Source organism: Bradyrhizobium sp. UFLA01-814, assembly GCF_046718885.1.
Taxonomy (GTDB): Bacteria; Pseudomonadota; Alphaproteobacteria; order Rhizobiales; family Xanthobacteraceae; genus Bradyrhizobium; species Bradyrhizobium elkanii.
The window spans coordinates 54,421-110,283 of record NZ_JAQOSR010000002.1 but is presented as its reverse complement, the minus strand read 5'-3'; the positions used below and the strand labels follow the sequence as shown (position 1 = coordinate 110,283).

51 protein-coding genes (2 of these 51 cut by a window edge) are annotated in these 55,863 nt (G+C 65.5%); 24 read left to right on the top strand and 27 right to left on the bottom strand.

The genetic code is table 11. The features are described 5' to 3' along the window. Positions 1-969, bottom strand: partial view of an NAD(P)H-dependent flavin oxidoreductase gene (locus PMN64_RS01190; protein ID WP_411779317.1) — the 5' portion only. The gene continues 30 nt to the left of window position 1, outside the view; only the first 969 of its 999 coding nucleotides appear in the window; the start codon lies at positions 967-969; the stop codon falls past the left edge of the window. Positions 970-1,035: 66 nt separating this feature from the next. Here PMN64_RS01190 and PMN64_RS01185 point away from each other — a divergent pair, with 66 nt between their 5' ends. Next, positions 1,036-2,598, top strand: coding sequence for an AMP-binding protein (locus PMN64_RS01185; RefSeq protein ID WP_411779316.1), 1,563 nt, complete (start codon positions 1,036-1,038; stop codon positions 2,596-2,598). Between the two features lie 178 nt (positions 2,599-2,776). Here the strand turns inward: PMN64_RS01185 and PMN64_RS01180 are convergent, their stop codons facing one another. The 7 genes from PMN64_RS01180 to PMN64_RS01150 form a co-directional block, all read right to left on the bottom strand. After that, positions 2,777-4,903: an ATP-binding protein gene (locus tag PMN64_RS01180; RefSeq protein WP_411779315.1), complete on the bottom strand. Its 2,127-nt coding sequence runs from the start codon at positions 4,901-4,903 to the stop codon at positions 2,777-2,779. Between the two features lie 233 nt (positions 4,904-5,136). Next, positions 5,137-5,910, bottom strand: a complete 774-nt coding sequence (locus PMN64_RS01175; protein WP_028342587.1) for a thioesterase family protein — start codon at positions 5,908-5,910, stop codon at positions 5,137-5,139. Continuing rightward, positions 5,910-6,881, bottom strand: a complete 972-nt coding sequence (locus PMN64_RS01170) for an NAD(P)H-dependent flavin oxidoreductase (protein WP_411779314.1) — start codon at positions 6,879-6,881, stop codon at positions 5,910-5,912. Before PMN64_RS01170 ends, PMN64_RS01175 begins: the two co-directional genes overlap by 1 nt. A 181-nt stretch (positions 6,882-7,062) precedes the next feature. Beyond that, complete coding sequence (locus PMN64_RS01165; RefSeq protein ID WP_411779313.1) at positions 7,063-7,656, bottom strand: hypothetical protein; 594 nt, start codon at positions 7,654-7,656, stop codon at positions 7,063-7,065. 54 nt (positions 7,657-7,710) lie between these two features. Continuing rightward, entirely contained in the window at positions 7,711-8,292 is a 582-nt protein-coding gene (locus tag PMN64_RS01160; RefSeq protein WP_411779311.1) for a YqaA family protein, read from the bottom strand. 70 nt (positions 8,293-8,362) lie between these two features. Next, a complete protein-coding gene (gene hisE, locus PMN64_RS01155) occupies positions 8,363-8,758 on the bottom strand; it encodes a phosphoribosyl-ATP diphosphatase (protein ID WP_028342591.1) in 396 nt (131 codons plus the stop codon). 118 nt (positions 8,759-8,876) lie between these two features. Further along, on the bottom strand, positions 8,877-9,311 hold the full coding sequence (locus tag PMN64_RS01150) for a hypothetical protein (protein ID WP_253604604.1): 435 nt from the start codon (positions 9,309-9,311) through the stop codon (positions 8,877-8,879). A gap of 310 nt (positions 9,312-9,621) precedes the next feature. On the opposite strand from PMN64_RS01150, the gene PMN64_RS01145 reads away from it, so the two are divergent. From PMN64_RS01145 to PMN64_RS01120, 6 genes are all read left to right on the top strand, one after another. Further along, the gene (locus tag PMN64_RS01145; RefSeq protein WP_411779310.1) at positions 9,622-10,632 is read left to right on the top strand and encodes an ABC transporter substrate-binding protein; all 1,011 of its coding nucleotides are present in this window, start codon (positions 9,622-9,624) and stop codon (positions 10,630-10,632) included. A 204-nt stretch (positions 10,633-10,836) separates the two neighbouring features. Continuing rightward, the gene (locus PMN64_RS01140; RefSeq protein ID WP_028342594.1) at positions 10,837-12,615 is read left to right on the top strand and encodes a glucan ABC transporter ATP-binding protein/ permease; all 1,779 of its coding nucleotides are present in this window, start codon (positions 10,837-10,839) and stop codon (positions 12,613-12,615) included. A 203-nt stretch (positions 12,616-12,818) separates the two neighbouring features. Then, entirely contained in the window at positions 12,819-14,264 is a 1,446-nt protein-coding gene (locus tag PMN64_RS01135) for a D-alanyl-D-alanine carboxypeptidase family protein (RefSeq protein ID WP_411779309.1), read from the top strand. Between the two features lie 176 nt (positions 14,265-14,440). Then, on the top strand, positions 14,441-16,123 hold the full coding sequence (locus PMN64_RS01130; protein WP_411779307.1) for a long-chain fatty acid--CoA ligase: 1,683 nt from the start codon (positions 14,441-14,443) through the stop codon (positions 16,121-16,123). Positions 16,124-16,145: 22 nt separating this feature from the next. Continuing rightward, complete coding sequence (locus PMN64_RS01125; RefSeq protein WP_411779306.1) at positions 16,146-16,703, top strand: DUF924 family protein; 558 nt, start codon at positions 16,146-16,148, stop codon at positions 16,701-16,703. Between the two features lie 211 nt (positions 16,704-16,914). Continuing rightward, a complete protein-coding gene (locus PMN64_RS01120) occupies positions 16,915-17,400 on the top strand; it encodes a peroxiredoxin (RefSeq protein ID WP_028342598.1) in 486 nt (161 codons plus the stop codon). 270 nt (positions 17,401-17,670) lie between these two features. On the opposite strand, the gene rnhA is transcribed toward PMN64_RS01120, so the two are convergent. From rnhA to ispH, 3 genes are read right to left on the bottom strand one after another with little or no spacing between them, the layout of a single operon-like run. Further along, entirely contained in the window at positions 17,671-18,132 is a 462-nt protein-coding gene (rnhA, locus tag PMN64_RS01115; protein WP_035632202.1) for a ribonuclease HI, read from the bottom strand. Then, a complete protein-coding gene (locus PMN64_RS01110; RefSeq protein ID WP_411779305.1) occupies positions 18,120-19,100 on the bottom strand; it encodes a homoserine kinase in 981 nt (326 codons plus the stop codon). Before PMN64_RS01110 ends, rnhA begins: the two co-directional genes overlap by 13 nt. A 5-nt stretch (positions 19,101-19,105) precedes the next feature. Beyond that, positions 19,106-20,080 carry a 4-hydroxy-3-methylbut-2-enyl diphosphate reductase gene (ispH, locus tag PMN64_RS01105; RefSeq protein ID WP_304498525.1) on the bottom strand — a complete coding sequence of 325 codons (975 nt, stop codon included), beginning with the start codon at positions 20,078-20,080 and terminating at the stop codon, positions 19,106-19,108. A 240-nt stretch (positions 20,081-20,320) separates the two neighbouring features. Here ispH and PMN64_RS01100 point away from each other — a divergent pair, with 240 nt between their 5' ends. Further along, positions 20,321-21,019, top strand: a complete 699-nt coding sequence (locus PMN64_RS01100) for a DUF1013 domain-containing protein (protein ID WP_018269648.1) — start codon at positions 20,321-20,323, stop codon at positions 21,017-21,019. A 109-nt stretch (positions 21,020-21,128) separates the two neighbouring features. Here the strand turns inward: PMN64_RS01100 and PMN64_RS01095 are convergent, their stop codons facing one another. From PMN64_RS01095 to PMN64_RS01085, 3 genes are all read right to left on the bottom strand, one after another. Then, entirely contained in the window at positions 21,129-21,401 is a 273-nt protein-coding gene (locus PMN64_RS01095) for a hypothetical protein (RefSeq protein ID WP_194458312.1), read from the bottom strand. 367 nt (positions 21,402-21,768) lie between these two features. Beyond that, entirely contained in the window at positions 21,769-23,676 is a 1,908-nt protein-coding gene (locus PMN64_RS01090) for a propionyl-CoA synthetase (protein ID WP_411779303.1), read from the bottom strand. Positions 23,677-23,874: 198 nt separating this feature from the next. Beyond that, positions 23,875-24,648 carry a tetratricopeptide repeat protein gene (locus PMN64_RS01085; protein WP_080686841.1) on the bottom strand — a complete coding sequence of 258 codons (774 nt, stop codon included), beginning with the start codon at positions 24,646-24,648 and terminating at the stop codon, positions 23,875-23,877. 135 nt (positions 24,649-24,783) lie between these two features. On the opposite strand from PMN64_RS01085, the gene PMN64_RS01080 reads away from it, so the two are divergent. Beyond that, positions 24,784-26,328, top strand: coding sequence for a cation:proton antiporter (locus PMN64_RS01080; protein WP_411779302.1), 1,545 nt, complete (start codon positions 24,784-24,786; stop codon positions 26,326-26,328). A gap of 53 nt (positions 26,329-26,381) precedes the next feature. Continuing rightward, complete coding sequence (locus tag PMN64_RS01075) at positions 26,382-27,152, top strand: hypothetical protein (RefSeq protein WP_411779301.1); 771 nt, start codon at positions 26,382-26,384, stop codon at positions 27,150-27,152. A 103-nt stretch (positions 27,153-27,255) separates the two neighbouring features. Here PMN64_RS01075 and PMN64_RS01070 read toward each other — a convergent pair whose 3' ends face one another. From PMN64_RS01070 to PMN64_RS01055, 4 genes are all read right to left on the bottom strand, one after another. Continuing rightward, positions 27,256-28,062 (bottom strand): SDR family NAD(P)-dependent oxidoreductase, encoded by an 807-nt coding sequence (locus PMN64_RS01070; RefSeq protein WP_411779300.1) that lies wholly within the window; start codon positions 28,060-28,062, stop codon positions 27,256-27,258. Positions 28,063-28,171: 109 nt separating this feature from the next. Then, positions 28,172-28,585 (bottom strand): DUF1850 domain-containing protein, encoded by a 414-nt coding sequence (locus PMN64_RS01065; RefSeq protein WP_411779299.1) that lies wholly within the window; start codon positions 28,583-28,585, stop codon positions 28,172-28,174. Next, positions 28,546-30,654 carry a TRAP transporter permease gene (locus PMN64_RS01060; RefSeq protein WP_411779298.1) on the bottom strand — a complete coding sequence of 703 codons (2,109 nt, stop codon included), beginning with the start codon at positions 30,652-30,654 and terminating at the stop codon, positions 28,546-28,548. The genes PMN64_RS01065 and PMN64_RS01060 overlap by 40 nt, the downstream gene beginning before the upstream one ends. A 220-nt stretch (positions 30,655-30,874) precedes the next feature. Beyond that, on the bottom strand, positions 30,875-31,822 hold the full coding sequence (locus tag PMN64_RS01055) for a TAXI family TRAP transporter solute-binding subunit (protein WP_411779297.1): 948 nt from the start codon (positions 31,820-31,822) through the stop codon (positions 30,875-30,877). A 174-nt stretch (positions 31,823-31,996) separates the two neighbouring features. On the opposite strand from PMN64_RS01055, the gene PMN64_RS01050 reads away from it, so the two are divergent. Both PMN64_RS01050 and PMN64_RS01045 read left to right on the top strand, forming a co-directional pair. Continuing rightward, positions 31,997-33,256 carry an MFS transporter gene (locus tag PMN64_RS01050; RefSeq protein ID WP_411779296.1) on the top strand — a complete coding sequence of 420 codons (1,260 nt, stop codon included), beginning with the start codon at positions 31,997-31,999 and terminating at the stop codon, positions 33,254-33,256. 361 nt (positions 33,257-33,617) lie between these two features. Then, a complete protein-coding gene (locus PMN64_RS01045; protein WP_411779295.1) occupies positions 33,618-34,832 on the top strand; it encodes an EAL domain-containing protein in 1,215 nt (404 codons plus the stop codon). Here the strand turns inward: PMN64_RS01045 and PMN64_RS01040 are convergent. Next, entirely contained in the window at positions 34,794-35,744 is a 951-nt protein-coding gene (locus tag PMN64_RS01040) for an HpcH/HpaI aldolase/citrate lyase family protein (RefSeq protein ID WP_411779294.1), read from the bottom strand. The two genes, PMN64_RS01045 and PMN64_RS01040, sit on opposite strands and share 39 nt — an antisense overlap. A 19-nt stretch (positions 35,745-35,763) precedes the next feature. After that, entirely contained in the window at positions 35,764-36,243 is a 480-nt protein-coding gene (locus PMN64_RS01035) for a hypothetical protein (RefSeq protein WP_028342613.1), read from the bottom strand. A gap of 205 nt (positions 36,244-36,448) precedes the next feature. Between PMN64_RS01035 and PMN64_RS01030 the strand changes: the two genes are divergently transcribed. Continuing rightward, positions 36,449-36,748, top strand: coding sequence for a hypothetical protein (locus PMN64_RS01030; protein ID WP_016845604.1), 300 nt, complete (start codon positions 36,449-36,451; stop codon positions 36,746-36,748). Positions 36,749-36,764: 16 nt separating this feature from the next. Here PMN64_RS01030 and PMN64_RS01025 read toward each other — a convergent pair whose 3' ends face one another. Further along, the gene (locus PMN64_RS01025; RefSeq protein ID WP_411779293.1) at positions 36,765-37,961 is read right to left on the bottom strand and encodes a hypothetical protein; all 1,197 of its coding nucleotides are present in this window, start codon (positions 37,959-37,961) and stop codon (positions 36,765-36,767) included. 132 nt (positions 37,962-38,093) lie between these two features. Here PMN64_RS01025 and PMN64_RS01020 point away from each other — a divergent pair, with 132 nt between their 5' ends. Further along, complete coding sequence (locus PMN64_RS01020) at positions 38,094-38,315, top strand: hypothetical protein (protein WP_411779292.1); 222 nt, start codon at positions 38,094-38,096, stop codon at positions 38,313-38,315. Between the two features lie 11 nt (positions 38,316-38,326). Here the strand turns inward: PMN64_RS01020 and PMN64_RS01015 are convergent, their stop codons facing one another. Continuing rightward, positions 38,327-38,956, bottom strand: coding sequence for an NUDIX hydrolase (locus tag PMN64_RS01015; RefSeq protein WP_411779291.1), 630 nt, complete (start codon positions 38,954-38,956; stop codon positions 38,327-38,329). A gap of 92 nt (positions 38,957-39,048) precedes the next feature. On the opposite strand from PMN64_RS01015, the gene PMN64_RS01010 reads away from it, so the two are divergent. From PMN64_RS01010 to PMN64_RS01000, 3 genes are all read left to right on the top strand, one after another. Next, positions 39,049-39,474 (top strand): PaaI family thioesterase, encoded by a 426-nt coding sequence (locus tag PMN64_RS01010; protein WP_016845608.1) that lies wholly within the window; start codon positions 39,049-39,051, stop codon positions 39,472-39,474. Positions 39,475-39,576: 102 nt separating this feature from the next. Beyond that, positions 39,577-40,587, top strand: coding sequence for an aldo/keto reductase (locus PMN64_RS01005; protein WP_411779290.1), 1,011 nt, complete (start codon positions 39,577-39,579; stop codon positions 40,585-40,587). Positions 40,588-40,834: 247 nt separating this feature from the next. Then, entirely contained in the window at positions 40,835-41,035 is a 201-nt protein-coding gene (locus tag PMN64_RS01000; protein WP_411779289.1) for a hypothetical protein, read from the top strand. A 100-nt stretch (positions 41,036-41,135) separates the two neighbouring features. Here the strand turns inward: PMN64_RS01000 and katG are convergent, their stop codons facing one another. Then, entirely contained in the window at positions 41,136-43,301 is a 2,166-nt protein-coding gene (katG, locus tag PMN64_RS00995; protein ID WP_411779288.1) for a catalase/peroxidase HPI, read from the bottom strand. Between the two features lie 118 nt (positions 43,302-43,419). Between katG and PMN64_RS00990 the strand changes: the two genes are divergently transcribed. Further along, positions 43,420-44,376 (top strand): hydrogen peroxide-inducible genes activator, encoded by a 957-nt coding sequence (locus PMN64_RS00990; protein ID WP_028342619.1) that lies wholly within the window; start codon positions 43,420-43,422, stop codon positions 44,374-44,376. 261 nt (positions 44,377-44,637) lie between these two features. Here the strand turns inward: PMN64_RS00990 and galU are convergent, their stop codons facing one another. Further along, on the bottom strand, positions 44,638-45,513 hold the full coding sequence (gene galU, locus PMN64_RS00985; RefSeq protein ID WP_411779287.1) for a UTP--glucose-1-phosphate uridylyltransferase GalU: 876 nt from the start codon (positions 45,511-45,513) through the stop codon (positions 44,638-44,640). A gap of 223 nt (positions 45,514-45,736) precedes the next feature. Here galU and PMN64_RS00980 point away from each other — a divergent pair, with 223 nt between their 5' ends. Next, positions 45,737-47,116, top strand: a complete 1,380-nt coding sequence (locus PMN64_RS00980) for a lytic murein transglycosylase (protein WP_411779286.1) — start codon at positions 45,737-45,739, stop codon at positions 47,114-47,116. A gap of 407 nt (positions 47,117-47,523) precedes the next feature. Then, positions 47,524-49,233, top strand: coding sequence for an SGNH family hydrolase (locus PMN64_RS00975; RefSeq protein WP_411779285.1), 1,710 nt, complete (start codon positions 47,524-47,526; stop codon positions 49,231-49,233). A 172-nt stretch (positions 49,234-49,405) separates the two neighbouring features. On the opposite strand, the gene PMN64_RS00970 is transcribed toward PMN64_RS00975, so the two are convergent. Both PMN64_RS00970 and PMN64_RS00965 read right to left on the bottom strand, forming a co-directional pair. Beyond that, on the bottom strand, positions 49,406-49,783 hold the full coding sequence (locus PMN64_RS00970) for a CsbD family protein (RefSeq protein WP_028334740.1): 378 nt from the start codon (positions 49,781-49,783) through the stop codon (positions 49,406-49,408). A 169-nt stretch (positions 49,784-49,952) separates the two neighbouring features. Beyond that, a complete protein-coding gene (locus PMN64_RS00965) occupies positions 49,953-50,687 on the bottom strand; it encodes an SDR family NAD(P)-dependent oxidoreductase (RefSeq protein ID WP_411779284.1) in 735 nt (244 codons plus the stop codon). Positions 50,688-50,868: 181 nt separating this feature from the next. On the opposite strand from PMN64_RS00965, the gene PMN64_RS00960 reads away from it, so the two are divergent. Both PMN64_RS00960 and PMN64_RS00955 read left to right on the top strand, forming a co-directional pair. Then, the gene (locus PMN64_RS00960; protein WP_253604649.1) at positions 50,869-51,648 is read left to right on the top strand and encodes an SDR family NAD(P)-dependent oxidoreductase; all 780 of its coding nucleotides are present in this window, start codon (positions 50,869-50,871) and stop codon (positions 51,646-51,648) included. A 101-nt stretch (positions 51,649-51,749) separates the two neighbouring features. Continuing rightward, complete coding sequence (locus PMN64_RS00955) at positions 51,750-52,637, top strand: TauD/TfdA dioxygenase family protein (protein WP_411779283.1); 888 nt, start codon at positions 51,750-51,752, stop codon at positions 52,635-52,637. Between the two features lie 199 nt (positions 52,638-52,836). Here PMN64_RS00955 and PMN64_RS00950 read toward each other — a convergent pair whose 3' ends face one another. Continuing rightward, on the bottom strand, positions 52,837-53,496 hold the full coding sequence (locus tag PMN64_RS00950) for a YqgE/AlgH family protein (RefSeq protein ID WP_411779282.1): 660 nt from the start codon (positions 53,494-53,496) through the stop codon (positions 52,837-52,839). A 136-nt stretch (positions 53,497-53,632) separates the two neighbouring features. On the opposite strand from PMN64_RS00950, the gene PMN64_RS00945 reads away from it, so the two are divergent. Further along, on the top strand, positions 53,633-54,472 hold the full coding sequence (locus PMN64_RS00945; RefSeq protein ID WP_411779281.1) for a protein-disulfide reductase DsbD domain-containing protein: 840 nt from the start codon (positions 53,633-53,635) through the stop codon (positions 54,470-54,472). 212 nt (positions 54,473-54,684) lie between these two features. Next, a protein-coding gene (locus tag PMN64_RS00940) for an oligosaccharide flippase family protein (protein ID WP_411779345.1) crosses the window boundary here: on the top strand, positions 54,685-55,863 show its 5' portion. Its footprint extends 228 nt past the window's final position; only the first 1,179 of its 1,407 coding nucleotides appear in the window; its start codon is at positions 54,685-54,687; the stop codon falls past the right edge of the window.

The following is a 55,863-nucleotide window of genomic DNA, read 5'->3' as shown; positions in this document are numbered from 1 at the left end:
CTCATACTCCGCGATCGTCTGCGCCACGAGCTCGTCGACGCCGAGCACCCCGGTGACCCCGGAGGTGGAATGACCGCCGCTCCAGATATCGCGCCAGCGTTTGGGGCGGCTTTCGCGGGCGCCGATGTCGATGTCCTTGCCGATGTCGATCGCGCCTCGCGCCGGCAGGTCGTCGGGATCGAGACCGGCGGCCTCGATCGAGGGCCGCAGCATGTTGGTCTGCAGGCCGGTGAACGCCGTCGTGAGCAGAATGTCGTCGGCGGTGGAGTCGACCAGCATCTGCTTGTACCTGCCGTCCGCCATGCTCTCGCGCGTCGCGATGAACTTGGTGCCCATATAGGCGAGGTCGCAGCCGAGCGCCTCCGCGGCGCGGAGCGCGTGGCCGTCGCTGATGCCGCCGGCAAGCACGATCGGTCCATCGAAGAAGCCGCGCACCGCGCGGACGAACACGAACGGATTGAGCCAGCCGGTCTGCCCGCCCGCACCCGCAGTGAGCAGCACGAGCCCGTCGGCGCCGACTGCTGCCGCGCGCTCGGCATGGCGGATCGAGGCGACGTCAGCGAAAACCAGCGCGCCGGCATCGTGCAGAGGGCCAAGCACCGGCGCGGGCGAGCCGACCGAGGTGATCACAAGCTCCGGCTTGTGCCGCAGCAGCACGGCGAGATCCTCGGCCAGCCGCGTGTTGGAGCGATGCACGATCAGGTTCGGACAGATCGGCGCGGCCGCTTGGCCGCTTGCATCGGCATGCGCCTGCAGGCGCCGCGCCATGTCGCCGAGCCAGGCATCGAGCTGTTCCGTCTCACGGCAATTCACCGTCGGAAACGAACCGATCACGCCGTTGCGGCAGGCGGCTACCACCAGCTCGACACCGGAGACCAAGAACATTGGTGCTGCAATCAGCGGCAGCCGCAGGCGACCGCGAAAACGCGCGAGAGGATCGGCGGACAAGTTGTTTCTTCCTATCATCATTGTGTTAGCGTTGCCGCCAACATTGGCACGACAAAAGCCAAAGACAAAGGCGGGAGGGACAACGAGATGAGCAATCCGCTCTATGCATTTCCGGCGGTGTGCGAACAGACCTTGCGGGCGCTGGCGCGCTATCCGTCGCGCACCGCCTTCGCATGGCCGGGCGGATCGCTCAGCTATCAGGGCGCGACCGACCTGATCGGACGAATGCAGGGCGTGTTCATGCGGCTCGGCTTTGCGCCTGGTACCCGCGTCGCGCTGCTCACCGCCAACCGCGCCGACAGCTGGTGCGCCGGCGTCGCCGCGCAATTGTCGCGGCTCGCGATCACCTGGCTGCATCCGCTGGGCTCGCTCGACGACCAGCTGTTCCAGATCGAGGATTCCGAAGCGCAGATGCTGATCGTCGACGGCATCACGTTTCGCGATCGCGGCGGCGAGCTCGCGACGAAGGCACAGGGCCTGAAGACCGTGTTCACGCTCGGCCCGGCGGATTACGGCGCCGACCTGTTGCAGGTGGCCGAGGATGCCGGCAGCGCGAGCGCGAAGAGCTTCGCCCGCGAGGACGACATCTCGACCTTGAACTACACCGGCGGCACGACAGGCAAATCCAAGGGCGCGCTGCGCTATCACCGCGAATATGGCGGCTTCGCCGCCGCCATCCTCGCCGATTTCGAGATCCCGGAGACGCCGCGCTATCTCACGGTGGCGCCGATCAGCCATGTCGCCGGCACCAAGGTGCTGCCGACGCTGATACGCGGCGGCACGGTGCACATGCTGAAAGGGTTCGATCCGGAGGCCGTGTTCACGACCATCGCACGCGAGAAGATCAACTTCACGCTGTTCGTGCCGACCATGATCTACGTGATGCTGGATCATCCCGCGCTCGACAAGACCGACCTCTCCTCGCTCGAGCTCCTGCTCTATGGCGCCTCGGCGATGTCGCCGAGCCGGCTGGTCGAAGGCATCGAGCGGATCGGCCCGGTGTTCTCCCAGCTTTACGGCCAGACCGAATGCTATCCGGTCTCGGTGCTGCGCAAGGCGGATCATGACCCGAAGACGCCGGAGCTGTTCCTGTCCTGCGGCTTCCCGATCACCGCCTGCCAGGTGAAGATCCTCGATCAGGACGACCAGGAGGTCGCGACCGGCGAGGCCGGCGAGATCTGCGTGCGTGCCACGCATGTGATGGCCGAATACTGGAAGCGGCCCGACATCACGGCGGAGACGCTGAAGAGCGGCTGGCTGCACACCGGCGACATCGCGCGCAAGGACGAGCGCGGCTACATGTTCATCCTCGACCGCAAGAAGGACATGATCGTCTCCGGCGGCTTCAACATTTTTCCGCGCGAAGTCGAAGACGTCTTGTCGCAACATGCCGACGTCGCGATGGTCGCCGTGGTCGGCGTGCCAGACGACAAATGGGGTGAGGCCGTCACCGCCGTCGTGGTCGCGCGCGAGGGCGCTGTGCCCGACGCCGACGAGCTGATCGGACTGGTGAAGGCGAAGAAGGGCTCGGCACACGCGCCGAAGCAGATCCAGTTCGTCAAGGAGCTGCCGATGACCGGCGTCGGCAAGGTCGACAAGAAGGTGCTGAAGGCGCGCTTCTGGACCGGCCGCGACCGCATGGTGGGGTAGGATGCTCGCACGACGATTGCTGGTCCCGTCATCCCCGCGCAAAGGCTTCGCCTTTGTCGCTGGAGGTGCGCGCTCTCGCGCGCCTCGAAGGATGCACGGCCCTGATGTTTCAGCGCGCTATCTCTGCTTCCGGCACCAGCCAGGGCCGGCGCCCTTCGAGGCTCGCTCCGCTCGCACCTCAGGGTGACGGGGAGAGAGTGGAAGGTGCGGCAAGATCGTCGGTGCCGGTCGCGGCCGCACGCTGCTGCATCCCCTGCCCGAGCAACCGATCGAGCCGGTCGCGCAGTTGATCCTGGTGGTAGGGCTTGGCCAGCCGCGGCAGGTCGACCTGGGTGCCGTCGGGCAGTTCGGCATAGCCGGTGGCGAGCAGCACCAGGAGCTGCGGCCGCACCTTGCGCGAAGCCGCGGCGAGTTCGATGCCGGTCATGCCGGGCATCACGTGATCGGTCATCATCAGGTCGATCTCCTGGTCGCTCCTGAGGATCTCGAGCGCCTGCGGTCCGGAATTGACGCCGATCACGCGGTGACCGAGGTCCTCCAGCATTTCCATGGTGGACATCGCGATCAACGGATCGTCGTCAACCAGCAGGATCACGGCCGAGCGCTTGACCGTCTGCGTCGCGGGCGCCGGGCTCTCGACTTCCGGCACCGCCGTTGCAACCGGCAGCACCAGCGCAGCCGTGGTGCCCTCGCCGACCGCGCTCGACAGCTGCAGCTCGCCGCCGAGCTGCACGGCGAGCCCATGCACCATCGAGAGGCCGAGCCCGGTGCCCTTGCCCACCGGCTTCGACGAGAAGAACGGCTCGATCGCGCGCTTCAGCACGTCCGCCGACATGCCGGTGCCGCTGTCGATCACCGAGAGCTTCAAATATTCGCCAGGCTGCAGCGTCGGATCATTCTTCGCCTGCCAGGCCGCGAGGCGGATCTCGATCACGCCGCCATCCGGCATCGCGTCGCGTGCATTGATCGCAAGGTTGAGGACCGCAAGCTCAAGCTGGTTGCTGTCGACGCAGGCCAGCGGCAGCCCCTCGGGAATGTCGAGCCGCAGCATGATGCGCGGTCCGAGCGAGCGCTCGAGCAGATTGCTCGTATCGCGCACCAGCGCGCCGAGATCGACCGGCACCGCGCGCAGATCCTGCTGCCGCGCGAACGCCAGCAGCCGCTGCGTCAACGACGCGCCGCGCTCGGCGCCCTGCAATGCGCCGTCGACCAGACGACGCAGGCGCGGATCCTCCGGCATCCGCTTGCGCAGCAGATCGAGATTGCCCATCACCGCCATCAGCAGATTGTTGAAGTCGTGCGCGACGCCGCCGGTGAGCTGGCCGATCGCCTCCATCTTCTGCGCATGGCGGAGCTGTTCCTGCGCCCGCTCGCGCGCGGCGACCTCCTTCATCAGGTCAGCGGTGCGCTGCTCGACCCGCTGCTCCAGCGTCGCGGTGAGTTCGGCAAGCGCGGTGCGCTCGGCGGCGAGCTGCGCCAGCAGCGCCTCGCGCTCGATCTCGGCGGTCTTGCGCGCGGTGATGTCGGAGCAGACGCCGACCAGCGAGCGGATGCCGCCGTCGGGCCGCCGCACCGCACGGGCGCGGACGTCGACCCAGTGCTCGGTGCCGTCGGGCCAGATGTTGCGGTATTCGATCCGATAGTCCGAGCCGGTGCGCAACGTTTGTTCGACGATCTCGCTCCGGCGGGCGCGGTCGTCGGGATGCACCGCGTCCAGGAGATCCTGATAGGTGAAGGGATCGCCCGGCCTGCGCCCGAAATAGGTCTTGCAGGTCGGCGACGCCTCGAGCTCGAAATCCGGCAGATGGAGCTCGAGCGCGCCAAGATGACCGGCATTGAGCGCGGTCTGCAGCAGACCTTCGCTCTCGGTCAGATCCTCGAGGATCTGGCGGGTCTGGTATTGACGGCGGCGGCCGCGCACCGTCGCGGCGACCAGGCTTACCAGCGTGGTCGGATGAAACGGCCGCTCGATGAAGGTGACATTGCCGAGCGCTCGGCCGAGCCGCGCGGCTTCGGGATTGCGCTCGGATCCCCCCTTCTCGCTGATCAGCACGATAGGAAAGTCCGACCATGACGGCTGCTCGTTCAGCCAGTGCGTCAGGCCGGCGAGGTCGGCCGCCCTGATCACCTCGTCGGCGATGATGGCAAGGCCCGCCCCGTTCGCGATCTGGCGTTCGAGCTCGGCGAGGTCACCGCAGATGTTGGCGTAATAGCCGGCTTCCTTGATCAGGTGGGCAGTCTTGACGGCGTCCCGCTCGCTCGCGGCGAGGATGACCGCGCGTTCCGAGGACGGACCAGGCTTCATCGCGTCTGTCCCTGCGGCGGCCGGCCGTCGACACCGGCCGGCACATCACACAACCGCCGGACGGCCATGGCCACGATGCCGGCGGCGGGATCAATACGCATCATGGGACCCCCTAACGGGAGCGAAACTCGCACGTGCCGCCAACCGTTCCCGGGAAGCGGAGTTATTTTTGCCGCAGGGGCAGTCGCTTGGGACTGCCCCTCGGCCGTGGCCGCAGGATCAACGAGCGCGTCCTAGCGCCGCTCGATGACCAGGCTCTGGACCGCCTGGCCGAAATAGCCGCGCTGATCGGCGAGCCGCGACATTGCAAGCCCGGCGCCGTCCGACCCGATCCAGGACTGGCCGTCGAGCAGGATCCAATCGCCGACCGGCTCGCGCGCGAGACTCACCGAGAGATCGGCGTTGATGAAGGTCCATTGGCTGAAATCGAGCGCCGGCGAGGTGCCGTTGGAGAAGTCCGAGGCAACCACTGCCCGCATCGCCTGCGAGACGGCGGCGCCCGCAATCAGCGGGCGGTCGACGCGGAACCAGATCGCGCCGGGTCCCACCACGCCGAAGCGGCCGCGCGCGGCCCGCATCGAGATGCATTTCACGAAGGGACTGTTCGCAAGGTTGCCCGGCTCGATCATACTTTCGTCGGGGCCCGGCAGATCGACCGCAAGCGCGGCGACGTCAGGCGGCAGCTCGGCCGCCTGCTGCTTGATCTTCAGCACGCTGGCCGAAACGACCACGACACCGTCGGCGAGCAGCCTGACGCCGCAGAGCTGGATCTTGCGGCCGTCGCGCAGGATCTCGCTCGAGACCGTCAGCGGCGCGACCGGCACCGGGCGCATCAGGTCGATGGTGACGCGCGCGATCCGCATCGGCACCGGCGTCGGAAGGGCCTCGGCCGCCCACACCACCAGCGCCGCCGGTGCGGAGCCATGCTGCATCCGCGGGTCCCAGGGACCCGCGGCATCCGGACTGGTGACGACGCGGTCGCCGTCGACGCGAAAAATCGGCTCCATCAGGCAAGCGCCGGATCGACCGCGTCTTCATACTCTTTCCTGAACCGGGCGATCAGCTCGGCTGCGGGCACCACCTTGGAGATGCTGCCGACGCCCTGGCCCGAGCCCCAGATCTCCTTCCAGGCCTTCGGCTTGGCGCGCTCGCCGGACGCATCGGTGCCGAAGCTCATCTTCGAGGGATCGGAGGTCGGCAGGTTTTCCGGATCCATGCCGGCCGCAACGATCGACGGCTTCAAATAATTGCCGTGCACGCCGGTGAACAGGTTGGAGTAGACGATGTCCTCGGCGGACGAGTTGGTGATCATGCTCTTGTAGCCCTCGACCGCGTTCGCCTCCTTGGTCGCGATGAAGGCCGAGCCGATATAGGCGAAGTCGGCACCGATGATGCGGGCCGCGCGGATGGCGCGGCCGTTGGAGATCGTGCCCGACAGCGCGATCGGCCCGTCGAACCACTGCCGCGTCTCCGACACGAACGGGAACGGCGACAGCGTACCGGCATGACCGCCGGCGCCGGCCGCGACCAGGATCAGGCCGTCGGCGCCCTTCTCGATCGCCTTGTGCGCGAACTTCTGGTTGATCACGTCGTGGAAGACGATGCCGCCCCAGCCATGGACCGCCTGGTTGAGCTCCTCGCGCGCGCCGAGCGAGGAGATGATCATCGGCACCTTGTGCTTCTCGCAAAGCGCCATGTCGTGATCGAGCCGGTTGTTCGACTTGTGCACGATCTGGTTCACCGCGAACGGCGCCGACGGCCGCTCCGGATGCGCCTTGTCATAGGCGGCGAGCTCTTCCTTGATACGGTACAGCCATTCGTCAAGCAGCTCCGGCGGCCGCGCGTTCAACGCCGGAAACGAGCCGACCACGCCGGCCTTGCACTGCGCGATAACGAGGTCGGGCACGGAGATGATGAACAGCGGCGCCCCGATCACGGGAAGAGACAGGCGGCCCTTGAACAGAGCAGGCATGGACATTGGAAGCGGATCCTCAAGTGTTTGGTCGGTTGCTTGGTCTCGAATGCTGATCGTCATACCAACAAGGCAATCTTTCCAGTGTCAAGGATTGCGTTTTGGCGCTGCAAAAGGATGACAAATCCTCATCCTGAAACCGTGTTTTCGCAGGCGCCTGGCATCCCAGACACAAGCCTGGCCGCCGCTATTGGCAGACGGCCCGTGTCACGAAATTTTCCGTCCTGCAGTCGTTCGGGCCGCGCTTGTGGCCCGGCAGATAGACCAGCGGCGAGCATTTCTCGGAGGCGTCGGTATCGATGCCCTTGCCTTCCCGAAACCCCTTGCTCTGGCACAGCCGGTCGGCGCCGATCTTGCAGTCCGGCGCACCGTTCGAGGCCACCACGCAGGCCGCGCGTCCGGTCACCACCGTCGAGGGGCGCGCGATGTTCGACAGGTCGTTGATGGTCTCGCCGGGGCTCTTCAGCGGCGGCAACGCTGATTTCGACTTCTCGAACAGCTTTCCGATTTCGTTGATCAGCCCGGGATTCTCGCGCTCGACCGGCGCCGGCGGCAGCTCGATCTGCTGCTGCTGAGGCGGGACCGGCTGCTGTGCCGGCGACTGCACGCCAAGCGCCGGCGGCGCTGTCTGGGCCCAGCTGTGGTCGAGGGTCATCAGTGTCATCGACAGCGCAAGTCCCGAAAGCACAAGACCCGCCAGCGCAATGCGCGCCTTTGCGCGCGTGAGCCTGACGAGCGTGAGCCCGGCAGGATTGAGCAGGTCCGCGATTCCATCAGCCATCGCGGCAAGCGTAACCCGAAGCCGCGCGCCGGCAAAGCCGCAAGCGGTCCGTCGCTAGATCAGCTTGAATGCGACGACAAAGCCCAGCACCAGCACGATGGCGCCGATCGCGACCCACAGGGCGAGCCGCTTCTCGAGCTCGGCGCGGATGAAATCGCCATAGCGGTTGAGCAGCACCGCGACGAAGAAGAAGCGGCCGCCGCGCGCGACGATCGAGCACAGGATGAACAGCCAGATGTTGTAGCCGGCAAAGCCCGAGGTGATCGTCACGAGCTTGTAGGGGATCGGCGTCAGTCCCTTCAGCAGGATGATCACGGCGCCCCATTCGGCGTAGGAGGCGCGGAACGCGTCGACCTTGTCGGAGAGGCCGTAGAGATGGATCAGCCACTGCCCGAGCGAGTCGTATAGCAATGCGCCGATCGCATAGCCGAGCACGCCGCCGGCAACTGACGCCATCGTGCAGACCGCCGCGAACCACCACGCCCGCTTCGGCCGCGCCAGCGACATCGGCAGCAGCATGATGTCGGGGGGGATCGGAAAGAAGGAGCTCTCGGCGAAGGCGACGGCCGCGAGAATCCACAGCGCATAGGGCTTGTCGGCCGCCTCGACGCACCAGTCGTAAGTCCGTTTCAACATGGGCGCGATGAACCATCATGGAGCGGATTTGTCCATGGCGGGATTGAGCTGAATTTTTGTTGATTTACGGCTACCGTTTGCGCAGCCGGTTCTCCAGCGCGACAATTCGGCGCCGAACCACCGGGACCGGCGCCGGTTTGGGCAGCTTGACCGGCGACTTCGGCAGCTTCTCGGCGATTCCGAGCAGCCGTTCGCGCCGCTCCATCTCGCGCCAGACATCCTCCGGCTTCACGCCGGCCGACGCCCAGAGAACGGCGAGGTTGTAGAACAGGTCGGCGCTTTCGCGAATGACGGCATCCGACTTGCCGCTGACGGCGTCGATCACGACTTCGATCGCTTCCTCGGCGAGCTTCTTGGCCATCTTGGCCGGCCCGCGCTGGAACAGCCGTGCCGTGCGCGACGTAGCCGGATCAAGATCCTTGGCCGCGATCACCGCCTGGTAAAGCCGCTCGATCGAATCACTCATGCTTCGAGCGTAGTCGAAACGCGTCGCCAGCGTGTTAACGGCGACGACGAAAAAATCCACCGGCCCGCGGCCGGTGGATCGGATGCTTTGTGACAGTTCCGAGAACCGCCGACGGCCGTCAGTACGGCTGATACGGCAGTTGCGAGCGGCGTCCGTAATAGCCGCGGTAACCATAGTACGGTCCGCCGCCGTAATAGACCGGGCCGCCACCATAGTAGACGGGACCACCGTAGTAGCCCGGGCCACCATAGTAGCCGTAGGAGTCGTAATAGTCGCGGCGGCTCTGGGCTGCGGCGATCGCGAGACCCGTGCCGACGATCCCGGCGAACGCAGCCGCAGCAGCTGCGCCACCACCGCCATAGTAGCGACGGCGGGCACTGATGTCGGTCGCGCCGCTCGTGCCTTGTGACGTCGTCACAGCGGTCACCTTGCCTGTCTGAGCAGAGCCTGCGAACGCCATCGTCGGCTCTACGGCCGTCAACGCCACCGCGGCAACCGTTGCCAATGTGGCTGCGCGGCCAATGGACGAAAAAACACCTTTTCGCGCAAACATTGCAGTCATCCTTTGTGGAAGCCGGCCCGACGGGCCTTGGTTAGCTAACCCACTGCCTCCAGATTAGGTTCCCCAAACCGAATGCAAGCTGAACGACCTGAGGTGAAAACATGGCAAGCCGAACCTTGGCAGTCATCGGCCGTTCACCTTGCCTGGGGCAAAATGCCTGCAAATAACGCTTGAAATTGACGCGTGCTCTGGCGCATTCGATGTCATGAAGCAGGCGCGCCGGCGCGGCACTTTGTCTCGCCTCCCGGATGTCATGATGCAGGTAAGTCGGACCACCGTTCTCCGCTGGATACTGGCAGGCATGATCGGCCTTTCGGGCGGCGTGTGGCCGGCGTTGACGCCGCTGCGCGCCAGCGATCTGCCGCCGCCGCTCACCATCCAGTTCACGCTCGACCGTCCGCTTGATGCCGCCGCAGCGCCATTCGTGATGGCGTCGACCGGCGGCCTGTTCAGCGCCGAGGGCCTTGCGGTCGGCACCAACGTCGCAACCAGCTCGGCGGATGCCATCGCGCGCGTCGCCGACGGCTCGAGCGATTTCGCCCTCGTCGACATCAACTCGCTGATCCGCTTTCGCGACAAGCCTGGTGCTGCGCCCGTCAAAGCGGTGTTCGTGCTGTTCAACCAGGCGCCTTATGCGATCATCGCGCGCAAGAGCCGCGGCATCCGGACATTGACCGACATGCAGGGCAAGAGCCTCGGCGTCGCCGACGGCGACCTCTCGATCCGGCTGTGGCCCGCGGTCGCGAAGCAGAACGGCATCAAGCTGTCGAGCGTGAAGCAGAGCACGATCAGCGCCGCGGTGCGCGAGCCGATGCTCTCCGCCGGCCAGGTCGATGCCGTCACCGGCTTCTCCTATCTCTCGGCGATCAATTTGCGCGATCGCGGCGTGCCCGCCGACGATCTCGCGGTGCTGCGCTTCGCCGACTATGGCTGCGAGGCCTACGGCTTTGCCGTGATCGTCAGCCCGCACCTTGCCGCCGCGAAGCCGGATGCGGTGAAAGGGTTCGTGCGCGCGGCGATCGGCGGCACCAACCTCGCGGTCAAGGATCCGGCCCGCGCCGCCGGCGAGGTCGCGAGCCGGATGGATGGCGGCTCGCGCGATCTGGAGCTGGAGCGGCTGAACGCCATCATCCGCGACAACATCCTGACCAGCGAGGTGAAGCGCGACGGCATCGGCGGCATCGAGGCGGAGCGCTTCGAGCGCTCGGTCGACCAGCTCGCGGAGGACTTCAAATTCCAGAAGCGGCCGCACGCCGCCGACATCTTCGACGAGGCTTTCCTGCCGCCGATCGACAGCCGCCTGGTGAATTGAGAGCATGCGAATGCATAACTGACGAGCGGCACCAAACACTCAGTGTCGTCCCTGCTTTCGCAGGGACGACAGCGGATATGTTGCACCACTGTTCAACCCCTCACCCTGAGCATGACGCGCTGTCACCGCTGGCCCTGCATCGCGAACCCTGATTAGATTGCATCCAGCCTGATCGGGCGCCCACCGCTGACGAGTCCTGCCGGCATGTCCATGCTTCGCCTCTATACCCGCGTCCTCGAACTGCTCGGCAAGGAGGCGCGGCTCGGCTGGATCCTGGCCATTGCCAACGTGCTGCTCGCCGGCGCGCAATTCGCCGAGCCGGTGCTGTTCGGCAAGATCGTCGACGTGCTGTCGGGCCGGCCGGTCACCGGACTGTTCGCGACCTCCTCGGCATGGCCGCTGCTCGTCGCCTGGGCGGCGTTCGGCCTGTTCACGATCGGCTGCAGCGCGATCGTGGCGCTGCAGGCCGACCGGCTGGCACACCGCCAGCGCCAGGCGGTGCTGACCGATTATTTCGAGCACATCCTGCAGCTGCCGCTGACCTTCCATTCCGGCACCCATTCCGGGCGGCTGATGAAGGTGATGCTGAACGGCACCGACGCGCTGTGGCGGCTCTGGCTCGGCTTCTTCCGCGAGCATTTCGCCGCGATCATGTCGCTGATCGTGCTGTTGCCGCTTTCGCTCTACATCAACTGGCGGCTGGCGCTCCTGCTGTTCGGGCTCTGCGTCGTGTTCACCGTGCTGACCACGCTGGTGGTGCGCAAGACCTACGGCATGCAGAGCGAGGTCGAGGCCTATTACAGCGACCTCTCGGCGCGCGCCTCGGACGCGCTCGGCAATGTCGCGCTGGTGCAGAGCTTCGTGCGGATCGATTCCGAGGTGCAGGGCCTGCGCTACGTCGCCGACAAGCTGCTCGCGGTGCAGATGCCGGTGCTGTCATGGTGGGCACTGGTCACCGTGATCACGCGCGCCTCGACCACGATCACGGTGCTCGCGATCTTCACCGTCGGCATCGCGCTGCATAACCAGGACCTCACCACGGTCGGCGAGATCGTGATGTTCGTCTCGTTCGCCACCATGCTGATCCAGAAGCTCGAGCAGGTGGTGAGCTTCATCAACAACGTGTTCATGGAAGCGCCGCGCCTGCAGGAGTTCTTCGACGTGCTCGATGCGGTGCCGGCGGTGCGCGACCGGCCCGGCGCGGTCGATCCCGGACGGCTGTCCGGCCTCGTCGAGTTCGACGACGTCTCGTTCTCCTATGACGGCAAGCGGCCGGCGATCGAGGATCTCAGCTTCACCGCCCTGCCGGGCCAGACCATCGCGCTGGTCGGCTCGACCGGCGCCGGCAAGTCCACCGCGATCGCGCTGCTGCACCGCGCGTTCGATCCGCAATCGGGCATCATCAGGATCGACGGTATGGACATACGCGCGCTGAAGCTGACGGCGCTGCGGCGAAACATCGGCGTGGTGTTCCAGGAGGCGCTGCTGTTCAACCGCTCGCTCGCCGACAATCTGCGCGTCGGCAAGCCCGACGCGACCGATGAGGAGCTGCGCACCGCCGCGGCGCGCGCGCAGGCGCTGGATTTCATCGAGCGCAGCGAAAAGAAGTTCGATACCCATGCCGGCGAGCGCGGCCGAATGCTGTCGGGCGGCGAACGCCAGCGGCTGTCGATCGCGCGTGCGCTGCTGAAGGATCCGCCGATCCTGATCCTCGACGAGGCCACCAGCGCCCTCGACGCCGTCACCGAGGCCAAGGTGAATGCCGCTCTCGATGAAGTGATGAAGGGCCGCACCACCTTCGTGATCGCGCACCGCCTCTCCACCATCCGCCACGCCACCCGCATCCTGCTGTTCGACCAGGGACGGGTGATCGAAAGCGGAACTTTCGATGAACTGGTGGCGAAAGGCGGGCGCTTTGCCGAGCTCGCGCGGGCCCAGTTCATGGTCCAGGAACAGGCGCGCGCCGGCATCGAGACACCATAATTCCCGCCTTTCCAATTGAGGCGGCTGCCGAAATTCAGCCGATTTCGTCCACGATATAATTCACCGGCCTCTGTTCTCTGCTGGCAAGCCGGTATAGGGTTTGCATTGCCGCAATGCGGCGCCGGACACGCTTGAAACCCGTACGTCACAATCGCAAGACCTCCTTTTTTCAAGGCGGGTCTCAAAGGACCGGAACCGGATTCGTGCACCTTCCTCGCCCGTCATTGAAATGGATTCTGGCCGTCGCGATGCTCGCCATCGCCACGCCCCAAATGGCGCAAGCCGAGGCGCTGCTGGTTGTCGAGGCCGATTCCGGAAAGGTGCTGCAGGCCGATAATGCGACGATGCCGTGGTACCCGGCGTCGCTCAGCAAGATGATGACGGCCTATGTGACGTTGAAGGCGGTCAAGGATGGCCGCGTCTCGCTCGACACGCTGCTCACGGTGTCGCCGACCGCGTCGTCGCAGTCGCCATCGAAGATGGGCTTCCGGCCCGGCACCCAGGTCACTGTCGACAACGCGCTGAAGATGATGCTGGTGAAGTCGGCCAACGACATGGCCGTGGTGCTGGCCGAGGGCCTCGGCGGTTCGATCGACGGCTTTGCCGGGATGATGAACCAGACCGCGCAAAAGCTCGGCATGACGCAAACCAGCTACGTCAATCCGAACGGCCTGCCCGCCGACGGCCAGATCACCTCGGCGCGCGACATGGCGATCCTCGCCCGCGCCATCATCCGCGACCTGCCGGAATACGAGTATTTCGTCCACATCCCGTCGATCCGCTTCGGCCGCCGCATCACCCAGAACTTCAACAAGCTGATCGGCCGCTATCCCGGCGCCGACGGCTTCAAGACCGGCTTCATCTGCGCCTCCGGCTACAATCTCGTGGCGTCGGCGACGCGTGACGGTAAGCGGCTGATCGCCGTGGTACTCGGCGCTTCCTCGGGCCGCATGCGCGCGATCCGCGCCGCGCAGCTCCTGGACCGCGGCTTTGCCAACAATGGGATGGCGTGGCTGCGGCCCTCGCTCGGCACCGTCGACAATCTGGTGCCGATCGATTCCACGCCGCCGAACCTGCGCGAGGAGATGTGCGGTCCCAAGCACAAGCGGCCCGCCAGCGACGAGGACGCCGAAGACACCGTCGCCAGCGCCGGAAGCTCCAGCACCAATGGCGACGGCGGCGTCAGCTTCTTCGCCTCCGGCCTGCAGGCCGCGATGCCGACCAAGCCGGCCGACATGCTGGCGCAGCCGGCCGCGGCCTCCGAACCGGTCGTGGTTTATACGGGGCCGACCAAGACCGGCGCTGCGTTGATCGCCGCGGTCGAGGCCGACACCGAGAAGATGCAGCCGGTCAAGCGCGCCAAGGGCAAGCACAGCCGCGTCGCGGGCAAGAAGCCCGATGCGGCCGATGAAGCGAAGGCCGACGCCAAGAGCGCCTCCAAGTCGGACAACAAGCCGGCGGCCAAGCCCGTGCGTCACGCCAACGCCAAGCCGGATGCCGCAGCTGCGAAGCCGGCCGCGGACAAGCCCGCCGCCGCAAAGCCTGCCGGCAAGCCGGCGGCGGCAAAGCCGGCTGCCAAGCCCAAGACTGCGGCCGACAAACCCAAGGCTGGCGACAAGCCGAAAGCCGACGCCAAGCCGGCCGGCTAGCGGGGCGCCCGCCCGTCATTTCCGACCGTCATTTCCTCTAATGCGTCGATAACGCGCAGCGGCTTGCCATTGGCCGTGGCATCGCTCAATACTGCCTGAAATAACGCGGCCAAAGGTCGGAAAACCCGGAAGCAATCCGGGACATCAGCCAAATTTGAGAGAGGGGATTGACCATCATGGAGCGCATCTGGCTCAAGCATTATCCGGCCGGCGTGCCCGCCGATATTGACGTCACGCAATATTCGTCGCTGGTCGAACTGCTCGAAGAGAGCTTCAAGAAATTCGCCGATCGCAAGGCGTTCATCTGCATGGACAAGGCGATCACCTATCGCGAGCTCGACGAGATGTCGGCGGCGCTCGGCGCCTACCTGCAGAGCAAGGGCCTGCAGAGGGGCGCGCGGGTCGCGCTGATGATGCCGAACGTGCTGCAATACCCGGTCGCGACCGCGGCCGTGCTGCGCGCCGGCTTTGCCGTGGTCAACGTCAATCCGCTCTACACCCCGCGCGAGCTCGAGCACCAGCTGAAGGATTCTGGCGCGGAGGCGATCATCGTGCTGGAGAACTTTGCCACCACCGTACAGAAGGTTCTTCCCAACACCGCGGTCAAGCACGTCATCGTCGGCAGCATGGGCGACCTGCTCGGCTTCAAGGGCGTGATCGTCAATCTGGTGGTGCGCCGGGTGAAGAAGATGGTGCCGGCCTGGTCGATCCCCGGCGCCGTCGGCTTCAACGAGGCGCTGTCGGCCGGCCGCGGCCTGAAGATGAACAAGCCCGCGCTGACGCTCGATGACGTCGCCTTCCTGCAATATACCGGCGGCACCACCGGCGTCTCCAAGGGCGCGACCCTGCTCCATCGCAACATCCTGGCCAACGTGCTGCAGAACGACGCCTGGCTGCAGCCAGCGCTGGCGAAGCCGCCAATCGTCGAACAGATGGTTATCGTCTGCGCGCTGCCGCTCTATCACGTCTTCGCGCTCACCGCCTGCTATCTGCTGGGCATGCGGGCCGGCGGCACCAATCTGCTGATTCCGAATCCGCGCGACATGGCGGGCTTCGTCAAGGAACTGTCGAAGTACCAGGTCAGCTTCTTCCCGGCGGTCAACACCCTCTACAATGGCCTGCTGAACACGCCCGGATTCGACAAGCTCGACTTCTCCAAGCTGAAGATCGCCAACGGCGGCGGCATGGCGACGCAAAGGCCGGTCGCCGAGAAATGGTTGAAGGTCACGGGCATCTCGTTGTCGGAAGGCTATGGCCTGTCGGAGACGTCGCCGACCCTGACATGCAATCCTGCAACGATCGAGGAGTTCTCCGGGACGATCGGCCTTCCCGTCCCCTCGACCTGGCTCTCGATCCGCGACGATGACGGCAATGAGTTGCCGATCGGCGAGGCCGGCGAGATCTGCGCCAAGGGCCCGCAGGTGATGGCGGGCTACTGGAACAGGCCGGACGAGACCGCGCGCGTGATGACCGCGGACGGCTATTTCCGCACCGGCGACATTGGCGTGATGGACGAGAAGGGCTACACCAAGATCGTCGACCGCAAGAAGGACATGATCCTGGTCTCCGGCTTCAACGTCTATCCGAACGAGATCGAGGAAGTGATCGCAAGCCACCCGGGCGTACTCGAATGCGCCGTGATCGGCGTGCCCGATGCGAAGTCCGGCGAAGCGGTGAAGGCCTTCGTGGTCAAGAAGGACCCGAACCTCACCGCCGAGGACATCATCAAGTTCAGCGCCACCCAGCTCACCGCCTACAAGGTGCCGAAGCAGATCGAGTTCAGGACCGACCTGCCGAAGACCAATGTCGGCAAGATCCTGCGCCGCGAGTTGCGCGACGAGAAGAAGGCCGCGGCTTAAGGCGTGAGTGGACTGACGTTCGATGTCTGACGCAAGCCTCGCGACGCCGGCCGACGTGCTTGGCTTCTGGCGGAATGCCGGCCGCGACCGCTGGTACAAGCACGACGACGCCTTCGATGCCGAGATCCGCAGCCGCTTCCTTGCCACCTGGCAGAAGGCGGCTGCCGGCGAATTGTCGTCGTGGGAGGCCAGCGACGACGGTGCGCTGGCGCTGACCATCGTGCTCGACCAGTTTCCGCGAAACCTGTTTCGCAACGATAGCAAGACCTTCTCCACCGACAAGCTGGCGCGCGAGGTTGCAAGCCGTGCCATCGACCGCGGCGTCGATGCGCGGACCGGCCCTGTGCTGCGCGAATTCCTCTATCTGCCTTTCGAGCATTCGGAGGACCTCGAGGACCAGCAGCGCTGCGTGACGCTGTTCCGGCAATATGACTGCCATCCCGACAACCTGAAATACGCCGAGGACCACGCCGACATCATCCGCCGGTTCGGCCGCTTCCCGCACCGGAATCGCGTGCTGGGCCGGCAGACCACGGCCGAGGAGAAGGCCTTTCTCGGCGCCGGCGGGTTTTCCGGCTGATGACGGAACGGTGACCAGAGCCTTTTTCCGTTCCGATTGAATCGGAACGGGGCTCTAGATTCTTGTTTTGACGCGTTTTCTTCACGCGAACCGGTATCCACTTCGCTCGAAAACGCTTTGGCCTCCGGCATTGCCGTTCTTCGGCGAGCCCGTATTGTGCCGTGCTGTAGCCGGGTTTAAGACAGTTCCGCTTCACCGAGGGAGAACAACGATGACGATCAATGTTGGCGACAAGCTGCCGGAAGCCAAGTTTCGCGTGATGACCGCCGAGGGTCCGCAGGTCAAAACCACCGACGATATTTTCAAGGGCAAGAAGGTCGCCCTGTTCGCCGTGCCCGGCGCCTACACCGGCACCTGCCACAAGATGCATCTGCCGAGCATCTTCCTCAACGCCTATGCCCTGAAGAACAAGGGCGTCGACACCATCGCGATCGTTTCGGTCAACGACGCCTTCGTGATGAACGCGTGGAAGCGCGACACCGACCAGCGCGACGAAGCCGTCTTCCTCGCCGACGGCAATGCCGACTTCGCCAAGGCGATCGGCATGGAGCTCGACGCCTCCGGCAACGGCCTCGGCATCCGCTCCAAGCGCTACTCGATGCTGGTCGAGGACGGCGTGGTGAAGAAGCTCAACCTCGAGCCCGCCCCGGGCAAGGTCGAGGTCTCCGGCGGCGACACGCTGCTCGGGCAGCTCTGAGCCGACGCTTTCGCCGCAAACATAGCTGTCGTCGCCCGGCTCGACCGGGCGACCCAGTACGCCGCGGCCTCTCGTTTCAATCACCACCGTCTCTGGAATACTGGATCGCCCGCTTTCGCGGGCGATGACAGTTTTAGGCATGGTGATCGCCGGGGTCGCGGCTTCGTAGGATGGGTAGAGCGCAGCGAAACCCATCGACTTCGTGCCATGCATTGAGATGATGGGTTTCGCTTCGCTCTACCCATCCTACGCAGCCGACTCGCTGCGGCCCTAACTCTTCAACCTCGCCATCGCCACGCCCTCACGCGCCAGCTCGTCGGCGCGTTCGTTCTCGGCGTGGCCGGCGTGGCCCTTGATCCAGTGCCAGCGCACCTCATGCGGCTTCAGCGCGGCATCGAGGCGCTGCCACAGTTCGACATTCTTGACCGGCTTCTTGTCGGCGGTGCGCCAGCCGTTGCGCTTCCAGCCATGGATCCAGCCGGTGATGCCCTGGCGGACATACTGGCTGTCGGTGGTGAGATCGACCACACAGGGCTTCTTCAGGGCTTCCAGCGCCGAGATCGCCGCCATCAGCTCCATGCGATTGTTGGTGGTGTGCGGCTCGCCGCCCTTCAATTCCTTCTCGACCTCGCCGAATCTAAGGATCGCGCCCCAGCCGCCCGGCCCCGGATTTCCGGAGCAGGCACCATCGGTGAAGACAATCACATGCGGCTTGTCGCTCACGCCGCGCATCCGGCCGGCGTGATGCCGTAATCGCGCAGGCTCACGACGTTCTGCTGGAAGCGCAGCTTGCGGACATATTCCAGCGGGTCCTTCGGCTGCACCAGCGCGCCTTCGGGCACGTTGAGGAAATCGACCAGCCGCGTCAGCAGGAAGCGCATCGCGGCACCGCGCGCGAGCAACGGCAGCGCGGCCTCTTCCGCCACCGACAATGGCCGCTCGCGGCCATAGGCGTTGAGGAGTGCGCGCGCCTTGGTGACGTTGAAGGAATGATCCGGCTCGAAGCACCAGGCGTTGAGGCAGATCGCGACGTCGTAGGCCAGGATGTCGTTGCAGGCGAACGGGAAGTCGATCAGGCCCGAGAGCTTGTCGCCCAGAAAAAAGACGTTGTCGGGAAACAGGTCGGCATGGATGACGCCGACCGGCAGATCGGTCGGCCAGGCGGCTTCGAGATGATCGAGCTCGCGCGCGATGAAGTCGTGCAGGCCCGGCTGCACGCTGTCGGCCCGCGCGGCGGCGAGATCGAACAGCGGCCGCCAGCCGGCGACCGACAGCGGATTGTTGCGGACCAGCGGGAAATCGCGGCCGGCAACGTGCATCTTTGCCAGCGCCTCGCCGACGCCGGAGCAATGCGCCACGTTCGGCCGCCGCGGCCACACGCCCTCGAGGAAGTTGATGATCGCCGCGGGCCGGCCGGCGAGCCGGCTAGTGACCTCGCCCTTGCGGTTGCGCGCCGGCTGCGGGCACGACACGCCGCGCTCGGCGAGATGCGCCATCAGCGACAGGAAATACGGCAGGTCGTCCTCCGCCACGCGCTTCTCATAGAGCGTGAGGATGTAGGCGCCCTCGCTGGTGTGCAGCAGGAAGTTCGAATTCTCGACGCCCTCGGCGATGCCCTTGTAGGAGAGCAGTTCGCCGATGTCGTAGCTTTTGAGGAATTCCGCGAGGTCTTCGGCGGCAACGTCGGTGTAGACCGCCATATGGTCTATTCCGCCGCGGCAGCGTCGGGCCGCAGCGAACGCGGCAGCGGGAAGAACTCGTTCTCTTCCGCGGCCGAGACCGTCTCCACGTGCAGTTCGTAGCGCTCGGCGAAGGCGCCCATGATCTCCTCGACGATCACCTCCGGCGCCGATGCGCCCGCGGTGATGCCGAGGCTCCTGATGCCTTCGAACCTGCCCCAATCGATGTCGCTGGCGCGCTGGGCGAGCACGGCGATCGGGCAGCCCTCGCGCTCGGCGACTTCGCGCAGGCGCTGCGAGTTCGACGAGTTCGGCGCGCCGACCACGATCAGGGCGTCGACCACCGGCGCCACCTTCTTCACCGCGAGCTGGCGGTTGGTGGTCGCGTAGCAGATGTCTTCCTTGTGCGGACCATTGACGTTCGGGAAGCGCTGCTTGAGCAGCGCCACGATCTCCGCGGTGTCGTCGATCGACAGCGTGGTCTGGGTCACGAAGGCGAGGTTGTCGGGGTCCTTCGGGACGAAGGTCTTGGCGTCCTCGGCGGTTTCGATCAGGGTCACGGCGCCGGCCGGCAGCTGCCCCAGCGTGCCGACCACCTCAGGGTGGTGGGAATGTCCGATCAGCAGGATCTCGCGGCCGCGCTTGAAATGGATCGCCGCCTCGCGGTGGACCTTGGTCACCAGCGGACAGGTCGCGTCCAGCGAGAAGAAATTGCGGGATTTCGCCTCGGCGGGAACCGACTTCGGAACGCCGTGGGCCGAAAACACCACCGGCGCGTCGGTATTGTCGGGGATTTCGGCCAATTCCTCGACGAAAATGGCGCCTTTGGTCTTCAGGCTGTCGACCACATACTTGTTATGGACGATTTCGTGCCGGACATAGACCGGCGCGCCATAAATGGTGAGGGCACGTTCGACCGTGTCGATGGCGCGAACCACCCCGGCACAGAAGCCGCGGGGGGAACAAAGCACGATTCTAAGGTCGGGTTTTTTCGCTGACATGGGCTGTCTTGGGGCTGTCTCGGAGCAATCTCGGGACCGAATCACCCCTCGCCGGCGGGGCGGGGAACGGCCAGTTACGGTAAGGACTTGGGACTGCTTTCGGGCGCTGTCAAGGCGATTTTGCTGGGCCATTGCGCCATTCCCCCCGGAGGGCTTATATAGGCGCCATAATTCCCGTCATCGCCGATGACTACCAGCTTCGCCTCGACAGAGGTGGGCGAAGCACAAAGGAGATTTGCCATGAGCAACGCACCGCTGATGCCGAAGGCGACTGCCGTGTGGTTGGTCGACAATACCGCCCTGACCTTCGATCAGGTGGCCGATTTTACCAAAATGCACCCCCTGGAGGTCCGCGCCATCGCCGACGGCGACGCCGCCCAGGGCATCAAGGGCATGGACCCGATTTCCAACGGCCAGCTGACCCGCGAGGAGATCGAGCGCGGCGAGCGCGACCAGAACTACCGCCTCAAGCTCCAGGAGAGCAAGGTGGTGCTGCCCTCCGCCGCCAAGAAGAAGGGCCCGCGCTACACCCCGGTGTCGCGCCGCCATGAGCGGCCGAGCGCGATCCTCTGGCTGGTGCGCAACCACCCCGAGTTGAAGGACGCCCAGATCATGCGTCTGGTCGGCACCACCAAGACCACGATCGCCAGCGTGCGCGACCGCACCCACTGGAATGCCTCGACCCTGACCCCGATGGACCCGGTGACGCTCGGCCTGTGCTCGCAGATCGAGCTGGATTTCGAGGTGCAGCGTGCCGCCAAGGAGAAGCCGACCACCACCGTCTACGGCGGCGCCACGCTGCTGCCGGCCTCCGAGACCACGCGCAAGGACGAACTGGACGATCAGCCGATCGAACGCCACGACGATCTCAACGTCGATGCGGTGTTCGCCAAGCTCAAGACGATCGGCGGCAAGAAGCCGGACGACGAGGAAGAGTAAGCGCGGATCGCGCAACTCGAAAAGCAGAACACGAAACGCGGCAGGGCAACCTGCCGCGTTTTTGCTTGGAAGCGCATGCGACGGGCGTGACGGCGGCCGTCGGCGCGGCTCAATGCCGGTCGGGGTTGTTCATCATGTATTCGCCGAGATCGCGCTGCCGCCGATCGGTGCGGGCTTCGGCGTTCTGGCGCTGCACGTCGCGGTCCTTGCGACAGGCGACATATTCGGGCGAGCCGACCGCCACCTTGCCGCCAGCCTGGCAGTACTGATCGTCGTCGCCCATGCTCTCCGCGATCGGCGATCGGCCGCGCTCGAGACAGCCCGCCAAAAGCGGCAGGGCGAGCAGCAAGGCGAGAGGCGCGCGTGCGGAAATGGATCGCATCCGTGGGTCCGTATCTCGTGGCATATGACAGGGAAGGCCGGGATGACCCGGCAATCCATCAAAATCAAGGCCGTTTTGCTTCCGATGGGTTTCGCGGGTGCGCGGCCGGATTGCGCTATGGGTGCCCTCATCGTCCATCGCGCCCGGGGCCACCCCTCTCCCCAGCCCTCCCCCGCAAGGGGGGAGGGAGCCTGACGAGCGCGCTCACCTCACGTAACGCAGCGCAAACTGTTTGCCGGCCAGCTCGTCTTACGTGATGGAGCCACCGGCGGACGGGTTCCCTCCCCCCTTGCGGGGGAGGGTTAGGGAGAAGGGTGCCACACGACATGCTGTCTCAACAGCGAGCCAGCAACACGACGACGAGCTACTACGCCTTCCCCTTCAGCGCCTCGCCGATTTCGTCGAGCACTTTCGGGTCCTCGATCGTCGCCGGCATGGTCCAGGGCTCGCCGTCGGCGATCTTCTTGATGGTGCCGCGCAGGATTTTGCCGGAGCGGGTCTTCGGCAGCCGCGCCACCGTGATCGCGAGCTTGAAGGCGGCGACCGGCCCGAGTTTGTCGCGCACCAGCGCCACGACGTCCTTCTCGACCTCGGCGGGCGCCTTGGTCACGCCGGCCTTGAGCACCAGGAAGCCGCAGGGCACCTCGCCCTTGATCGCATCCTTGACGCCGAGCACGGCGCATTCGGCGACGTCGGGATGCGAGGCGAGGATCTCCTCCATGCCGCCGGTGGACAGCCGGTGGCCGGCGACATTGATGATGTCGTCGGTGCGGCCCATCACCCAGACATAGCCGTCCTCATCCTTGTAGCCGGCATCCGAGGTCTTGTAGTAGCCGGGGAATTCCGAGAGATAGGCGTCCCTGAACCGATCGTCCTGCTGCCACAGCGTCGGCAGGCAGCCCGGCGGCATCGGCAGCTTGATGACGATCGAGCCCATCGTGCCCGCCGCGACCGGCTTCGCCGCCTCGTCGACGATGTCGACCTGATAGCCCGGCATCGGCACCGTGGGCGAGCCGTGCTTGACCGGCAGTTGGCCGAGCCCGACCGGATTGCCGGCGATGCACCAGCCGGTCTCGGTCTGCCACCAATGGTCGATGACCGGCACCTTCAGCTGCTGCTCCGCCCACTCCACCGTCGGCGGATCGGCGCGCTCGCCGGCGAGGAACAGGGTACGGAAGCTCGACAGATCGTAATTCCGGATGAACTTGCCTTCGGGGTCTTCCTTCTTGATCGCGCGGAACGCGGTCGGTGCGGTGAAGAAGGCGACCGCCTTGTGCTCGCTGATCACGCGCCAGAACGCGCCGGCATCCGGCGTGCCGACCGGCTTGCCCTCATACATGATGGTGGTCGCGCCGTGGATCAGCGGGCCATAGACGATGTAGGAATGGCCGACCACCCAGCCGATGTCGGAGCCGCACCACCAGATCTCGCCGGGCTTCACGCCGTAGAGATTGTGCATCGACCATTTCAGCGAGACGAGATGACCGCCATTGTCGCGCACCACGCCCTTCGGGATTCCGGTCGTGCCTGACGTATAGAGGATGTAGAGCGGATCGGTAGCGGCTACCGGCACGCACGGCGCGGCCTTGCCGGCGTCGAACGCGGCCTTGCGCAGCGTCGCCCAATCATGATCGCGGCCCGCGGCGAGCTCGCAAGCCTGCTGCGGCCGCTGCAGGATGATGCAGGTCTCGGGCTTGCTGCCGGCGAGGCGGATCGCCTCGTCGAGCAGCGGCTTGTATTGCACGATGCGCCCGGGCTCGATGCCGCAGCTCGCCGAGAAGATCAGCTTCGGCTTGGCGTCGTCGATGCGGGTCGCAAGCTCCTTGGCCGCGAAGCCGCCGAACACCACGCTGTGCACCGCGCCGATCCGCGCGCAGGCGAGCATCGCGACGACGGCCTCCGGCACCATCGGCATATAGAGGATGACGCGATCGCCCTTGGTGACGCCGAAATCCTGCATCACCGCGGCCAGCGTCTGCACCTCCGTCAGAAGCTCGGAATAGGTGAATTTGGTGATCGTGTTGGTGAGCGGCGAATCGTGGATCAGCGCGACCTGGCTGGCGCGGCCGCCGGCGACGTGGCGATCCAGCGCGTTGTAGCAGGTGTTGACCACGGCGCCGGCGAACCAGCGCCCATAGGCGCCCACGGAGGGATCGTAGATCTTCCTGGCCGGTTCGATCCAGTCGATCTCGCGCGCTGCCTCGGCCCAAAAGCCCTCGGGGTCCCGAAGCGAGCGGGCATACACCTCATGATACCGGCTCTGCTGATGGTTCATCGCGTTTCTCCCTCGCGCGGTCGCGCGTCATTTGCCGACCATTGTCACGGGAAGTGGCGCCGTTTCAAGCCGAAATGACCGCGACCTTCGGCCGGTCGGAGCAAAGCGTTTTCGAGAGAAGTGGGTACCGGTTCGCGTGAAGAAAACGCGTCAAAACAAGAATCTAGAGCCCCGTTCCGCTTCAATCGAAACGGAGCACTAGTAGCCGTCGACCCCGTTGATCCGCTGCAGACGCTCGCGCATCGCCTTTTCCAGGTCGTAGTCCGGCTTGCCGAACTCGGAATTGCGGCGGGCGACGAACTGATCCTGCGCGCGCTGCAGCTCGCGCGCCTGGTGCGGATTCTGCGCCTCGCGCACCGTGCGGAACGTCGATGCGACGATCTCGCGATCGAGATCGGCAAGCGTGGGATTGGCACAGATCGCCTTCTCCACCGGTCGGCGCGCCTTGCGGCAATCGAAGCTCGGCTTGCCGGCGACTGCCATCATGGCGCCGATCCGCTCCAGCTCCAGCGACAGCGATTTGTAGTTGGCCTTGGCCGCGGTGTGATTGGGATCGAGCTTGACGGCGGCGCCGAAATCCAGGATCGCCTTCGGCCGATCGCCCTTGCGGCGCCACAGCTCGCCGCGCGCATTATGCGCATCTGCAAGCGATGGATCGAGCTTGAGCGCGGTGTCGTAGTCCGCGATCGCGCGATCGATCATCTGCTTGCGGTCATAGGCGGCCGCCCGCGCCATCAGCGCCTTGACGCGATCGGGCCGCGCCGCCTTCTCATTGTCGATCAGCGTGCCGCAGACGTCGATGATCTTGTCGTCATCGGCCGCCGCTGCCGCCGCGATGCAGGGGCCGGCATTGGTCTGCACATCCTCGCCCGGCTCGCTGCCGGTGGCGCGCGCAACGCCCGACATCAGCGCGCCCGACAGGCCAACGCAGACCAGCAGCATCACGGCCAGATTTGCGCGTTTTTGTCGCATCCGGATCGCCGACAAGTCATCCCTCTCTTGCGCCCGAACCACCGGCCCCTGATTCCGGGCAGCGCGCCATTTGCCGCAAAACCACACGCTGGATTATACGTCAATTGCGACGATCGGCTGCATCGGGGGTTCGGCTTGCTCACATTCGAATGGATCATCGGCCTGTTGCTCGCAGCGGTGGCGCTGTCGGCGCTGGCGCGGCGGATCAAGGTGCCCTACCCGACCTTCCTGGCGCTCGGCGGCGTGCTGTTGACGCTGCTGCCGTGGGCCCCGACCTGGGCACTGGAACCGAAACTGGCGCTGGCGCTGTTCGTCGCGCCGGTGCTGCTCGATGCCGCGTTCGACACCTCGCTGCGCGACCTCCGCAACAACTGGCTGCCGGTCTCGACGCTGGTGGTGGTCGCGGTCGGCGTTACGACGGCGGCGGTCGCCGTGGTCGCGCATTGGCTGCGCCCGGACATGCCGTGGGCGGTTGCGATCGCGCTCGGCGCCATCGTGGCGCCGCCGGATGCGGCCGCGGCCACCGCGATCCTGCGCCAGGTCAACCTGCCCTACCGGATCCAGAAGATCCTCGAAGGCGAAAGCCTGCTCAACGATGCTAGCGCGCTGCTCATCTATCGCGTCGCGGTCGGCCTCGTCGCCGCAGAGCACATGAAGATCCGCGAGTTCGTGCCGACCATCACGATCGCGCTGGTCGGCAGCCTCGCCGCCGGCTTCCTGTTCGCCCAAGTCTGGATGATGATCACGCGCCGCATCACCGAGGCGCCGAGCGCGATCATCACGCAGTTCGGCGGCACGTTCATGGTGTGGATCATTGCCGAGCATCTTGGGCTGTCCGGCATCCTCACCATCATCGCCTATGCGATCACCATCTCGCGCACCGCGCCGGCCCGCACCTCGGCGCGGCTGCGCGTGTCGTCCTACGCGGTGTGGGAAACCGTGGTGTTCGTGCTCAACGTGCTCGCCTTCATGCTAATCGGCCTGCAGTTGCGCCCGATCTGGTCCGGGCTCGACGACGAGGTGCGGTGGAAATATTGCAGCTTTGCCGCCGCGATCCTCGCCGTCGTGATCCTCGCCCGCATCCTCTGGGTGATGCCTTACGGCGCGCTGCTGCGCGCGCTGAAGGCGCGCAACCTGCTGCCCGCCCATGTGGTGGACGCCGTGCCGACCTTGAAGCGCGGCTTCATCGTGTCCTGGTGCGGAATGCGCGGCATCGTCACGCTGGCGGCGGCGTTTGCGCTGCCGGAATGGTTTCCGTATCGCGATCTGATCCTGCTGACGGCGTTTGCCGTGGTGCTCGGTTCGCTCGTGATCCAGGGGCTGACGCTGCGGCCGTTGATCCTGGCGTTGAATTTCGCCGACGACGATCCGGTCGGACGCGAGGCGGCCCATGCCCGCGGCGTGGTGTTTCGCGCCGCGCTCGACGAGATCGACGCCGACCCGTCGGAAGAGGCCGAGATCCTCCGGCTCGAATATCGCGCCGTGCTACTGCGCGCCGAGAATGATCCCGATGGCGGCCTGACCTCGCGCGAGCTGCCGTCGGATCCCTTGCGCCGCCGCGCCATCGCCGCGGCGCGTCAGGCATTGCTCAATCTGCGCCGCACCGAGGCGATCGGCGACGACGCATTCCATCTGGTCGAGGAAGAGCTCGACCGCGCCGAGCTCAGCGTGGAGGCGTAGCGCCGGGCCGCAATATCCTTTGAACCATCACAGGGTTTGTCAGACCTAACATCATGACAATCCTCATTGATCGCAATTCCCCGCGCGCCTCGGCGAAAGTCGAGGCGAAGTTCTTCTATTTCTATATGGCGCTGTCCTGCATGGCGGTCGCCTTTCTCGGCTTTGCACCGACCTATTGGATGCCGATGGCGAGAGGCTCGCTGTCATCGCCTCCCGTGGTGCACCTGCATGGGCTGCTGTTCTTCGCCTGGACGCTCTATTTCGTGTTCCAGAGCTGGCTCGCCGCCTCGGGACGAATCACCCGGCATCGCAGCGTCGGATTGATCGGCATTTCGCTGGCGACCGCGATGACCATGATGGGCATCGTGGCCTCGATCAGCGTCATGAAGCGTTCGGCGGCGATCGGACAGGCTAATGAGGGTCTTACGTTTGCGATCGTTCCGCTCAGCGGCATCCTGTTCTTTGCCGTCGTGTTCGCGCTCGCGATCATCTACCTGCGCGACCGCGAGACCCACAAGCGGCTGATGCTGCTGGCATCGATCTCGATCCTCGATGCAGCAGTCGCGCGCTGGTTCCTGACCTTCCTCGCGCCGCCGGGACCGCCCGGCCCACCGCCGGTCCCGGTCACGATCGCACCGGCGTTCGTAGCCTATCTGCTGCTGGTCGTCGCGATCGTGTTCGACTGGCGCACCCGCGGCCGTCCGCACCCGGTCTACGTCTATGGCGGGCTGGCACTGGTCGCGGTGAAGCTGTTGAACTGGCCGATCAGCACCTCGGCGGCCTGGCATTCGCTGGCCGGCGGCATCCTGGCACTGGCGCAATAGAGCATGACTCGGAAAAGCGGGAACCGGTTTTCCGAAGAGATCATGCTCAATCAAGAATATGAGATCATGATGCGGTCCCGTCCGATCGCATCATGATCGCCCTTCACGCACCCGACTTGGAGGTGATGCCGCCGTCGACCACGAGCTCGATGCCGGTGACATACTTCGATTCATCCGAGGCGAGGAACAGCGCGGCGTTGGCGACGTCCCAGGCGTCGCCCATGTGCCCCATCGGCACCTGCGCGTCGCGCGCGCGCCACATCGCCTCGACATCGCCCTTGGCGTAGCTCTGCGCCAGCCCCGCCGAATGCGCGACCATCGGCGTCTTCATCAGTCCGGGCAGGATCGCGTTGACGCGGACATGCTTCGAGGCGAACTCGACCGCAGTCGAGCGCGTCATCTGGTTCATCGCGGCCTTGCTCGCGTTGTAGCTGACATAGGAAATGCCGACATGGCGGATCGAGGCGATCGAGGAGATGTTGATGATCGAGCCGCCGCCCTGCTTGATCATCACGGGAATGACGTGCTTCATCGACAGATAGGCGCTCTTGAGGTTGACCGCGAAGACGCGATCCCATTCGGCTTCCCCTACTTCCACCACGCTGCCGACCTCGGCGATGCCGACATTGTTGTCGAGCACGTCGATGCGGCCATAGGCCTTCAGGCAGGTCGCGACCATCGCCTCCACCTCGCCGGCACGCGAGACATCGGCGGTGAATGCGACAGCCTTGCCGCCCTCGCCGGTGATGATGCCGACGGTCTCCTCCGCCGCGGCGCCGTTGCGATCGACGCAGAACACGCTGGCGCCCTCGCGCGCGAAGGTGACGGCGGTCGCCTTGCCATTGCCCCAGCCTGGCCCGATCGAGCCCGCGCCGACCACCATCGCAACCTTGCCCTTGAGCCGATCCATCGGTCTTTCTCCCTTGTTGTTCTTGCTGCCGGACCGTAGCCCGGATGAGCGAAGCGATATCCGGGGCGCTATCCCCGCATATCGCTGCGCTCATGCGGGCTACGGATCCCTACGGATTCTCGCAAACACTCATCGTCGTGACATTAGCACCGATCGGATGCCCGAAAATCTCCGATAGCGTCTGGCAGCGTCCCTCCTGGCACAGGTGCCATTCACCCGCGGCGCCGGAATTGCCGAGCACGACTTCCGCCCTTGGCACCGCCGGCGGCGACCATTGAAACCAGCCACCAATGAGGCGCGCCTCCGGCGGCGGCTCCATGCCGGCGCCCGTGCCCTTGACGCGCGCCTGTTGCAGCGTGAGCCCGGCCGGCGTGACCAGCCAGTCCTCCTGCCAGGCGCTCTTCTCGATCGAATGCGTCCAGGCGAGCGTGAATGCCGCGATCGACAGCGCCTTCACGACACCCGCGGAAGCGAGGCAGAGGCTCAAGCCGCCGCCACTGCATTGCGCGGACGCTGCCGCCATTGCCACAGCACGACAGCAGCGGCGAGCGTGAAGCCCGCCGTATCCGAGAACGGGAAATCGCCGAGCAGGCAGAGCGCGGCGCCGAACGCGACCAGGATCTCGATGAAGGTCAACCGCGTGAACAGGAAGCCGATCGCGACGATGCCGAACAATCCGATCGCCACCAGCGCCTTGAAGGTCGCCAGCGCCACCGCGCCGTAGAAGCCGAGCTGCGCGGCCATCGGATCCCCGGCCTGCAGCATCAGCGCCGGCGAATAGACGAAGATGAACGGAATGACGTAGCCGGCCAGCGCGATCCGCATCGCCTCCCAGCCGATCTTGTCCGGGTTCTCCTTGGCGATCGGCGCCGCCGCCAGGGCTGCGAGCGCGACCGGCGGCGAGAGGTCGGCCATGATGCCGTAGTAGAACGCAAACATGTGGCTTGCGATCAGCGGCACGCCGAGCTTGGCGAGCGCCGGCGCAGCCAGCGCCGCGGTGATGATGTAGGTCGGGATCGTCGGGATACCGGTGCCGAGCAGGATCGACAGCAGCATGGTCATGATCAGCGCCAGGAACAGGCTCTTGGCGCCGAGCCCGATGATCCAGCTGCCGAAGATGGTGCCGACGCCGGTCTGCGTCATCATGCCGATGATGGTGCCGACGATGGCGCAGGCCATGCCGACCGTCAGCGCCGACTTGGCGCTGTCGGCGAGCGAGTCGCGGCAGGCTTTCAGCGTGGCGCGGCCGCCGCGGGTGATCGCGGCGATGACGATCAAACCGGCGACGACGCTCGCGACCGGAACGATCTCGATGCCGTGGCGCGAGACCGCGGCAACCACCAGCGCGAGGCCGATCCAGAAGATGTAGCGCACGACGGTGTTGGAGAAGCCGAGCGTGATGCTGGCGCCGAGGATCAACGCGACCGTGAGCGCAAGTCCCATGCTGCCGGCATAGAGCGGCGTGAAGCCCTCGAACAGCATGTAGACCAGCGCCGCGAGCGGCAGCACGAGATACCAGCGCGCCACCAGCGCCTTCCAGGCGCTCGGGATCTCCGAGCGCTTCATGCCGACGAGGCCATGCTTGCCGGCCTCCAGATGCACCATCCAGAACGCCGAGGCGAAGTAGAGGATCGCCGGGATCACCGCGGCCTTGACGATCTCCGAATAGGGCACGCCGAGCGTCTCGGCCATGATGAAGGCGACCGCGCCCATGACGGGCGGCATGATCTGGCCGCCCATCGAAGCGGTGGCCTCGACGCCCGCGGCGAAGGCGCGGCGGTAGCCGAACTTGATCATCAAGGGGATCGTGAACTGGCCGACGGTAACGACGTTGGCGACGCCCGAACCCGAGATCGTGCCCATCATGCCCGAAGCGAACACCGCGACCTTGGCGGGGCCGCCGCGGGTGCGGCCGAACAGGCCGAGCGAGACGTCGGTGAACAGTTGGATCATGCCGGCGCGTTCCAGGAACGAGCCGAACAGGATGAACAGGAAGATGTAGGTCGCCGAGACGTAGATCGGCACGCCGTAGAAGCCTTCGGTGCCGAACGAGAGGTGGGTGACGATCTGGTCGAAGTCATAGCCGCGGTGATTGAACGGCGACGGCAGATATTGCCCGAAGAACCAGTAGAGCAGACAGGCTCCGCACATCAGCGGCAGCGCCGCCCCCATCAGCCGCCGCGTGCCCTCGAAGATCAGGACGGCAAGCAGAGCGCCGACCGCGAGGTCCATGGTGGTCGGATCGCCGTCGCGGGCGATCAGGTCGGCATAGAAGATCCACTGATAGAGCCCGCAGAGGAATCCGGCCGCGCCGACGATCCAGCTCACCGCGCGGCCGAAATCGGTCTTGGCGGTGAAATTGCCGATCAGGCCGAAGGTCAGGAGGATCAGGAAGCCGACATGGACGCCGCGCACCACCTGGCTCGGCAGGTAGTTGAAGGCCGCGACATAGAGCTGGAACACCGCAAAGGCGAGACCGATGGCATAGGCCAGATGCCCCCAGGCGCCCGGGCCGAAGCCTTCCGGAAAGCCATGCTCGAAATTGTCGAATTCAACCTTGATGGGCTGCTCGCCCTCAACCTGCTGCTGCATATGATTAGTCCCCCGCCGTGCCCGCGACGCTTATATCCACTGAGTCCGCTCACCGAAAGCCGGGACAGGAAAAACGCGCCCCGTCATTGCGAGCGAAGCGAAGCAATCCATCGCGCCACAAGGGGGGAGATGGATTGCTTCGTCGCGGAGCCTGTCATCGGGCGCGCATTCGCGCGACCCGTTGGCTCCTCGCAATGACAAAGGAGCAGACGTCTCGGCCCTACTTGATGAGGCCCTTCTCCTTGTAATAGCGGATCGCGCCGGGATGCAGCGGCACCGGGCTGCCGGTCGCGGCGGCCTCGAGCTTGATCTCCTTGCCCGCGGCGTGGGCGTTGGCGAGTTCCGGCAGCGATTCGTAGACCAGCTTGGTCATCTGATACGCGAGATCGTCCGACACTGCGCTCGAGGTCACGAGGTAGTTCACGACCGCGGCGGTCGGCACGTCCTTGTCCTGGCCGGTATAGGTGTTGGCCGGGATGATCACGGAGACGAAGGGCGGGCCGACCTTGTCGACGGTCTCCTTCGGCACGGCGACCACGGTGATCTCGCTCGAGGTCGAGAGGTCCTTCAGCGAGGCGACGCCGAGGCCGGCGGACTGCAGCGTGGCATTGAGCTGGCGGTTCTTCATCAGATCCACCGATTCGGCGAACGGCAGGTACTCGACCTTGCCGAGATCCTTGTAGCTCATGCCGGCGGCGGCGAGGATCGCGCGCGAGTTGAGCTCGGTGCCGGACTTCGGCGCGCCGACCGACAGGCTCTTGCCCTTGAGATCGGCCAGTGTCTTGATGCCGCTCTCGCCGGTTGCCACGATCTGGATGTAGTTCGGATAGATCGCGCCGATGGTGCGCAGCTTGTCGAGCTTGTTCTTGAAGCCGGCCTCGGCGTCGCCTTCCCAGGCCGCCTTCAGCGAATCGCCGAGCGTGAAAGCGATCTCGCCGCGGCCCTGCTGCAGCAGCACCAGGTTCTCGACCGAGGCCTTGGTCGCCTGCACCTGGGTTTTCACGCCGGGGATCTTGTCGCCGTAGATCTTCCCCATCGCGACGCCGAGCGGATAGTAGACGCCGGAGGTGCCGCCGGTGAGCACGTTAATGAACTGCTCGGCCTGTGCGACAGGCGCGGACAAAACGCTGGCTGCCACGATCGCGGCAGCCATCAACTTGGAATTCATGAGTATTATTCTCCCCTTAAGCCGGCCGGAAATTGGCCGGACACCCCCGCCGGGTCAACCCATCCAAATGACGCATGCGCGGCGGAAATCCCTGATGGCAACACCACTTTACCTGCACGGGAACTCTCCGCCTGCGGGCGGGTTGAGATGCGCAATCCCGCCGGGAGGTATGACTTGCAGCCGTCCGGGACGACGACCGTTGAGCGCGCGCTTGATGCGTTGAACTTCTTCCTCGCCGACGTGCGGGACGGGCTCGGCCCCTATCTGGCGATCTACCTCCTGACCGAACGGAAGTGGGACGAGGCCTCGATCGGCTCGGTGATGTCGATCGCGGCCATCGCCGGGATCCTCGCCCAGACCCCGGCCGGCGCCCTCATCGACCGCAGCCGCGCCAAACGTGCCCTGATGATCGCCGCCGCCGTTGCCGTGACCGCCGCGTGCCTCCTGCTGCCGCTGCTCAACCGGTTCGAACTGGTCGCCGCGACCCAGGCACTGGCGGCCGCTAGCGGCTCGGTGTTCGCGCCGGCGATCGCCGCGGTGACGCTCGGCATTGTCGGACCCAAGGCGTTCGCGGCGCGGACCGGCCGCAACGAAGCCTTCAATCACGCCGGCAACGCGGTGGCCGCGGCGATCGCCGGCGGCACTGCCTACTGGTTCGGTCCAGTCGTCGTGTTCTGGCTGCTCGCGGCGATGGCGCTCGCCAGCATCGCCGCGACGCTGTCGATCCCACCCACCGCCATCGATCACCAGGTCGCACGCGGGCTCGACGATATGGAGGAGCACGGCGCATCGCAGGACCGGCCATCCGGCTTTCGCGTGCTGCTGACCTGCAGGCCGCTGCTGATCTTCGCGGTCTCGACCGTGATCTTTCATTTCGCCAATGCGGCGATGCTGCCGCTGGTCGGACAGAAGCTCGCATTGGTCAACCGCAACCTCGGGACCTCGCTGATGTCGGTCTGCATCATCGCGGCGCAGATGGTGATGGTACCGGTCGCGATGCTGGTCGGACGCAAGGCCGACGTCTGGGGCCGCAAGCCGATCTTCGCGACCGCGCTCGCGGTGCTGGCGATCCGTGGCGCGCTCTATCCGTTGTCGGACAACCCATACTGGCTGGTGTCGGTGCAATTGCTCGACGGCATCGGCGCCGGGATCTTCGGCGCGCTGTTCCCGCTCGTGGTTGCCGATCTCACGCACGGTACCGGGCATTTCAACATCAGCCAGGGCGCGATCGCCACCGCAACCGGCCTCGGCGGCGCGCTGAGCACGGCCGTCGCCGGATTCATTATTGTCCACGCCGGTTACAGCGCCGCGTTCCTGTTCCTTGCAGCCGTCGCTTGCGCTGGGCTGATCGGCTACTGCGCGTTGATGCCGGAGACGTTGCGAGCGGCAACGACGACGTCACGCACAACTGCGTTGGCATCGCTAAACGAGTGATCTGATTCGCCATCGGCGCTCTGCGGAGCACTCCGCATGAAGCGATCTGATGTCCGACAATGACGCAGTTCCGCATCTGCATCGACGCGACAACACAGTCATTAACGCCGTCTCTCGATGACACACGCGCACAGTGTTTCTGCCGATGTGCAAAGTCGAACGCGATCGCGCTTATGAATGTCAGATGACGCATTTGTTGCACGTGTAACAGCGGTGAGACGTCGCGATTCCAGCGCCATTTGAATCGAATTGAATCCTTTAAGGTTAGCGGGGCAATCAATGTATGATCCAGAAATTTCCATGATTGCCGCCGCTCTAGGATGTACGAGTCAAGCCGGGGTAACTACGGACAAGGCGGGGCATGAATCACATCAGTCACATCGAACGCACGCGAGCCGGCTGGTTCGGACATCGCAAGCTGACCCCACGCGCATGCATTGCGGACAGCAAAAAACACCTTCGGACCTTCCTCGCGGAGGCGCTGGAAGACCTCGGCTTCATCACCAGTGAATGCAGCCAGGCTTTGGAACTCGACACGGTTCTGGACGCGGAACGGCCCGATCTTTTGGTGCTCGGCGTGTCCGTGGACGGCATCGAAGTCAGTAAAATTCTCGAGACTTTGGTGAGAAAGGACTATGACGGAAAGGTCCTCGTCATCGGGCAGCCGGACTCGATCATCGTCAAGGCGGTCCGGCAAATCGGCGATGAGTACGGCATTACCATGCTGCCGGCGCTGTCGACGCCGTTCAGCGCCGGAACCCTTCGCGACAGTCTCGCGTCGTTGATGCCGCTTGAACCCGCGCCGAGCCCGGCGGTGGACGTGCCCGAAGCGCTGAAGGCCGGCTGGCTCGAGCTGTGGTATCAGCAGAAAATTCATCTCCGGACGCTGGTGCCGAGCGGCGCCGAGGCGCTGATCCGGATGCGCCATCCGGCCTGGGGCGTCGTGCCGCCGGCCTACTTCATCCCGGACGAAAGCGATCCGCATTTTCATGCGCTGTCCGAGTTCGTGATCGAGCGCGCAATCGAGGACTGGCGCTATCTCCTCGAGCAGACCGGGCCGGTCAATCTCTCGATCAACCTGCCGATCTCCTTCCTCGCCGACGATCATGCCGTGCGCGAGCTCTGTTACCGGATGCCGGATCATGCGGCCTTTGCGGGCCTGCTGATCGAGATCGACAGCACCGAGGTGGTCGATAATCTGGATCTGGCGATCGATGTCGCTCGGCGCGTTCGGCTGCACAATATCGGCATCTCGATCGACAATGTCGGCGCGAACTGGCCGTCTTTGCTGGGACTGCCGAACTTTCCGTTCGTCCAGCTCAAGGTCGACCATCAATTCGTCACCGGCTGCGCGGATCAGCGCCTGAAGCAGACGGTATGCCGGCGTGTCGTGGAGCTGGCCCACGACAACAGCGCGCAGGTCGTGGCCCAGGGGGTCGAGACGCGCGCGGACTTTCTCGCCGCGCATGAAATGGATTTCGATCAGGTCCAGGGCTACCTGTTCGGCAAGCCGATGGGTGTCAAGAAGTTTGCCCGCTCACGCATGCACTTCTCGGAGAAAGAGCCGGCGTCCTGAGGCGCGGCCACTGATCAGGCCCGAACGTCGCGATCGATCGCGCGCAGCGCTTCGCCGCGCGCGATCAGGCGTTTTGCATTGGAATAGGTCGGGACCTCCAGCAACGTCAAGTTCGACGCGCCCAAAGCCCTGCGTCCGCGCCGCTTCGAACGCCGCGACGATCCTGCCCGCCTGGCGCATCTCCTCCTCGCCCGGCGTCAGGACGCCGTTGACGATCGAGGCATGCACGGGATCGACCAGGCTCTTTGCGGTGTAACCGAGCCGTCGCGCCCAGATCGTGTCGCGTTCGACGCCTTCGGCGTCGCTCCAGGTGTAGGGACAATCGACCGCGACGACGCCGGCGGCGCGACATTCGACGATGAAGCGCTGCCGCGCGTAAGCCAGCTCCAGGCCATCGCTGCCGCGCTCGGCACCAAGATCGGCGGCGAGGTCTTCGGAGGCCATCAGGCAGCCGATGATGCGCCGGCTCGCCATGGCGATCGCACCGGTCTGCACCAGACCGCGCGCGAACTCGATATTCGGCAGCAGCGACGTCGATCCCTCGGCGATACCGTAGTCGCGCTCGAACCGCGTCACCGCCTCGTCGAGCCAGACGACATGGTGCGGCTCGGCGACCTTCGGCAGCGCGACGATATCCGGACGTCCGCGCATCACGGCGGCGAGATCGTCCATGCCGTCCTGGTCCAGCGGATTGACGCGGACCGCGACCACCACGCCTCGGCCGCGCCAGGCCGCGTAGAGCTCGGCCGCCAAGGCCCGCGCCCTCGGGCGCAGCGGCGGCGGGGTAAAATCCTCGAGCTCGTGGATCAGCACGTCGGCGCCGCTGGCGGCCGCGTGCTGCAGCACGTCCTCGTTGGCGCCTTCGAGAAACAGCCAGGAGCGGCACAGCGGGGCCGGACGCAGCTTGCGCATCACGCGGCCCGCGCCGCCGTCACTGGAACGTCATGTCGAGGCATTTCGAGATGTCGGAGCCGAGGCCGGACGAGATGGTGATACAGCCGCGGATCTTCTGGGTGTTGACGTCGCTCGCCCAGATCGCATAGCCGCCCGGACCGAAGAACGAGTTGGTGTTCGGCGGCTCGGTCTCGGTGGCGTCGAACGTGTAATTGCCGTCGGTCTCGAAGATGCGCGGCTTCTTGGTGCAGCCACCGTCGGCCTGCACATTAATGACTTCCTTGTTGTCGCGCGTCAGCGCCAGCGAGACCTGGCAGCGGAAATATTCCGAGGTCTTGGCGTTGAACAAATAGGCGTAGGATTTGCAGGTCGCGGTGTTGAGCTTGCCGGCGGACAGGCCGCGGCTGCAGGAGATCCGCTGGTTGTTGGAGAGCTTGAACTCGTCCGCCTGCGCGACTGACGCCAGCGTCATGAACGACAGAGCGACACCGATACCGATCTTCATGACGTGGTTCATCCTGATCATCCCAAGGTAGTGTTTCCGGCAATCAAAGCGTTTGTAAACGGTAACGCGAAAATAGTCGCCAAGCTTGATGCGGGAATTCACAAAGTCGCCGATCCGCGCGAGCGGTCGCGCCGATTGTCGTATTGACGCACGAATATCGTTCGTGATTTGTTCAGAAACGTGGGGACGACGCCGTTTTCTCGGCCGGAGGTGGATCATGACGCATTTTTTGACCAAGACTTTTATTGCGACTGCGGCGTTTGCCGCGCTGACGACCTGCGCATTCGCGCAGGAGGCTGCGCCCTGGGAGCTGAAGCCCGACATGGGCTACGCCTATGACAAGGACGGCAAGACCTGGTCCTACAAGATGGGCACCAACAATGCCGGCACGCTGCTGAAGGGCGCCAAGAAGGTGCCGAAGGGGACGCTGTTCTTCATCGGCCAGAACGGCCAGCTCTACATGCGCTCCGGGCCCTATCTCGAGGGCGACGGCAAGTTCAAGTTCGGCTCGAACTAACGGGTTTCGGCAGGCATCAGAACGCCGCGGCCAATTCCTTCGCGCCCGGCTTGTTGCTGTTGAAGTCCATCCGCTCATTGGTGACGGCAAGCAGCCTGGCCGCCGTGTTGTGGCGGATGGCGACCGGGTTGCGCTCGTAGCCGGAGCGCTGGAAGAAGTTCGAAGTCGGCACCTGCTCGCGCATCGCCTGCGGCATGGTCACCATATCGAGCCCGGTGCCGTCGCCGGTCAGGTTCATCATCTCGAGCTCGGCCGCAGTCAGCGGCCGGCCGTAGCCCTTGTTGCGGGCGAAGATCACCGAGGTCAGCAGCTTGTGGGTCTGCAGCATCGGGCCGACATCGATGTCGAGCACCATGGCATGGCACGCCCAGCCTTGCGGCGTGTCGGCGAGGCGCGCATGCGCCGACCAGTCGTCGGGCACGGTGCGCGTGAACGCGACCATCTTCTTCAGCACCGCGAGCTTGTGCTCCATCGCCTTGCGCGCGGGTCCCTGCGTCCTCGCGACCCGCTCGGTCAGGTCCCGCACGAATTCATGGCCCTGCTCGGCCAATAGCTCGACAGTGTTGGTGGTGAGCAGCTGGTTGTAGCCCATCGCGGTGGAGATGGCGCGTTTGCCGCCGTGCTCGATGCCCGCCTGCACATCGTAGGTGCCGGTGCCGCCGGTCTCGAACGAATAGACCCGCACCGCCTGCTCCGGCGTCAGCCCCGCCGCACGCGCGTAGTGGGCATAGGCGCGCTTGAACTCGACCTCGCTGGCCGGCCGCTGCGGCGTGAACTGGAATTGCTCGGCCGCCGCCCTGACCAGATCGGAGGCCACCGGAAGCGTCTTGGGCGGACGCGGCGGCTTGCCTTCCTCCTCTTCCGGAGCCGGATTGACCGGCCGCTTCGGACCCTCGTAGACCGGCGGCTGCTGCAGCACGTAATCGTCCAGCGAGATCTGGACGCGGTCGCGCCGCTTGGCATTGCGGCCGCGCCTCTTCTCGGTGACCGCGTTCCAATAGGCGCTCGCATCCTGCTCGAAGGCGGCGCGCGCCTCCTGATATTCCTGCAGCTTGCGGCGATATTCCATGATCGCCTGCGGCGATGCCTGCGCCATCGCATTGGCGACGGAAGGCGGCAACGCGCCGGCCTCGCCGGCAAGTACGGACGGCGCGCTGGCGGCGAGCGCGAGCGCGACAAATCCAGGGCACAGGCGAATCAATTGCGGGCGCATGGCCTCGTTGTAGCAAGCACGGCTGCGAAGTCAGCCCGGAATTGTCCGGATCGCAGCGGCCGGATGCCGCGATCAATGCAGAATATTCGCCACAATGCGGTGTTTTCCGAACGAAGCAGTGGAGAGACTGCCATGAGGATGACCGTCTGGCTGGTTGCCGCCTGCGCGCTGACGCTCGCCGCACCGGCGCGCGCCGGGCGTCCGGACTGCGGATCGTTTCCGGATACGCGTTCACGCTTCACCTGTTACGAGAATGTGTCGCGGGCGCCTCCGGAACCGGCGGCCGCGGCGCATTCGCCTGGCGCGCAGGGGAAATCAATGAAGATGAACGCCCGCAAGCGGCGTCACAAATAGCGTCATCGTCGCTACTTCCACGCGAACACAGGCTGCTCCAGTTCGGCGACGCGGGTGCTGCGGCCGGCCAGCACCTCGCGAAATTGATAGATCAGCGCAGCGGTCGGCGCATGGATCTGCTGGCCACCGAGGCGGAAGCGGATCACGCGGCGCGAGCTTTCAGGGATCGTGGCGAAGCTGAACGCGTCCTCCAGCTCGATCGCATCGAGGCCGATGCGATGGACGGAGGCGACCTCGTCCGGGTTCGGGAGGATCGCTGCATGCGCACCGGCCCAGACCACGACCGGCGTGATCAGATAGCCGGACCGCGTCGGATAATCGTCGAGCATGCCGAGCACGTCGCGCTCCGACAGTGCGAGCCCGAGCTCCTCATGCAGTTCGCGCAGCGCGGCCTCGACCTGCGTCTCGCCGGCATCGCAGCGCCCGCCCGGCAGCGCCCATTGCGCGCTATGGGCGCGCAGGCGCGCGCTGCGGCGGGTCAGCAGGAAGGCCGTGCCGCTGCCGTCGCCGCCTTCGGTCAGCGCGATCGCGACCGCCGCGCGCTTCAGCGTCGGCGCGGCGTCCGCCGGCGCCAGACGTGCGAACGCGGCACAGAGCTCTGCGATATTCCGCCGGGTGGCATCGTCAAATGTGCGGGCCATTGACCTTGACTACAACACAACAGCGTTTGATGAAATGACTGCTACCACATGCCTCCTGCGATCAATCATCAGCAAGCAACGGACCCCACCTCATGACGGCCAAGGCCGCGGACAAACTCAAATCCGACGGCTGGAAGATCGCCGAAACCACGGGATTCCTGACGCTGATCGGCCCGTTGTGGGAACGGTTGAAGGACGGCGCGCTTGAACTCGCGCTGATCACCGAGGACAAGCACCACAATCGCCGCGGCCTCGTGCAGGGCGGCGTGATCATGACCTTCGCCGATCGCGCCTGCGGCATGGCCGCACGCTTCGTCTCGGGCAAGCCGACGCTTGCGACCGTGCAGCTCGACACCCATTTCGTCGAGGCCGGCAAGATCGGCGAGATCCTGACGACGCGGCCGCGTGTGGTACGCTCGACCCGCAGCCTGATCTTCATCACGGCCGAGGTGACCGTCGACAAGCGCTGTATCGCGATGGCCAACGGCGTGTTCAAGATCCTGAAGAACGAGAGTTGATCCCGTCATTCCGGGACATCGCGCAGCGATGAACCCGGAATCTCGAGATTCCGGGTTCGATGCCAGCGCATCGCCCCGGAATGACACCGGAGGGAGTGCCCGATGCAATATCGCCAGCTTGGCCGCAGCGGCCTGAAGGTTTCGCCGATCTGCCTTGGCACCATGATGTTCGGCGGACCGACCGACGAGGCGACCTCGGCGCGGATCGTGGCGAAGGCGCGCGAGGCCGGCATCAACTTCATCGACAGCGCCGACGCCTATAATGGCGGCAAGTCCGAGGAGGTCGTCGGACGCGCGATTTCGAACAGAAGGTCGAACTGGGTGCTCGCGACCAAGCTCGCCAATCCGATCGGCGACGACCCCAATCACGGCGGGCTGTCGCGGCGCTGGGTGTTCCAGGCCGCCGACGCGAGCCTGAAGCGGCTCGGCACCGACTACATCGACGTCTATTATCTGCACAAGGAAGATCACACGACGCCGCTCGACGAGACCGTGCGCGCGATGGGCGACCTGATCCGCGCCGGCAAGGTGCGCTATTTCGGCGTCTCCAACTACCGCGCCTGGCGCGTCGCCGAGATCTGCAACATCTGCGACCGGCTCGGCATCGACCGCCCGGTCGCGAGCCAGCCCTATTACAATGCGATGAACCGGATGCCCGAAGTCGAGCATTTTCCGGCCTGCGCCTATTACGGGCTCGGCATCGTGCCCTATAGCCCGCTGGCGCGCGGCGTGCTCACCGGCAAATACGCCCCCGACGCGGCGCCGCCCGCGGACACGCGTGCGGGGCGGAATGACAAGCGCATGATGCAGACCGAGTGGCGGCCGGAATCGCTCGAGCTCGCGCAACAGATCAAGCGCCACGCCGAGAGCCGCGGCATCACCGCCGGGCAATTCGCGGTGTCCTGGGTGCTGAACTCATCGTTCGTCAGCGCCGTCATCGCGGGGCCGCGCACCGAAGCGCAATGGGACGATTACATCCGCGCGCTCGATTATCGCTTCACCGCCGAGGACGAAGCCCTGATCGACCGCCTCGTCGTCACCGGCCATCCCTCGACGCCGGGCTTCAACGATCCCGCCTATCCGATCGAGGGGCGCCGGGCGCGGACCGGATAGCCACTGTAATAGCGACCGCACAACGTGCGGATTGCGTTCAATTCCAACCGCGCGTCATTGCGAGGAGCGTTAGCGACGAAGCAATCCATCCTTGCACAAGGGATGAGATGGATTGCTTCGCTTCGCTCGCAATGACGAGGGACAATTGAATCGGCAGCGCCGAAGTTACGTTTCGTAGCTTCCGAATTGCGCGAAGCCCGACTCGGCTGCAGCATCAGGACATGGAAATGCTGATGCTGGTGCTGCAATGACGGCATCCAATGTACTGGACTGGATCGTCGCCCTCCTCGTCTGCTGGGCGAGCCTGACTGCAATCTTCGAGCCGCGGCGCGGCGCCTGGCAATGCGACGTGCCCACCGCGACAAGCAGCGCGCCGCAAGTCCCACTCGCGACCCCGACGCAAGCGGAGTTCGAGGAGATGATCCGCGACATGAAGCTGCATGATTGAACGGAATCGGCGAACCGCGAAAATCCTTCCTCGTCGTCCCCCAAATGAAACAGGGCGGCGCCGAAGCGCCGCCCTGCCCTGATTGCCGTTTGCTCGCCGCTTACTTCACGAGGTCGAAGCGGTCGGCGTTCATCACCTTGGCCCAGGCCGCGACGAAGTCCTTCACGAACTGCTCCTTGGAGTCGGACTGGCCGTAGACCTCGGCGAACGCCCGCAGCTGCGAGTGCGAGCCGAAGATCAGGTCAACGCGGGTGCCGGTCCACTTCACCGCCTTGGTCTTGCGGTCGCGGCCCTCATAGACGCCCTCGCCGGCATCGCTCCACACCGTGCCCATGTCGAGCAGGTTGAGGAAGAAGTCGTTGGTAAGCGTCCCCGGCTTGCTGGTGAGGACGCCGTGCTTCGACTTCTTGGCATTGGCGCCGAGCACGCGCAGGCCGCCGACGAGGACCGTCAATTCCGGTCCGGTCAGCCGCAGGAGCTGTGCACGGTCGACCAACGCTTCCTCGGGCTGCAGGAACTGATGCTTGCCGCCGATGTAGTTGCGGAAGCCGTCAGCCCGCGGCTCGAGCGGAGCAAAGGACTCGACGTCGGTCTGGTCCTGCGTCGCATCGGTGCGGCCCGGCGTGAAGGGGACCTTCACATTGGTGCCGCCGTCCTTGGCCGCCTTCTCGATCGCAGCCGCGCCGCCGAGCACGATCAAATCGGCCAGCGAGACCTTCTTGCCGAACTCCTTCTGGATGGCCTCGAGCTTGGACAGCACAGTCTTGAGCTGAGCCGGCTCGTTGACATCCCAGTCCTTCTGCGGCGCAAGGCGGATGCGTGCACCATTGGCACCTCCGCGCTTGTCGGAGCCGCGGAACGTGGAGGCCGAGGCCCAGGCGGTCGACACCAGTTCGGACACCGACAGACCCGAGGCGAGGATCTTCGCCTTGAGCGCCTCGATATCCTTGTCGTCGATCACGGCGTGATCGAGCGCCGGCACCGGATCCTGCCAGATCAGCGTCTCCTTCGGCACCAGCGGGCCGAGGTAACGCTGGATCGGGCCCATGTCGCGGTGCGTGAGCTTGAACCAGGCGCGGGCGAAAGCGTCCGCGAACTGATCGGGATGCTCGTAGAACCGGCGCGAGATCTTCTCATAGGCCGGGTCCAAGCGCAGCGACAGGTCGGTGGTCAGCATGGTCGGGACATGCTTCTTCGACGGGTCGTACGCGTCCGGAATGTCGGCCGCCGCGCCCTTCGCCTGCCACTGCTTCGCACCTGCGGGGCTCTTCGTGAGCTCCCATTCGTACTTGAACAGGTTATCGAAGAAGTGGTTGCTCCACTTCGTGGGCGTCTGGGTCCAGGTGACCTCGGGGCCGCCGGTGATCGCGTCGGCGCCGACGCCGGTGCCGTGCTTGCTCTTCCAGCCGAGGCCCTGATCCTCGAGCGCGCCGCCTTCCGGCTCCGGCCCGATCAGCGACGGATCACCCGCGCCGTGGGTCTTGCCGAAGGTGTGGCCGCCGGCGATCAGCGCAACGGTCTCCTCGTCGTTCATCGCCATGCGGAAGAACGTTTCGCGAATGTCCTTCGCGGCAGCGACCGGGTCCGGATTGCCGTTCGGGCCTTCCGGGTTGACGTAGATCAGGCCCATCTGCACCGCGCCGAGCGGCTCGGAGAGCTGGCGCTCGCCGCTGTAGCGCTCGTCGCCGAGCCAGGTGCCTTCCGGACCCCAGTACAGCTCTTCCGGCTCCCACACGTCGGCGCGGCCACCCGCAAAACCGAACGTCTTGAAGCCCATCGATTCCAGCGCGACGTTGCCGGCGAGGACCATCAGATCGGCCCACGAGATCTTGCGGCCGTATTTCTGCTTGATCGGCCACAGCAGCCGGCGCGCCTTGTCGAGGTTGGCGTTGTCGGGCCAGCTGTTCAGCGGCGCGAAACGCTGCTGGCCGGCGCCGGCGCCGCCGCGGCCGTCGGTGATGCGGTAGGTGCCCGCCGAGTGCCAGGCCATGCGGATCATCAGGCCGCCGTAATGGCCGAAGTCGGCCGGCCACCATTCCTGCGACGTCGTCATCAGGGCCGTGAGATCCTTGATCACGGCATTGAGATCGAGGCTCTTGAATTCCTTGGCGTAGTCGAACCCCTTGCCCATCGGATCGGACAGGCTGGAGTTCTGATGCAGCACCTGAACGTCGAGCGTCTCCGGCCACCAGTCACGATTCGAGTGCCCGCGAGGCCCGCCCGTGAATGGGCATTTGCCCGCGCCTTCGTCGGTTTTTGCGTCCATGTTTCTTCTCCGAGGTGATGGATTCTGGAATGCGCTGGAGCTCTTCCAAGAACGATTCTACGCAACCCAATCCATCAGAGGAAATTGACTTTAGTGATCGCTCCGATAAGATTATCTGATGATAAATGTCACACTCCGGCAACTCAGGTATTTTGATGCTCTGGCCCACCACCGCCATTTCGGGCGCGCCGCGGATGCCTGCGCGGTGTCGCAGCCGGCGCTGTCGATGCAGATCCGCGAAATGGAACAGGCGGTCGGCGGCGTGCTGATCGAACGCAATGCGCGGCAGGTGACGCTGACGACGTTCGGCGAGGACCTGCTGCGCCGCGTGCGCGACATCCTGCGCTCGGTCGACGAGCTCGGTGACTTCGCGCGTGCCTCGCGCGACAAGCTTGCCGGGCGGCTGCGGGTCGGCATGATCCCGACGATCGCGCCATATCTGCTGCCGAAGGTGATCGAGAACCTGGCGCGGCTGCATCCCGAGCTCGACATTCATGTCCGCGAAACGCTGACGCCGAAGCTGATCAAGGAGGTCGCCGAGGGCAGGCTCGACACCGCGATCGTGGCGCTGCCGGTATCGGAACCGTCGCTGACCGAGGTCGCGCTGTTCTCGGAAAACTTCCTGCTGGTGCGGCCGGGCGAGGACGCCAAGACGCCGGTGCCGAGCGCCGAGATGCTGCGCGAGATGCGGCTCTTGCTGCTCGAGGAAGGCCACTGCTTCCGCGACCAGGCGCTGTCGTTCTGCAACATGCAGTCCTCGCCGCCGCGCGAGGTGCTGGACGCGAGCTCGCTGTCGACGCTGGTGCAGATGGTCGGCGCCGGCATCGGCGTCACCCTGATCCCCGAGATGGCGGTGACGGTGGAGACGCGCTCGGCGCCGGTCACGGTCTCGCGCTTCAAGCACCCGCAGCCGTCGCGCACCATCGGCATGGTCTGGCGCAAGACCTCTCCGCTCGCCGCGCAGCTCCAGCAGATATCTGAGGTCGTCAGCCTCGCCGCCCGCGCCCTGCGCGCGCCGAAGCAGGACGGCGCCAAGGAGCCGGCGAAACGTGCGGGACGAAGGAAGGTGGCGTGATCTCGGCTGTGCAGTGGAGACGATGCCGTCCGTGTTTACCGCACCAAACGCGCCACGCTTTCAGCTGTCGTCCCAGCGAAAGCAGGGACCCATAACCACGAATGCTCATTGTTGAGTAATGCTGGAACGGCGAGTCCCATTCACTGCGCCTGCCGCGGAGTATGGGTCCCTGCTTTCGCAGGGACGACATCGAATATGTTGCACGGTCTATGAATCACACGTCCGCATTCTCGCGGCGAATGACGAGATGAGGCGGCGCGCCTACTTCTCCAGGTACTTCTTCATCTCGGCGATCAGGCCGTCGCGCAGTTCGGGGCGCTTGAGGCCGAAGGCGATGTTGGCGCGGAGGAAGCCGGGCTTTGAGCCGCAATCGTGACGCTCGCCCTCGAACTCCACGCCGTAGAACTTCTGCGTCTTCGCAAGACCGATCATCGCATCGGTGAGTTGGATCTCGCCGCCGGCGCCGCGCTCCTGCGTGGCCAGGATGTTGAAGATCTCCGGCTGCAGGATGTAGCGGCCGGTGATCGACAGGTTGGACGGCGCGGTGCCCTGCGGCGGCTTCTCGACCATGCGGTCGACCTCGAAGATGTTGCCGTTGCGTTTACCGACGCTGCAGATGCCGTATTGATGGGTGAGTTCGTCGGGCACCGCCTCGACCGCTATCAGATTCGACTTGTCACCAAGCCTGCTCGCGGCATCGATCATCTGCTTCAGGCAGCCCGGTGTGTTCAGCACCAGCTCGTCCGGCAGCACCACCGCGAACGGCTCGTTGCCGACGATATCGCGCGCGCACCACACCGCGTGGCCGAGCCCGAGCGGCGCCTGCTGCCGGGTGAAACTCATCGCGCCGGCCTCAGGCTGGTTCTGCGCCAGGATATCCTGCTCGGTCTTCTTGCCGCGCTGCGCCAGCGTGGTGTCGAGCTCGAACATGCGGTCGAAATGATCCTCGATGACACCCTTGTTGCGGCCGGTGACGAACACGAAATGCTCGATGCCGGCTTCCCGGGCCTCGTCGACCACGTACTGGATCAGCGGCTTGTCGACGATCGTCAGCATCTCCTTCGGCATCGCCTTGGTGGCGGGCAGCACGCGGGTACCGAGACCGGCGACGGGGAATACGGCTTTGCGGATCTTCATGGGATTATCGGAAGCCTTGAAATGGGTGGGACGGCGGCACGAAATGAATCATGCCTTTGGTACCCCGTTTTGCAGCCGCCAACAAAGGCGGATGTGTGGTGCGGCTTAATTCCGCCGTTCCCGTCAGCCAATGCGGGCCGCAACAAAATCTCGCCCTTGTTAAGTTATTGGAAACCGTGCCGGGGCCTTCTGGAACAGCACGATTTTGACAGGCACACGACAAATGCGCGCGATGGGAACATCAAGGACCAGGCTTTTCGGCGCGAGCCTGATCGCGCTGGCCCTGCTGCTGCCCGGCAGCACGCAAGCCCAGTCGGCGGGCAACGGCCTGACCAACCTGATCGACAGCATCTTTTCCGGACCGAATGCGACGCCGCCGCAGGCCGCGACCGGACAGGATGGCGCAGCGCCGCCATGGAGCGGTGAAGACGGCGCCTCCGGCCATCCGCTGATGACGGCTGCGGCGATCCGCCAGGCCGCGTCGGACTTCCCGAACTGCGTCGCAGCGATGTGGCCAGATGCCGCACGACGCAACATCAGCCAAGAGAATTTCGAGCGCTTCACCGCCGGCCTCACGCCCGATCTGCGCATCATGGACCTGATGGATTCGCAGCCGGAATTCACCAAGGCGATCTGGGACTATCTCGACATCCTGGTCAGCGACACCAGGCTCGCCAAGGGCCGCGAGGTCCTTGCGAAATACAAGCCGCAGTTCGACGCCACCGAGAAGGCCTATGGCGTCGATCGCTACATCATCGCGGCGATCTGGGGCATCGAGTCGAACTACTCGACCCAGATGGGTGATCGCAACGTGGTGCAGTCGACCGCGACGCTCGCCTGCATCGGCCGCCGTCAGGCCTATTTCAAGGACGAGTTCCTGTCGGCGCTGGAGATCCTCAACCGCGGCGACCTCAGGCCCGAGCAGATGCGCGGCTCCTGGGCCGGCGCGTTCGGCCCGACCCAGTTCATGCCGACCGCGTTCAAGCGCTATGCCGTCGACGGCGATGGCGACGGCCGCCGCGACGTCGTCGACAATCCGAGCGACCTGATCGCCTCGACCGCCAACAATCTCAAGAAGGACGGCTGGCAGACCGGCGCGAGCTGGGGCTACGAGGTCGTGCTGCCGCAAGGCCTCAATTACATGCTGGCCGACCGCGCCAAGGCGATGCCGCTGTCGCAATGGGAGCATCTCGGCCTCAAGCGGCCAGGCGGCCAGCCGTTCCCGCGGCCGTCCGACAAGGCCTATCTGCTGGCGCCGGCCGGTGCCGAGGGGCCCGGCTTCCTGATGCTGCAGAATTTCCGGGTGATCATGAAGTACAACCCGGCGGAAGCCTATGCGCTCGCCATCGGCCATTTCGCCGACCGCCTGCGCGGCGGCCAGCCTTTCGCGCAGCCCTGGCCGCGCCAGGAGCGGGTGCTGTCGCGCGCCGAACGGCTGGAACTGCAGCAGCTTCTCGCCCAGCGCGGCTTCTACAAGGGCACGCCCGACGGCCAGTTCGGCGGCCAGACCCGCGAGGCGCTGCGCGGCTTCCAGGTCTCGATCGGGGCACCGGCCGACGGCTTTGCCACCTCCGAGGTGCTGGAGCGTCTGCGGGGGCGATAGGGCTCCTACGAAGCCTCTTCACCTCCCCTTGAAAAGGGGAGGTCGCTTTGCTCGAGAGAGCAAAGCGGGTGGGGATCGGGTCTCTCCACGAGCGACGGTGCGTGTGGCTGACCCCCATCCCAACCTTCCCCCTTTCCGGGGGAAGGAGAAGGCTTCTGGTCCCGGATTACGCTTCGCTCCACCCGGGCTGCGGCTCTGCCTCCCCCTCCCGCCGCAAGCGAGATCGGGGCACGGTTCCGTCGGGGCGACATCCGCCCCTCCACCCCAAAGTAACCGTGAAATCCGATATTTGCCCCCTGCCTTGACGACGGCCGGAGGCACCCGATTTATGGTGGAAAAGCTGCCCGCTTGCGGCCCGATTCCGCTAGTATGCTCACGTACTTCCAGATCATTTGCGACCGAACGCGATGCGAGAGCCAAAGTCCTTCCTGCGCATATTCACCGAAGCCGGTCCGCTGGCCGCGCTGACGGTGGCGCTTGCGCTGTTGATCGGCATCGCCCAGCCTGCCTCGGCGCAATTCTTCGGCTTCCCCGGCTTCGGCGGCGGACCGCCGCAACCACAGCGCCGCGCTCCGCCGCAGCATGGCGGTGGCGGCTGGTTCGGCGGCGATTTCTTCGCGCCGTTCCAGCAGCAGCAGCAGCCGCAATCATCACAGCCGCAGCGGCCGCGCGAGGATTTCTCGCGTGCTCCGGCACCGGCCAAGCGCGAGGCCGCCGCCGAGCGCAACGTGCTGGTCATCGGCGACGCCATGGCCGACTGGCTCGGCTATGGCCTGGAGGATGCCTATTCCGACCAGCCCGACATGGGCGTGATCCGCAAGCACAAGACGGTCTCCGGCCTGATCCGCTATCAGCCCAAGGGCGACCCGGCGGATTGGGCCGCGGCCGCGAAGGGCATTCTCGCCACAGAGAACCCCGACGCCATCGTCGTGATGCTCGGCCTCAACGATCGCACCGCGATCCGCGAATCCGTCGTGGAGAAGAAGGTCGACAAGAAGGACGAGAAAAAGGACGCGCGCGGCAAGCCCGAGGCCAAGCCCGGCGACAAGCCCGATGCCGCCGCCAAGACGGACGGCAAGCCGGTCGAGGCCGAGCCGCCGGCCGACGACGCCGACAACGATCAGCAGGGCGCGCCGGAAAAGACCGCGCGCTCGCCCAATGGCCTCTATGAATTCCGCGACGACCGCTGGGTCGAGCTCTACGGCAAGAAGATCGAGGAGTTGATCAACGTGCTGAAGAGCAAGGGCGTGCCGGTGCTGTGGGTCGGCCTGCCCGCGATCCGCGGCCAGAAGGGCACGTCGGACATGCTGTTCCTGGACACGCTCTATCGCGACGGCGCCGGCAAGGCCGGCATCACCTATGTCGACGTCTGGGACGGCTTTGTCGACGAGGCCGGCCGCTTCATGCAGAAGGGCCCGGACTTTGAAGGCCAGCCCCGCAAGCTGCGTACCGATGACGGCGTGTTCTTCACCAAGGCCGGCGCGCGCAAGCTCGCGCATTATGTCGAGCGCGAGGTGACGCGCCTGCTCGCGGTGCGCTCCGGGCCGATCGCGCTGCCGAGCGAACCGGCGACGCCGGATACCAGCGCCGAGCCCGGCAAGCCCTCGCCGCGGCCGCTGGCAGGCCCGGTGCTGCCGCTGGTCGCCTCCACGGTCGGCACCGATCAATTGCTCGGCGGACCGGGCTCGCGGCCCGCCGCTGTCGATGCGCTCGCCGCGCGCACGCTGGTGAAGGGCGAGGCGCTGGCGCCGCCCGCCGGCCGCGCCGATGATTTCGTCTGGCCGCGCCGCGAGATGGGCCGCGAGCAGGCCAAGGGCGATGTGCCGGTTGCGGCGGCGACGCCAGCCGCGCCGGCGGGCGGGCCGGCAAATCCGCCGCCCTCGACCACGGCGATCGCGCCCGACGGCTCGATCATCACCGCGCCGAAGCCGCCAAGGCGTGTGTTCCGTCCGGCCCAGACCCAAGCCCAGCCGCAACAGCAGCCGCAGACACAGCCCTGGCTGCGCGATCTGTTCGGGTTCGGTGCGCCGCAGCAGCGCCCGCTGGTCGCTCCGCCGCCGCGCCCGCCGCGCGGTGTCGGACAGCGGGCCGGAGTGCCGGGGAATCCGTGGCAGTAAGCCACGCGTCTTCCGATAGAATTGACGCTACATCCACGTCATTGCGAGCCAACGGGTCGCGCGAACGCGCGCCCGATGACAGGCTCAGCGAAGCAATCCATCGATCCGCACGCGCGGACGGCTGGATTGCTTCGTCGCTTCGCTCCTCGCAATGACGGTGGGCGAGATGGTATCAACCGTAATAGCGCCAGCGCGACGGCGGCGGGCGGCGTGGCTGGCGCGTCATCAGGAGCGCGAGCGCAAAGCCGATGCCGCCGGCGATCAGCAGCGATCCCAGCGGGTTCTCCTGCACCGCATGCGCCATCGCCTTTTGTCCGCTGCGAACCGTCTCGCCGCGATGCTCATAGGCGTCCTTGGCGTAGTTGACCGCGGTGTCGGCGGCGTCGCGCGCGGCGTCCTTGGCCTGGCCGTAGAGATCCTGCACCGAGCCTGCGGCTTCGCGCACGCGGCCCGAGGCCTGGGTCTGCGCATCGCCGGTCGCATCGCCGACCGCGCCTTCGGCCTTGCCCGCGAACTCCTTCGCCGTTCCGAAAATCCGATCCTTGTCCATCGTCACGCTCCCTGATCTGTCCGGGAGCTAACCGGGAAACGGCGCGCAGGTTCCTGTGCGCCAAAGCGCAATAGTCGCGCTTTGGCCTCCCTATTCGAGCATGATCTCCGCGCAAACGCCCCGCGTTTGTCGCGAGGGAAAACCGCGTCACGCTGTTCCGGATCATGCTCTAGAGGATCAGCCCACCGTCGACGACGATGGTCTGGCCGACGATGTAGGAGGCGAGCGGCGAGGCCAGGAACAACGCGGCGCCGGCCATGTCGGCGGGTGTGCCGAGACGCTTCAGCGGAATGCGCTCGAGCGCGCCTTCGAGACGCTTCGGATTTGCGGTCGTCGCCTTGGTCATCTTGGTGTCGACGAGGCCGGGCGCGATGCCGTTGACGCGGATGCCGTTCTCCGCCCAGGTCTCGCCGAGCGTGCGCGTCAGCCCGACGGCGCCGGTCTTCGAGGCGTTGTAGGCCGGATTGCCCATGGTGGAATGATAGGCCGCGGTCGAGCTCACGATGATCAGCGAGCCCTTGGCTGCGCTAAGCATCGTGTGGAATTTGGTCGCGCAGGCCATCAGGCTCATCAGGTTGACCTCGAGCACCTTGCGAAAACCCTCCATCTCGAATTCCCCGCGGCGGTAAATCACCGCGCCCTGCGCCAGCACCAGCACGTCGAGCCGGTCGAACGACGGCTTGAAGGCCTCGATCGCCTGCGGGTTGCTGACATCGAGCTGCGCGTAGGCGAGGCCCTCGAGATGCGAGCCTTCCTCGGTGGAATAATCGCTCGCCTGCGCGCGCGTACCGCAGATCGCGACGCGCGCGCCCCTGGCGCGGAACGCCTGCGCGATGCCGTTGCCGATGCCGCTGGAGCCGCCGACCACCAATATTTGCTTGCCGCCGAAATTGAGCTCGTTCATCGCGCGTTCCTCTCTCGTGCTGTTGTCTTGATTGAGCATGATCCTTTTCGGAAAGCCAACCGGGAAACTTGCGTTAACGCGCTGCGCGCATGCCGATATCGGGTCGCTGGTTTGACGTATCTTGCGATCGGTGCCAGCGTTGCCGTCTCTCACAACGCAAAAAATCAACGGGGGGTCCGTCATGTCCGAATACAAGCAGCTCAGCCGTTCGGTGAAGGGCCTCACCGTTCTCGTCACCGGCGCCGCCAGCGGCATGGGCCGCGCCACCGCGCGGGTGTTCGCCGATGAAGGCGCCAATGTCGCGGTCACCGACCTGACCGAAGAAGGCACGCAGGCGGTGGCGAAGGAGATTTCGGCAAGCGGCGGCTCGGCGAAGGCCTGGACGCTCGACGTCGGCGATCGCGACGCCATCACCAAAGTCGTCAACGACGTCGCCGCGCATTTCGGCGGGCTCGACATCATCGTCAACAATGCCGGCATCTCGGTGCGCGTGCCGATCGACGATCCCGCTTACGAGGACGCCTGGGCCAAGGGCATCGCGGTGATGCTGACGGCACATCCGCGCATCATCCGCGCGGCACTGCCATACCTGCGCAAGTCGCGCTCGCCGCGCATCGTCAACATCGCCTCGACCGAGGCGCTCGGCGCGACCGCGCTGCACAGCCCCTACTCCGCGGCGAAAGGCGGCGTCACCAGCCTGACGCGCTCGCTCGCGGTGGAACTGGGACGCGAAGGCATCACCGTGAACTGCATCTGCCCGGGCCCGATCCGCACCGCGATCACCGACCGCATTTCCGAGGAGCACAAGACGCTCTACGCCAAGCGCCGCACCGCGCTCGCCCGTTACGGCGATCCGGAAGAGGTCGCGCACATGACGCTGAGCCTGTGCCTGCCCGCGGCGTCGTTCCTGACCGGCGCCGTGATTCCGGTCGACGGCGGGTTGATGGCGCGGAATGCCTGATCCGCGCGCGGCCGCGAAGCGTTGACAGCGCGCGCGTGGTGAGTAGCCTTCCCGTCAAACGAAGCGGGAAAACCGCCCGCGACAGACGGGGAGATACGCCAATGACGGTCCTGATCCGGCAGCTTCACAAGCACTTCGTCGGCGAGGTCTCCGGCGTCGATCTGCGCAAGCCGCTGACGAAGCAGGAAGCGATCGACATCGAGGCCGGCATGGACAAATACGCCGTGCTCGTGTTCCACGGCCAGGACATCACCGACGAGCAGCAGATGGCATTCGCGCTGAACTTCGGCGAGCGCGAAGATGCGCGCGGCGGCACCGTGGCGAAGAAGGAGGACTATCGTCTCTCCGCAGGGCTCAACGACGTCTCCAATCTCGGCAAGGACGGCAAACCGCTGCCGAAGGATCACCGCACCCACCTGTTCAACCTCGGCAACTGCCTGTGGCACTCCGACAGCTCGTTCCGGCCGATCCCGGCGAAATTCTCGCTGTTGTCGGCGCGCGTGGTGAACCCGAAGGGCGGCAACACCGAATTCGCCGACATGCGCGCCGCCTATGACGCGCTCGACGACGAGACCAAGGCCGAGCTCGAGGACATGATCTGCGAACACTCGCTGATGTATTCGCGCGGCTCGCTCGGCTTCCTCGACTACACCGACGAGGAGAAGCAGATGTTCAAGCCGGTGCTGCAGCGCCTGGTGCGGACGCATCCGGTGCACGGCCGCAAGTCGCTGTATCTGTCCTCGCACGCCGGCGCCATCAGGGGCATGAGCATGCCGGAGGCGCGGCTGCTGCTGCGCGACCTCACCGAGCACGCGACGCAGCCCGAGTTCGTCTATGTGCACAAATGGACGGTGCATGACCTCGTGATGTGGGACAACCGCCAGACCGTGCACCGCGTCCGCCACTACGACCAGTCGCAGCCCCGTGACATGCGCCGCGCCACGGTCGCGGGCACCCAGCCGACGGTCGCGCAGGAAGCGGCGGAGTAGCTAGCGCCGCCATCGTAGCCCCACTCACCGCTGTCGTAGCCAACCCCACAGCCGTCGTCCCGGGCAAGCGAAGCGCGACCCGGGACCCATAACCACAGGGCGCCATTATTGTGCGGCGCTGTGGCCCCAGCTCGCTCCATCCGCGCGTCCTGTGGTTATGGGTCCCTGCTTTCGCAGGGACGACACTGTGGGCGGGGCGCTACGCGTGGCCCGCGTCGTTCGACAGCATGCCGGCCTCGATGCCGATCTTGCGCAAGGCGCGCGCGTATTTCTCGTCGACGTCGGTACCGAAGATCAGCTCCGGATCGGCGTCGCAATGCAGCCAGCCATTGTGCTGGATCTCGTTCTCGAGCTGGCCCGGCGCCCAGCCGGCATAGCCGAGCGCGAGGATCGCGTGCTTGGGGCCGGCGCCCTTGGCGATCGCTTTCAGGATATCGACGGTCGCGGTGAGCGAGATGCCGTCGTCGATGTTCAGTGTCGCATCCTGAATGTAGAAGTCGCTGGAATGCAGCACGAAGCCGCGGCCGGTGTCGACCGGCCCGCCCTTCATCACCTTCATCATCTCGGCATTCTCGGGCAGCGTGATCCGGTCCGACTTCTCGATGATGTCGAGCTGCACGAGGAGCCCGGGGAAATCGATGCTGCCGGCGGGACGGTTGACGATGATGCCCATCGCGCCCTCGGAGGAATGCGCGCACATGTAGATTACGGAGCGTTCGAAGCGGGGGTCGTTCATGACAGGCATCGCGATCAGCATCTGGCCGTCGAGATAGCCGCCTTCGGCGGCATGGGCACCGACGGCCGGGCTCCTGCCGGCGGCGGTCTTTCGAGTCTTGCCTGTTTTGCCTTCAGGGCGCATCCGCAAAGGCCTTTCCTGCTGATTTGACATCCTGATATCGGGTGGCGGTTCTGTCAATCAACCATCGACCGCCGTGCGGCGATGCATCACAAGCAATTCAATGGTTTGCACCGAAAGTTGCAGGTAAAGACGTCTCATGATCGTCATAGTTCCCTTGCGTGCCGCATTTGGCGTTGCCGCCCTGTTTTCCGTCGCATGTATGGCAACGGAGGTTCGCGCCGACGACGCCTCGCCGTGGCAACAGGACACGCATTCGGCGGTGCGGCTGCTCGCCGGATCGCGCAGCGGCGCGGTGCTGCTTGGCGGCATTGCGTTCCAGTTGCAGGACGGCTGGAAGACCTATTGGCGGACGCCCGGCGATTCCGGCGTGCCGCCGCGGTTCGATTTCTCCAGGTCGGATAACGTCGAGGCGGTCACCGTGATGTGGCCGGCGCCGCGGCAATTCGACGACGGCGCCGGCGGCACCTCGCTCGGCTACAAGCACCAGGTGGTGCTGCCGCTGCGCATCGTGGCGAAGAATCCCGACAAGCCGCTGGTGCTGCGCGCCGACATCAACTACGCCGTGTGCGAGAAGCTGTGCGTGCCGGTGGAGGCGAAGGCCGAGCTGGCGTTCGCGAGCGTCGCATCGACCGAGGACGCCGCGCTGTCGGAAGCGCTCAACGCGGTGCCGAAGCCCGCCAATATCGGCGACCCCATCCCGTTTTCGATCCGCGACGTCAAGCGCGACGGTAAGAATAGCGTGCTGGTCGATGTCAGCGCGCCCGAGAGTAAGGACCTCAGCCTGTTCGTCGAGGGGCCGACGCCCGACTGGGCGCTGCCGGTGCCCAAGCTCGTCGAACACGCGCCGCCGGGCGTGAAGCGCTTCTCTTTCGAGCTTGACGGCCTGCCGCCCGGCGCCAAGGCCGACGGCGCCGCGCTGAAGCTGACGCTGGTCGGCGGCGACAAAAGCTACGAATTCAATATCAATTTGAATTGAGCCGTAGGGTCATTCCGGGGCAATGCAGCGCATCGAACCCGGAATCTCGAGCTCCCCCGGTGCGCAATTGCGCACCTGAGGTTCAGTGCTTCGCACTGCCCCGGGACGACGCCGTAGGGGTGCAGTCACCCAACCCAATCTTAACGTTTCGTTGATAGATCGGGGCCATTGCCGCCTCGCGGCGCTTTAGGAATTTTTCCGCCTTGGCTGTGATGGAGACACAATCCGCAACCTCTGCGCCATTGGGCCGGGCCGCACGCCTGCGAGGGCTCGCCGCGCGCGCGCTCGGCGGCACCAAGGAAGCGTCGGTCACCAAGCGCCTCGCCGGCATGATCTTCGCCATCCGCGTCATCAGCGCCGCCATCGCCTATCTCGCGCAGATCCTGCTGGCGCGCTGGATGAGCGGCTCGGATTACGGCATCTATGTCTATGTCTGGACCTGGGTGCTGCTGCTCGGCAGCACCATGGATTTCGGCATCGCGCCCTCCGCGCAGAAGATCATTCCGGAATACCGCGCGCGCGGCGACCTTGCGGCGCTGCGCGGCTTCCTCTCCGGCGGCCGCTGGGTGGTGCTTGCGACGTCCAGCATGGTCGCGCTGCTGCTCGCCGGCGTGATCCACCTCGCCTCGCCCTGGATCGATCCCAACGCGGTGGTGCCGCTCTACATCGGCTGCCTGACCTTGCCGCCCTTCGTCGTCGCCAACACCCAGGACGGCATCTCGCGCGCGCATGACTGGATGCAACTCGGCCTGATGCCGCAGTTCATCGTGCGGCAGGGGCTGATCATCGCGCTGACCGCCGGCGCGCTGGCGCTCGGCCTCAATCTCGGCGCCACCGCGGCGATGATCGCGAGCGCCGCCGCGGTGTACATCGCGGCGATCGGCCAGATGGTCGTGCTCAACCGCCGCCTCACCGCCCATCTCGGGGTGGGCGAGAGGAGCTACGACGTCAAAGGCTGGTTCGCGATCTCGCTGCCGATCATGCTGGTCGAGAGCTTCTATCTGCTGCTCGGCTACACCGACGTGCTGATGCTGCAGCAATTCCGCTCGTCCGAGGAGGTCGGCATCTATTTCGCCGTGGTGAAGACGCTGGCGCTGGTGTCGTTCGTGCACTACGCGATGGCCGCGACCACGGCGCACCGCTTCGCCGAATACAATGCGCTCGGCGACAAGGACCGGCTGTCGGCCTATGTCGCGCACGCCATCAGCTGGACGTTCTGGCCCTCGCTGCTCGCGACCGTCGCCCTGCTGGCGTTCGGCAAGCCGCTGCTGTGGCTGTTCGGCCCGAAATTCGTCGACGGCTACAGCATCATGTTCGTCGCCGCGATCGGGCTCGTGGTCCGCTCGGCGATCGGCCCGGTGGAGCGGCTGTTGAACATGCTCGGCCACCAG

What these genes read in the sequence shown, in the direction of transcription:
- galU (WP_411779287.1), bottom strand. Translation starts at nt 45,513, where the DNA reads ATGAAGATCCGCAAAGCCGTATTCCCCGTCGCCGGTCTCGGTACCCGC.
- PMN64_RS01110 (WP_411779305.1), bottom strand. Translation starts at nt 19,100, where the DNA reads ATGGCGGTCTACACCGACGTTGCCGCCGAAGACCTCGCGGAATTCCTC.
- PMN64_RS00955 (WP_411779283.1), top strand. Translation starts at nt 51,750, where the DNA reads ATGACGGTCCTGATCCGGCAGCTTCACAAGCACTTCGTCGGCGAGGTC.
- PMN64_RS01075 (WP_411779301.1), top strand. Translation starts at nt 26,382, where the DNA reads ATGACAATCCTCATTGATCGCAATTCCCCGCGCGCCTCGGCGAAAGTC.
- ispH (WP_304498525.1), bottom strand. Translation starts at nt 20,080, where the DNA reads ATGTCAGCGAAAAAACCCGACCTTAGAATCGTGCTTTGTTCCCCCCGC.
- PMN64_RS01160 (WP_411779311.1), bottom strand. Translation starts at nt 8,292, where the DNA reads ATGTTGAAACGGACTTACGACTGGTGCGTCGAGGCGGCCGACAAGCCC.
- PMN64_RS01150 (WP_253604604.1), bottom strand. Translation starts at nt 9,311, where the DNA reads ATGTTTGCGCGAAAAGGTGTTTTTTCGTCCATTGGCCGCGCAGCCACA.
- PMN64_RS01070 (WP_411779300.1), bottom strand. Translation starts at nt 28,062, where the DNA reads ATGGATCGGCTCAAGGGCAAGGTTGCGATGGTGGTCGGCGCGGGCTCG.
- PMN64_RS01020 (WP_411779292.1), top strand. Translation starts at nt 38,094, where the DNA reads ATGAGGATGACCGTCTGGCTGGTTGCCGCCTGCGCGCTGACGCTCGCC.
- rnhA (WP_035632202.1), bottom strand. Translation starts at nt 18,132, where the DNA reads ATGCGCGGCGTGAGCGACAAGCCGCATGTGATTGTCTTCACCGATGGT.
- PMN64_RS01000 (WP_411779289.1), top strand. Translation starts at nt 40,835, where the DNA reads ATGACGGCATCCAATGTACTGGACTGGATCGTCGCCCTCCTCGTCTGC.
- katG (WP_411779288.1), bottom strand. Translation starts at nt 43,301, where the DNA reads ATGGACGCAAAAACCGACGAAGGCGCGGGCAAATGCCCATTCACGGGC.
- PMN64_RS01060 (WP_411779298.1), bottom strand. Translation starts at nt 30,654, where the DNA reads ATGCAGCAGCAGGTTGAGGGCGAGCAGCCCATCAAGGTTGAATTCGAC.
- hisE (WP_028342591.1), bottom strand. Translation starts at nt 8,758, where the DNA reads ATGAGTGATTCGATCGAGCGGCTTTACCAGGCGGTGATCGCGGCCAAG.
- PMN64_RS01175 (WP_028342587.1), bottom strand. Translation starts at nt 5,910, where the DNA reads ATGGAGCCGATTTTTCGCGTCGACGGCGACCGCGTCGTCACCAGTCCG.
- PMN64_RS01125 (WP_411779306.1), top strand. Translation starts at nt 16,146, where the DNA reads ATGTCTGACGCAAGCCTCGCGACGCCGGCCGACGTGCTTGGCTTCTGG.
- PMN64_RS01095 (WP_194458312.1), bottom strand. Translation starts at nt 21,401, where the DNA reads ATGCGATCCATTTCCGCACGCGCGCCTCTCGCCTTGCTGCTCGCCCTG.
- PMN64_RS01040 (WP_411779294.1), bottom strand. Translation starts at nt 35,744, where the DNA reads ATGCGCAAGCTGCGTCCGGCCCCGCTGTGCCGCTCCTGGCTGTTTCTC.
- PMN64_RS01005 (WP_411779290.1), top strand. Translation starts at nt 39,577, where the DNA reads ATGCAATATCGCCAGCTTGGCCGCAGCGGCCTGAAGGTTTCGCCGATC.
- PMN64_RS01180 (WP_411779315.1), bottom strand. Translation starts at nt 4,903, where the DNA reads ATGAAGCCTGGTCCGTCCTCGGAACGCGCGGTCATCCTCGCCGCGAGC.
- PMN64_RS00965 (WP_411779284.1), bottom strand. Translation starts at nt 50,687, where the DNA reads ATGAACGAGCTCAATTTCGGCGGCAAGCAAATATTGGTGGTCGGCGGC.
- PMN64_RS01055 (WP_411779297.1), bottom strand. Translation starts at nt 31,822, where the DNA reads ATGAATTCCAAGTTGATGGCTGCCGCGATCGTGGCAGCCAGCGTTTTG.
- PMN64_RS01045 (WP_411779295.1), top strand. Translation starts at nt 33,618, where the DNA reads ATGAATCACATCAGTCACATCGAACGCACGCGAGCCGGCTGGTTCGGA.
- PMN64_RS01145 (WP_411779310.1), top strand. Translation starts at nt 9,622, where the DNA reads ATGATCGGCCTTTCGGGCGGCGTGTGGCCGGCGTTGACGCCGCTGCGC.
- PMN64_RS01130 (WP_411779307.1), top strand. Translation starts at nt 14,441, where the DNA reads ATGGAGCGCATCTGGCTCAAGCATTATCCGGCCGGCGTGCCCGCCGAT.
- PMN64_RS00945 (WP_411779281.1), top strand. Translation starts at nt 53,633, where the DNA reads ATGATCGTCATAGTTCCCTTGCGTGCCGCATTTGGCGTTGCCGCCCTG.
- PMN64_RS01030 (WP_016845604.1), top strand. Translation starts at nt 36,449, where the DNA reads ATGACGCATTTTTTGACCAAGACTTTTATTGCGACTGCGGCGTTTGCC.
- PMN64_RS01015 (WP_411779291.1), bottom strand. Translation starts at nt 38,956, where the DNA reads ATGGCCCGCACATTTGACGATGCCACCCGGCGGAATATCGCAGAGCTC.
- PMN64_RS01170 (WP_411779314.1), bottom strand. Translation starts at nt 6,881, where the DNA reads ATGTCCATGCCTGCTCTGTTCAAGGGCCGCCTGTCTCTTCCCGTGATC.
- PMN64_RS01120 (WP_028342598.1), top strand. Translation starts at nt 16,915, where the DNA reads ATGACGATCAATGTTGGCGACAAGCTGCCGGAAGCCAAGTTTCGCGTG.
- PMN64_RS01185 (WP_411779316.1), top strand. Translation starts at nt 1,036, where the DNA reads ATGAGCAATCCGCTCTATGCATTTCCGGCGGTGTGCGAACAGACCTTG.
- PMN64_RS01090 (WP_411779303.1), bottom strand. Translation starts at nt 23,676, where the DNA reads ATGAACCATCAGCAGAGCCGGTATCATGAGGTGTATGCCCGCTCGCTT.
- PMN64_RS00990 (WP_028342619.1), top strand. Translation starts at nt 43,420, where the DNA reads ATGATAAATGTCACACTCCGGCAACTCAGGTATTTTGATGCTCTGGCC.
- PMN64_RS00980 (WP_411779286.1), top strand. Translation starts at nt 45,737, where the DNA reads ATGCGCGCGATGGGAACATCAAGGACCAGGCTTTTCGGCGCGAGCCTG.
- PMN64_RS01065 (WP_411779299.1), bottom strand. Translation starts at nt 28,585, where the DNA reads ATGGCGGCAGCGTCCGCGCAATGCAGTGGCGGCGGCTTGAGCCTCTGC.
- PMN64_RS01035 (WP_028342613.1), bottom strand. Translation starts at nt 36,243, where the DNA reads ATGAACCACGTCATGAAGATCGGTATCGGTGTCGCTCTGTCGTTCATG.
- PMN64_RS00960 (WP_253604649.1), top strand. Translation starts at nt 50,869, where the DNA reads ATGTCCGAATACAAGCAGCTCAGCCGTTCGGTGAAGGGCCTCACCGTT.
- PMN64_RS01025 (WP_411779293.1), bottom strand. Translation starts at nt 37,961, where the DNA reads ATGCGCCCGCAATTGATTCGCCTGTGCCCTGGATTTGTCGCGCTCGCG.
- PMN64_RS00970 (WP_028334740.1), bottom strand. Translation starts at nt 49,783, where the DNA reads ATGGACAAGGATCGGATTTTCGGAACGGCGAAGGAGTTCGCGGGCAAG.
- PMN64_RS01085 (WP_080686841.1), bottom strand. Translation starts at nt 24,648, where the DNA reads ATGCGACAAAAACGCGCAAATCTGGCCGTGATGCTGCTGGTCTGCGTT.
- PMN64_RS01010 (WP_016845608.1), top strand. Translation starts at nt 39,049, where the DNA reads ATGACGGCCAAGGCCGCGGACAAACTCAAATCCGACGGCTGGAAGATC.
- PMN64_RS01165 (WP_411779313.1), bottom strand. Translation starts at nt 7,656, where the DNA reads ATGGCTGATGGAATCGCGGACCTGCTCAATCCTGCCGGGCTCACGCTC.
- PMN64_RS01100 (WP_018269648.1), top strand. Translation starts at nt 20,321, where the DNA reads ATGAGCAACGCACCGCTGATGCCGAAGGCGACTGCCGTGTGGTTGGTC.
- PMN64_RS01140 (WP_028342594.1), top strand. Translation starts at nt 10,837, where the DNA reads ATGTCCATGCTTCGCCTCTATACCCGCGTCCTCGAACTGCTCGGCAAG.
- PMN64_RS00975 (WP_411779285.1), top strand. Translation starts at nt 47,524, where the DNA reads ATGCGAGAGCCAAAGTCCTTCCTGCGCATATTCACCGAAGCCGGTCCG.
- PMN64_RS00950 (WP_411779282.1), bottom strand. Translation starts at nt 53,496, where the DNA reads ATGCGCCCTGAAGGCAAAACAGGCAAGACTCGAAAGACCGCCGCCGGC.